The sequence below is a fragment of the Tabrizicola flagellatus genome (assembly GCF_008271465.1).
Taxonomy (GTDB): domain Bacteria; phylum Pseudomonadota; class Alphaproteobacteria; order Rhodobacterales; family Rhodobacteraceae; genus Tabrizicola; species Tabrizicola flagellata.
This window is the reverse complement of record NZ_VMDU01000017.1, coordinates 1-54,894: the sequence shown is the minus strand read 5'-3', so window position 1 is coordinate 54,894 and position 54,894 is coordinate 1. Positions and strand designations below refer to the sequence as shown.

General features: G+C 68.1%; 56 protein-coding genes (1 of these 56 only partly in view). 19 read left to right on the top strand and 37 right to left on the bottom strand.

All coding sequences use genetic code 11. From position 1 onward, the window contains the following. From FL625_RS16065 to FL625_RS15925, 30 genes are all read right to left on the bottom strand, one after another. A protein-coding gene (locus FL625_RS16065) for a ribonuclease J (RefSeq protein ID WP_149589686.1) crosses the window boundary here: on the bottom strand, positions 1-1,491 show its 5' portion. Its footprint begins 186 nt before the window's first position; only the first 1,491 of its 1,677 coding nucleotides appear in the window; the start codon lies at positions 1,489-1,491; the stop codon falls past the left edge of the window. Next, positions 1,488-2,261, bottom strand: coding sequence for a type III pantothenate kinase (locus FL625_RS16060; RefSeq protein WP_149589685.1), 774 nt, complete (start codon positions 2,259-2,261; stop codon positions 1,488-1,490). Before FL625_RS16060 ends, FL625_RS16065 begins: the two co-directional genes overlap by 4 nt. Positions 2,262-2,321: 60 nt before the next feature. Next, positions 2,322-3,068, bottom strand: coding sequence for a biotin--[acetyl-CoA-carboxylase] ligase (locus FL625_RS16055; RefSeq protein ID WP_149589684.1), 747 nt, complete (start codon positions 3,066-3,068; stop codon positions 2,322-2,324). Then, positions 3,058-4,494: an NADH-quinone oxidoreductase subunit NuoN gene (gene nuoN / locus FL625_RS16050; protein ID WP_149589683.1), complete on the bottom strand. Its 1,437-nt coding sequence runs from the start codon at positions 4,492-4,494 to the stop codon at positions 3,058-3,060. Before nuoN ends, FL625_RS16055 begins: the two co-directional genes overlap by 11 nt. A gap of 10 nt (positions 4,495-4,504) precedes the next feature. Continuing rightward, positions 4,505-6,043, bottom strand: coding sequence for an NADH-quinone oxidoreductase subunit M (locus tag FL625_RS16045; protein WP_149589682.1), 1,539 nt, complete (start codon positions 6,041-6,043; stop codon positions 4,505-4,507). A gap of 12 nt (positions 6,044-6,055) precedes the next feature. Continuing rightward, positions 6,056-8,350: an NADH-quinone oxidoreductase subunit L gene (gene nuoL / locus FL625_RS16040; protein ID WP_149589681.1), complete on the bottom strand. Its 2,295-nt coding sequence runs from the start codon at positions 8,348-8,350 to the stop codon at positions 6,056-6,058. 5 nt (positions 8,351-8,355) lie between these two features. Further along, positions 8,356-8,661 carry an NADH-quinone oxidoreductase subunit NuoK gene (gene nuoK / locus FL625_RS16035; RefSeq protein ID WP_103258174.1) on the bottom strand — a complete coding sequence of 102 codons (306 nt, stop codon included), beginning with the start codon at positions 8,659-8,661 and terminating at the stop codon, positions 8,356-8,358. Between the two features lie 83 nt (positions 8,662-8,744). Further along, positions 8,745-9,359 (bottom strand): NADH-quinone oxidoreductase subunit J, encoded by a 615-nt coding sequence (locus tag FL625_RS16030; protein WP_149589680.1) that lies wholly within the window; start codon positions 9,357-9,359, stop codon positions 8,745-8,747. Further along, positions 9,356-9,769 (bottom strand): carboxymuconolactone decarboxylase family protein, encoded by a 414-nt coding sequence (locus FL625_RS16025; protein ID WP_149589679.1) that lies wholly within the window; start codon positions 9,767-9,769, stop codon positions 9,356-9,358. Before FL625_RS16025 ends, FL625_RS16030 begins: the two co-directional genes overlap by 4 nt. 4 nt (positions 9,770-9,773) lie before the next feature. After that, the gene (gene nuoI / locus FL625_RS16020; protein ID WP_149589678.1) at positions 9,774-10,268 is read right to left on the bottom strand and encodes an NADH-quinone oxidoreductase subunit NuoI; all 495 of its coding nucleotides are present in this window, start codon (positions 10,266-10,268) and stop codon (positions 9,774-9,776) included. A 2-nt stretch (positions 10,269-10,270) separates the two neighbouring features. Next, the gene (nuoH, locus tag FL625_RS16015) at positions 10,271-11,308 is read right to left on the bottom strand and encodes an NADH-quinone oxidoreductase subunit NuoH (protein WP_149589677.1); all 1,038 of its coding nucleotides are present in this window, start codon (positions 11,306-11,308) and stop codon (positions 10,271-10,273) included. A gap of 15 nt (positions 11,309-11,323) precedes the next feature. Then, the gene (locus FL625_RS16010) at positions 11,324-11,731 is read right to left on the bottom strand and encodes a YNQ4 family lipoprotein (protein ID WP_149589676.1); all 408 of its coding nucleotides are present in this window, start codon (positions 11,729-11,731) and stop codon (positions 11,324-11,326) included. A 4-nt stretch (positions 11,732-11,735) separates the two neighbouring features. Beyond that, positions 11,736-13,757, bottom strand: coding sequence for an NADH-quinone oxidoreductase subunit NuoG (gene nuoG, locus FL625_RS16005; protein ID WP_149589675.1), 2,022 nt, complete (start codon positions 13,755-13,757; stop codon positions 11,736-11,738). A gap of 78 nt (positions 13,758-13,835) precedes the next feature. Continuing rightward, positions 13,836-14,234, bottom strand: a complete 399-nt coding sequence (locus tag FL625_RS16000) for a DUF5333 domain-containing protein (protein WP_149589674.1) — start codon at positions 14,232-14,234, stop codon at positions 13,836-13,838. Between the two features lie 107 nt (positions 14,235-14,341). Beyond that, positions 14,342-14,593, bottom strand: a complete 252-nt coding sequence (locus tag FL625_RS15995) for a hypothetical protein (RefSeq protein WP_149589673.1) — start codon at positions 14,591-14,593, stop codon at positions 14,342-14,344. 5 nt (positions 14,594-14,598) lie between these two features. Beyond that, a complete protein-coding gene (nuoF, locus tag FL625_RS15990; RefSeq protein WP_149589672.1) occupies positions 14,599-15,894 on the bottom strand; it encodes an NADH-quinone oxidoreductase subunit NuoF in 1,296 nt (431 codons plus the stop codon). 9 nt (positions 15,895-15,903) lie between these two features. Beyond that, entirely contained in the window at positions 15,904-16,128 is a 225-nt protein-coding gene (locus FL625_RS15985; RefSeq protein ID WP_149589671.1) for a DUF5337 domain-containing protein, read from the bottom strand. Between the two features lie 22 nt (positions 16,129-16,150). Further along, the gene (locus tag FL625_RS15980) at positions 16,151-16,732 is read right to left on the bottom strand and encodes a helix-hairpin-helix domain-containing protein (protein ID WP_235019459.1); all 582 of its coding nucleotides are present in this window, start codon (positions 16,730-16,732) and stop codon (positions 16,151-16,153) included. 62 nt (positions 16,733-16,794) lie between these two features. After that, complete coding sequence (locus tag FL625_RS15975) at positions 16,795-17,955, bottom strand: helix-hairpin-helix domain-containing protein (protein ID WP_149589670.1); 1,161 nt, start codon at positions 17,953-17,955, stop codon at positions 16,795-16,797. Positions 17,956-18,013: 58 nt separating this feature from the next. Then, a complete protein-coding gene (locus tag FL625_RS15970) occupies positions 18,014-19,177 on the bottom strand; it encodes an NADH-quinone oxidoreductase subunit E (RefSeq protein WP_149589669.1) in 1,164 nt (387 codons plus the stop codon). Between the two features lie 3 nt (positions 19,178-19,180). Beyond that, entirely contained in the window at positions 19,181-19,339 is a 159-nt protein-coding gene (locus tag FL625_RS18125) for a hypothetical protein (RefSeq protein ID WP_160147803.1), read from the bottom strand. Continuing rightward, positions 19,339-20,577, bottom strand: coding sequence for an NADH-quinone oxidoreductase subunit D (locus FL625_RS15965; protein WP_149589668.1), 1,239 nt, complete (start codon positions 20,575-20,577; stop codon positions 19,339-19,341). The genes FL625_RS18125 and FL625_RS15965 overlap by 1 nt, the downstream gene beginning before the upstream one ends. Continuing rightward, entirely contained in the window at positions 20,574-20,999 is a 426-nt protein-coding gene (locus tag FL625_RS15960; RefSeq protein ID WP_235019458.1) for a thioesterase family protein, read from the bottom strand. Before FL625_RS15960 ends, FL625_RS15965 begins: the two co-directional genes overlap by 4 nt. Beyond that, complete coding sequence (locus FL625_RS15955) at positions 20,996-21,601, bottom strand: NADH-quinone oxidoreductase subunit C (RefSeq protein ID WP_149589667.1); 606 nt, start codon at positions 21,599-21,601, stop codon at positions 20,996-20,998. Before FL625_RS15955 ends, FL625_RS15960 begins: the two co-directional genes overlap by 4 nt. Positions 21,602-21,603: 2 nt before the next feature. Beyond that, on the bottom strand, positions 21,604-22,137 hold the full coding sequence (locus tag FL625_RS15950) for a NuoB/complex I 20 kDa subunit family protein (RefSeq protein WP_200833970.1): 534 nt from the start codon (positions 22,135-22,137) through the stop codon (positions 21,604-21,606). Continuing rightward, entirely contained in the window at positions 22,128-22,493 is a 366-nt protein-coding gene (locus FL625_RS15945; protein ID WP_149589666.1) for an NADH-quinone oxidoreductase subunit A, read from the bottom strand. Before FL625_RS15945 ends, FL625_RS15950 begins: the two co-directional genes overlap by 10 nt. A gap of 203 nt (positions 22,494-22,696) precedes the next feature. Further along, positions 22,697-23,218: a thermonuclease family protein gene (locus FL625_RS15940; RefSeq protein WP_149589665.1), complete on the bottom strand. Its 522-nt coding sequence runs from the start codon at positions 23,216-23,218 to the stop codon at positions 22,697-22,699. Further along, on the bottom strand, positions 23,218-24,450 hold the full coding sequence (locus FL625_RS15935) for a DegT/DnrJ/EryC1/StrS family aminotransferase (protein WP_149589664.1): 1,233 nt from the start codon (positions 24,448-24,450) through the stop codon (positions 23,218-23,220). Before FL625_RS15935 ends, FL625_RS15940 begins: the two co-directional genes overlap by 1 nt. Then, positions 24,447-25,706 (bottom strand): TCR/Tet family MFS transporter, encoded by a 1,260-nt coding sequence (locus FL625_RS15930; RefSeq protein ID WP_149589663.1) that lies wholly within the window; start codon positions 25,704-25,706, stop codon positions 24,447-24,449. The genes FL625_RS15935 and FL625_RS15930 overlap by 4 nt, the downstream gene beginning before the upstream one ends. A gap of 372 nt (positions 25,707-26,078) precedes the next feature. After that, positions 26,079-26,729, bottom strand: coding sequence for an HAD-IA family hydrolase (locus FL625_RS15925; RefSeq protein ID WP_149589662.1), 651 nt, complete (start codon positions 26,727-26,729; stop codon positions 26,079-26,081). A 93-nt stretch (positions 26,730-26,822) separates the two neighbouring features. On the opposite strand from FL625_RS15925, the gene glmU reads away from it, so the two are divergent. Genes glmU through FL625_RS15900 form a run of 5 tightly spaced genes read left to right on the top strand, consistent with a single transcriptional unit; the run spans position 26,823 to position 31,845 of the window. Further along, positions 26,823-28,175 (top strand): bifunctional UDP-N-acetylglucosamine diphosphorylase/glucosamine-1-phosphate N-acetyltransferase GlmU, encoded by a 1,353-nt coding sequence (gene glmU / locus FL625_RS15920; protein ID WP_149589661.1) that lies wholly within the window; start codon positions 26,823-26,825, stop codon positions 28,173-28,175. 2 nt (positions 28,176-28,177) lie between these two features. Continuing rightward, positions 28,178-29,995, top strand: coding sequence for a glutamine--fructose-6-phosphate transaminase (isomerizing) (gene glmS, locus FL625_RS15915; RefSeq protein WP_149589660.1), 1,818 nt, complete (start codon positions 28,178-28,180; stop codon positions 29,993-29,995). Between the two features lie 51 nt (positions 29,996-30,046). Then, positions 30,047-30,580, top strand: a complete 534-nt coding sequence (locus tag FL625_RS15910) for a DUF3833 family protein (RefSeq protein WP_149589659.1) — start codon at positions 30,047-30,049, stop codon at positions 30,578-30,580. Between the two features lie 48 nt (positions 30,581-30,628). Next, the gene (locus FL625_RS15905; RefSeq protein ID WP_149589658.1) at positions 30,629-31,177 is read left to right on the top strand and encodes a pyridoxamine 5'-phosphate oxidase family protein; all 549 of its coding nucleotides are present in this window, start codon (positions 30,629-30,631) and stop codon (positions 31,175-31,177) included. Continuing rightward, positions 31,174-31,845 (top strand): DNA alkylation repair protein, encoded by a 672-nt coding sequence (locus FL625_RS15900; protein ID WP_149589657.1) that lies wholly within the window; start codon positions 31,174-31,176, stop codon positions 31,843-31,845. The genes FL625_RS15905 and FL625_RS15900 overlap by 4 nt, the downstream gene beginning before the upstream one ends. A 45-nt stretch (positions 31,846-31,890) precedes the next feature. On the opposite strand, the gene FL625_RS15895 is transcribed toward FL625_RS15900, so the two are convergent. Together FL625_RS15895 and FL625_RS15890 are read right to left on the bottom strand one after the other, a co-directional pair. Then, positions 31,891-33,726, bottom strand: a complete 1,836-nt coding sequence (locus tag FL625_RS15895; RefSeq protein ID WP_235019456.1) for a beta-N-acetylhexosaminidase — start codon at positions 33,724-33,726, stop codon at positions 31,891-31,893. Then, positions 33,723-34,484, bottom strand: a complete 762-nt coding sequence (locus FL625_RS15890) for a GntR family transcriptional regulator (RefSeq protein ID WP_149589656.1) — start codon at positions 34,482-34,484, stop codon at positions 33,723-33,725. Before FL625_RS15890 ends, FL625_RS15895 begins: the two co-directional genes overlap by 4 nt. A 214-nt stretch (positions 34,485-34,698) precedes the next feature. On the opposite strand from FL625_RS15890, the gene FL625_RS15885 reads away from it, so the two are divergent. The 10 genes from FL625_RS15885 to nagA all read left to right on the top strand — a co-directional run bounded on the left by FL625_RS15885 (position 34,699) and on the right by nagA (position 45,752). After that, positions 34,699-35,625 (top strand): carbohydrate ABC transporter permease, encoded by a 927-nt coding sequence (locus FL625_RS15885; RefSeq protein WP_200833969.1) that lies wholly within the window; start codon positions 34,699-34,701, stop codon positions 35,623-35,625. Positions 35,626-35,629: 4 nt separating this feature from the next. Continuing rightward, complete coding sequence (locus tag FL625_RS15880; RefSeq protein WP_268815790.1) at positions 35,630-36,469, top strand: carbohydrate ABC transporter permease; 840 nt, start codon at positions 35,630-35,632, stop codon at positions 36,467-36,469. A gap of 26 nt (positions 36,470-36,495) precedes the next feature. Beyond that, complete coding sequence (locus FL625_RS15875; protein WP_149589654.1) at positions 36,496-37,701, top strand: ABC transporter substrate-binding protein; 1,206 nt, start codon at positions 36,496-36,498, stop codon at positions 37,699-37,701. Between the two features lie 61 nt (positions 37,702-37,762). Further along, positions 37,763-38,860, top strand: a complete 1,098-nt coding sequence (locus tag FL625_RS15870) for an ABC transporter ATP-binding protein (RefSeq protein ID WP_149589653.1) — start codon at positions 37,763-37,765, stop codon at positions 38,858-38,860. Between the two features lie 15 nt (positions 38,861-38,875). Then, on the top strand, positions 38,876-40,018 hold the full coding sequence (locus tag FL625_RS15865) for a Gfo/Idh/MocA family protein (protein WP_149589652.1): 1,143 nt from the start codon (positions 38,876-38,878) through the stop codon (positions 40,016-40,018). An 88-nt stretch (positions 40,019-40,106) separates the two neighbouring features. Beyond that, positions 40,107-41,114 carry an SIS domain-containing protein gene (locus tag FL625_RS15860; protein ID WP_235019455.1) on the top strand — a complete coding sequence of 336 codons (1,008 nt, stop codon included), beginning with the start codon at positions 40,107-40,109 and terminating at the stop codon, positions 41,112-41,114. A 229-nt stretch (positions 41,115-41,343) separates the two neighbouring features. After that, a complete protein-coding gene (locus tag FL625_RS15855; protein WP_149589651.1) occupies positions 41,344-42,414 on the top strand; it encodes an AgaS family sugar isomerase in 1,071 nt (356 codons plus the stop codon). After that, positions 42,411-43,343 carry an ROK family protein gene (locus FL625_RS15850; RefSeq protein WP_149589650.1) on the top strand — a complete coding sequence of 311 codons (933 nt, stop codon included), beginning with the start codon at positions 42,411-42,413 and terminating at the stop codon, positions 43,341-43,343. Before FL625_RS15855 ends, FL625_RS15850 begins: the two co-directional genes overlap by 4 nt. Then, positions 43,336-44,601, top strand: a complete 1,266-nt coding sequence (locus FL625_RS15845) for a class II D-tagatose-bisphosphate aldolase non-catalytic subunit (RefSeq protein WP_149589649.1) — start codon at positions 43,336-43,338, stop codon at positions 44,599-44,601. Before FL625_RS15850 ends, FL625_RS15845 begins: the two co-directional genes overlap by 8 nt. Beyond that, a complete protein-coding gene (gene nagA, locus FL625_RS15840; RefSeq protein ID WP_149589648.1) occupies positions 44,598-45,752 on the top strand; it encodes an N-acetylglucosamine-6-phosphate deacetylase in 1,155 nt (384 codons plus the stop codon). Before FL625_RS15845 ends, nagA begins: the two co-directional genes overlap by 4 nt. A gap of 62 nt (positions 45,753-45,814) precedes the next feature. Here the strand turns inward: nagA and FL625_RS15835 are convergent, their stop codons facing one another. After that, complete coding sequence (locus FL625_RS15835) at positions 45,815-46,282, bottom strand: hypothetical protein (protein WP_149589647.1); 468 nt, start codon at positions 46,280-46,282, stop codon at positions 45,815-45,817. An 85-nt stretch (positions 46,283-46,367) separates the two neighbouring features. Between FL625_RS15835 and moaA the strand changes: the two genes are divergently transcribed. Then, entirely contained in the window at positions 46,368-47,369 is a 1,002-nt protein-coding gene (moaA, locus tag FL625_RS15830; protein ID WP_149589646.1) for a GTP 3',8-cyclase MoaA, read from the top strand. Between the two features lie 84 nt (positions 47,370-47,453). Here moaA and FL625_RS15825 read toward each other — a convergent pair whose 3' ends face one another. Further along, complete coding sequence (locus FL625_RS15825) at positions 47,454-47,813, bottom strand: hypothetical protein (RefSeq protein WP_149589645.1); 360 nt, start codon at positions 47,811-47,813, stop codon at positions 47,454-47,456. A gap of 134 nt (positions 47,814-47,947) precedes the next feature. On the opposite strand from FL625_RS15825, the gene ppsA reads away from it, so the two are divergent. Further along, positions 47,948-50,368 (top strand): phosphoenolpyruvate synthase, encoded by a 2,421-nt coding sequence (gene ppsA / locus FL625_RS15820; RefSeq protein ID WP_149589644.1) that lies wholly within the window; start codon positions 47,948-47,950, stop codon positions 50,366-50,368. Between the two features lie 96 nt (positions 50,369-50,464). On the opposite strand, the gene hemP is transcribed toward ppsA, so the two are convergent. Next, positions 50,465-50,623: a hemin uptake protein HemP gene (gene hemP, locus FL625_RS15815; RefSeq protein ID WP_149589643.1), complete on the bottom strand. Its 159-nt coding sequence runs from the start codon at positions 50,621-50,623 to the stop codon at positions 50,465-50,467. Between the two features lie 257 nt (positions 50,624-50,880). Between hemP and FL625_RS15810 the strand changes: the two genes are divergently transcribed. Beyond that, positions 50,881-51,906, top strand: coding sequence for a phosphotransferase (locus tag FL625_RS15810; RefSeq protein WP_149589642.1), 1,026 nt, complete (start codon positions 50,881-50,883; stop codon positions 51,904-51,906). After that, positions 51,903-53,216 carry an aspartate aminotransferase family protein gene (locus FL625_RS15805; RefSeq protein WP_149589641.1) on the top strand — a complete coding sequence of 438 codons (1,314 nt, stop codon included), beginning with the start codon at positions 51,903-51,905 and terminating at the stop codon, positions 53,214-53,216. The genes FL625_RS15810 and FL625_RS15805 overlap by 4 nt, the downstream gene beginning before the upstream one ends. Positions 53,217-53,442: 226 nt before the next feature. On the opposite strand, the gene phoB is transcribed toward FL625_RS15805, so the two are convergent. Next, entirely contained in the window at positions 53,443-54,135 is a 693-nt protein-coding gene (phoB, locus tag FL625_RS15800) for a phosphate regulon transcriptional regulator PhoB (RefSeq protein WP_149589640.1), read from the bottom strand. Between the two features lies 1 nt (position 54,136). Continuing rightward, on the bottom strand, positions 54,137-54,838 hold the full coding sequence (gene phoU / locus FL625_RS15795; RefSeq protein WP_149589639.1) for a phosphate signaling complex protein PhoU: 702 nt from the start codon (positions 54,836-54,838) through the stop codon (positions 54,137-54,139). Positions 54,839-54,894 lie beyond the last annotated feature (56 nt).

Sequence of the window (54,894 nt, the reverse complement as noted above, 5' to 3'; positions counted from 1 at the left end):
TTCACCGCGTCCAGTGGTGGGCAGCCCCATAAGGTCGACCCAGGGCTCGCCCATCGGGGTATCGGTCTCGTCCAGGATCAGCGTGACGGTGACGACCCCGTTCAGCGCCATGCGGATCCGGTCGCGCACCACCCCGTCCAGTGCCCCGATCAGGGCCGTGCCGTCCAGGTAGAGGCGCCCGGCCTCGACATATTCCGCCACCTCGGGCACATCGCCCGTCAGGTCCAGCATCGTCCCGTTCGGCGCCACGGCCGCCGCGATGCCGCTTTCGGTCGCGATGCGGACATGCTCGGTCAGATGCCGATGCTCGCCATGCATCGGGATCAGCATGTCCGGCAGGACCAGCCGGTGCACATGTTCGAGGTCCGGGCGGTTCGCATGACCCGAGACGTGATACTTGCCGCCCTGGTCGTCGATCACCCGCACGCCCATTTCGGAAAAGGCGTTCCAGACCCGCAGCACGTCGCGTTCGTTGCCCGGGATGGTCTTGGACGAGAACAGGAAGGTGTCGCCCTCCTTCATCTCGATGCCAAGGTATTTCCCCCGCGACAGCTGCGCCGAGGCCGCCCGGCGTTCGCCCTGGCTGCCGGTGACCAGAAGCATCAGGTTCCGCCGCGGCACCTCCAGCGCCTCTTCCGGGCTGACCGTCTTCGGGAAACCGGACAGCACCCCGGCCTCTTCCGCCGCAGAGAGCATCCGCTTCATCGACCGGCCAAGGACGCAGATCGTCCGCTCCGCCGCCCGCCCGGCCTCGGCCAGCGTTTTCAGCCGCGCGACGTTCGACCCGAAGGTCGTCGCCACGACCATGCCGGTCTGGGCACGGATCAACTCGGCCAGCGGTTCGGCCAGCGAGGCCTCCGACCGGCCCTCATGGGTGGAAAAGACGTTCGTCGAGTCGCAGGTCATCACCTTGACAGGGCGTTCGGCGACGATCTCGGCGATGCGGGCATCGTCCCAGCCCTCGCCCACCACAGGCGTATGGTCGATCTTGAAATCGGCCGAATGGAAGATGCGCCCCGCCGGTGTATCGATGACCAGGGCCGAGCTTTCCGGGATGGAATGCGAGACGGGGACGAACTGCACCTTGAATGGCCCGACCTCGACCGTCGCGGGGCGGGGTTCGACCGTGATGATCTGGTCAACCGGCAGGCCAGCCTCTTCGAACTTCAGCCGACCGATGGTAGCCGTGAATCGGCGGGCATAGACTTTCTTCTGCAAGCCGGGCCACAGCGGCGCCAACGCGCCGATATGGTCCTCGTGCGCATGGGTGATGAAGATCGCCTCCAGCCGGTCCAGCTTGTCGTGCAGCCAGCCGACATCGGGCAGGATCAGGTCCACCCCCGGCGAGGTGTCCATGTCGGGAAAGGTCACGCCCAGATCGACGAGGATCAACCGCTCCTTCCCTTTCGGCCCATAGCCGAAGACGTAGGAGTTCATGCCGATCTCGCCGGCACCGCCAAGGGGAAGGTAGATCAGGCGGTTCGCGCTCATGACTTGTCCTTGTTGTAGTCGTTGATCAGGACGAGGCCATGCATGGTCAGATCGTCCTCGATGCTGTCAAATAGCTCGGTTCCCTGGGCGAACAGGCTGGCCAGGCCCCCGGTCGCGATCACTTTCATCGGCCGCTCGCGCTCGCGTCGCACTTCGCGGACGATGCCCTCGATCAGGCCGACATAGCCCCAATACACGCCCGACTGCATGCAGGCCACCGTATTCGTGCCGATGACCTTCGCGGGGCGGGCCACATCGACATGCGGCAGGGCGGCGGCAGCCATGTGCAAGGCTTCAAGCGAGAGGTTCACGCCCGGCGCGATCACCCCGCCGACATAGGCACCGTCCTGGTCCACAACGTCGAAGGTGGTGGCGGTGCCGAAATCCACCACGATCAGGTCGCCGCCGTGCCGGTCATGGCCGGCGACGGTGTTCACCAGCCGGTCGGGGCCGACCGTGGTGCCCTGATCCACGCGCGGCGGCACCGGCAGCTTGCAGTCCGGCTTGCCCACCACCAGCGGGCGGCAGTTGAAGTAACGGTCGCAGAGGACGCGCAGGTTGAAGACTACGCGCGGGACGGTCGAGGAGACGATCGCCTCGGTGATCGTGGCCCTTGTCCCGGTCAGGTTCATCAGGGTCGAGAGCCAGACGAAATATTCGTCCGCCGTGCGCTTGTGGTCGGTGGCGATGCGCCATGTGGCGATGAATCGGGCGCCGTCCCAGATCGAGAAGACGGTGTTGGTATTGCCGCAGTCGATGGCAAGCAGCATCTCAGGCCCCCGGTCCGGAACAGGGCCCAAGATTTTTCGCCGAAAAATCTTGGGCGTCGCTCAAAAGAACACCTCCGCCGCCGGAATGGCAATCGAGCCTTGCGCCATGCGCAGGATCAGGTTGCCGGCCGGGTCGATGGTCTCGAACCGTCCCTCACGGGTCTCGGCCCCGGTGCGGGCGCGGATCGTCTCGCCCAGCCGCGCGGCATGGGACAGCCATTCGGCGCGCAGGGGTTCGAAACCTTCGGCGCGGAACGTCGCCTCGCGCCGCGCATAGGCCGGGGCGAGCGCGTCGAGGAACGCCTCGGGCGCGATCCTGAGGCCGGTTTCCTGCATCAGCGAGACCGGCGGCACCGCGCCGGGTTCGACGAGCGCCAACTCGGGCGCTGCGATCAGGTTCACCCCGATGCCGATGCACAGCACCGCATCCGGGCCGCCCAGCCCCTGGCTTTCCAGCAGGATCCCCGCCAGCTTGCCGCCGTTGCACAGGACATCGTTCGGCCATTTCAGCGCAAAGCTCGCCGGCAGCCCGGTCAGCGCGACCAGCGCGTCCCGCAGCGCGAGTGCGGCAGCGAAAGAGCGCAGCGCCACCGTCTCGGGTGGCTCGGTCGGTTTCAGGACCAGCGTGGCATGGAAATTGCCGCGCGGGCTGACCCAGGGACGTGCGCGGCGCCCGCGGCCAGCGGTCTGCAGCCCGGCCAGGATCCAGGTCGGGCCGGCAAGGCCGCCTGCGCGCCGGAAGCCCTCGGCGTTGGTGCTGTCGATCTCGGGCAGGACGATGCGCCCTGCCCCGGTCTCAGCGGACAAGCGCCTGGGCGGCCAGCGCCGCCGGGCCTTCGATGCCGAAGAGGTTCACCACGCCCAGCACCATGATCGCGGCCACCGCCACCAGCATCGTCCACTGGACGGGCGCCATGCGGCTGTCCACCGGGTCCTGCTCGGCGCCGAAATACATGAAATAGACAAGGCGCAGGTAGTAGAAGGCCCCGATCACCGAGGCGATGGCCCCGGCCACGGCCAGCCAGACCCAGCCCGCATCGACGGCGGCCTTCAGGACGTAGAACTTGCCGAAGAAGCCCACCATTGGCGGCACGCCCGCCAGGCTGAACAGAAGGACGAGCATCGCCAGCGCCTTCAACGGTTCCTTCTTCGCGAACTGGTTCAGACCCGCGATGTCCGAAACCGGACGGCCGTCGCGTTCCATCGACAGGATGAAGGCGAAGGTGCCGACGTTCATCGTGACGTAGATCGCCATGTAGATCAGCGTGGCCTGCACGCCGTAGGCCGTCCCGACCGACAGGCCGATCAGCGCATAGCCCATGTGGGCGATCGAGGAATAGGCCATCAGCCGCTTGATGTCGCGCTGGCCGATCGCGGCGACGGCGCCCAGGAACATGGAAACCACCGCCAGCGCCGCCAGCACCTGTCCCCACTGGCCCGGAATACCGCCGAAGGCGTCCTGCGCCAGCCGCGCGATCAGCGCCATGGCCGCGACCTTGGGCGCGGTGGCGAAGAAGGCGGTGACCGGCGTGGGCGAGCCCTCATATACATCCGGCGTCCACATGTGGAAGGGCGCGGCCGAGACCTTGAAGGCCAGCCCCGACAGCATGAACACCAGCCCGAACAGAAGGCCCAGCGGCACGCCGTCCTTCACCGTGGACAGGATCCCCGCGAACTGGGTCGTGCCGGCATAGCCATAGACCAGCGACGCACCGTAAAGCAGAAGACCCGAACTCAGCGCGCCCAGCACGAAGTATTTCAGCCCGGCTTCCGAGGACCGCGCGCTGTCGCGGCGCATGGCGGCGACGACATAGAGCGACAACGACTGCAGCTCGAGCCCCATGTACAGCGTGATGAGGTCGGCCGAAGAGACCATGACCATCATCCCCACCACCGCCAGCGTGACCAGCACGGGATATTCGAAGCGCAGAAGCTCGCGGCGGCTCATGTAATCCTGGCTCATCACCAGCACGGCCGCGGCCGAGACCAGGATCGTGACCTTGGCGAAACGCGCGAAGGGGTCGTCCACGAACAGCCCGTCGAACACCGTGCGCTCGCCGGTCCCGGCCACGCCGATATACAGCGCCAGCGCCACGAACAGCCCCGCCGTGGCCCAGACCAGCGTGGCGGCCAGCTTGTCCCTGGTCGTGTAGACCGCCGCCATCAGCGCGGCCATGGCATAGCCCGACAGCAGGATCTCGGGCAGAAGGATGCGGAAATCTGCAGAGGTCATGGCGGGCTTCCTAGTGCATGGCCAGCGCCGCCGGATCGGCAGGCAGCGCGGCGTGGTAGTCGGAGACGAGGGCGGCGACCGAGGGACCGATGATGTCGGTCACCAGGCTCGGATAGACGCCCAGGATCAGGGTCATGGCGATCAGCGGCGCGAAGATCGCCTTCTCGCGGCGGTCCATGTCGGTGATCGACTTCAGCGCCTCCTTGATGAGGTCGCCGAAGACGACCCGGCGATAGAGCCAAAGCGCATAGGCCGCCGACAGGATCACCCCCGTGGTGGCCACGGCGGCGACCCAGGTGTTGACCTGGAAGATGCCCATCAGCGTCAGGAACTCGCCCACGAAGCCTGAGGTGCCCGGCAGGCCCACATTCGCCATGGTGAAGAACATGAACACCAGCGCATAGGCCGGCATCCGGTTCACGAGCCCGCCATAGGCGTCGATCTCGCGGGTGTGCATCCGGTCGTAGATCACGCCCACGCAAAGGAACAGCGCGCCCGAGATGAAGCCGTGGCTCAGCATCTGGAAGATCGCGCCGTCCACGCCCTGCTGGTTCGCGGCGAAGATGCCCATGGTCACATAGCCCATGTGCGCAACCGAGGAATAGGCGATCAGCTTCTTCATGTCGGTCTGCGCCAGCGCGACCAGCGAGGTATAGACGATGGCGATGGCGCTCATCCACAAGACCAGCGGCGTCATGACGTCGGACCCCACCGGGAACATCGGCAGGCTGAAGCGCAGGAAGCCATAGCCGCCCATCTTCAAGAGGATCGCGGCCAGCACGACCGAACCCGCCGTCGGCGCCTGGACGTGGGCATCCGGCAACCAGGTATGGACCGGCCACATCGGCATCTTCACCGCGAAAGAGGCGAAGAAGGCCAGGAACAGCAGGGTCTGCATTCCGCCCACGACATGGATGCCGAACAGGCTGAAGGTCTCGGAGCCGAAGTTGTGGGTCAAGAGCTTCGCGATGTCGGTGGTGCCCGCGTCCAGATACATCGCGATCATCGCGACCAGCATCAGGACGGACCCGAGGAAGGTGTAGAGGAAGAACTTGAAGGCCGCGTAGATGCGGTCCTTGCCGCCCCAGATGCCGATGATGAGGAACATCGGGATCAGTCCCGCCTCGAAGAACAGGTAGAACAGCACCAGGTCCAGCGCCATGAAGACGCCCAGCATCAGTGTTTCCAGCACCAGGAAGGCGATCATGTATTCCTTCACCCGGTGCTCGACGTTCCAGCACGACCAGATGGTGATCGGCATCAGGAAGGTGGTCAGCATCACGAACAGGATCGAGATGCCGTCCACCCCCATCTTGTAGGTCAGGCCCAGGATCCACTGCCGTTCCTCGACGAACTGGAAGCCGGTGTTCGACGGGTCGAAGCGGAACAGCACGAAGAGCGAGATCAGGAAGGTGGCCGAGGTGGTGAACAGCGCAAGCCACTTCGCCCCCTGCCGCGCCGCCGCGTCATCGCCGCGCATGAACAGCGCCAGGATCAGCGCCGCGACCAGCGGCAGGAAGGTGATGATCGAGAGAAGCTGGTTTTCCATCTTGAGCAGCCCTTACTTCGCGCCGCCGAACAGCGTCATCCAGGTAACCAGGGCCACGATCCCCAGCACCATCGCGAAGGCGTAGTGGAACAGATAGCCGGACTGCGCACGGCCAGCGAGCCGGGTGAGAAAGGGAATGATCCCCATCGCCACCCCGTTGATCGTCCCGTCGATGACATTGCCGTCGCCGCGCTTCCACAGGAAGCCCCCCAGCCACTTGGCAGGGCGGACGAAGATCACGTCATAGAGTTCGTCGAAATACCACTTGTTCAGCAGGAACAGGTAGAGCGGGCGCTGCTGCGCGGCCAGGCGGCGCGGCAGGCTCGGATCCTTGATGTAGAACAGCCAGGCCACGGCAAGGCCGATCAGCATCGCGATGAAGGGCGATACCTTCACCCAGGCCGGCACCAGGTGCGCGGCGTTGATCATCGTGGTCGGCGCGTGTTCCGCCTTGGCGGCCTTCTCGGCATCCAGGCGCGTATCGACCACCGCCTGCTCTTCCGGCGTGAAGGGCAGCATCAGGATGGCGCCCTTCGGGGCGACGCCGACCTCGGCCTTGAAGTCATGCGAAAGCTGCGCCTCGATCTGGGCATCGGTCTCGCCCGCCACCGGCTCGGTCACCGTCACGGCGGCGGCGTCATGGCCCGTGCCGTGATCGGCCGCGACCGTCTGACCCTCGGTATTTGCCGCGGCAACCTCGCCATGCGCCTCGCCATGCGCGGCGGCAGCTTCCATGCCGAACCAGTTGCGCACCGCAGCCTCGTCGCCGAAGAAGACCTTGTACCAGATCATCCCCGAGAACACCGCCCCCAGCGCCAGCACCCCCAGCGGGATCAGCATGACCATCGGGCTTTCGTGCGGCTCGTGGTGGTGATCGTCGTGGCCGTGGGTGTGATGCACGGCACCGTTGTGGTCGTCATGACCATGGGCGGCGCCATGCGCGCGGCTCTCGCCGTAGAAGGTCATGAACATCAGCCGCCAGCTGTAGAAGCTGGTGAAGCAGGCCGCGACGACCAGCAGCCAGAAGGCATAGGACGACCCGACCCAGGCGCTCTCGATCACCGCGTCCTTCGACAGGAAGCCGGCGAAACCGTAATGGGTCAGCGGGATGCCGACGCCGGTGATCGCCAGCGTCCCGATCATCATCGCCCAGAAGGTCAGCGGGATCTTCTTCCGCAGCCCGCCATAGTTGCGCATGTCCTGTTCGTGATGCGTGGCGTGGATGACCGAGCCTGCGCCCAGGAACAGCATCGCCTTGAAGAAGGCGTGGGTGAACAGGTGGAACATCGCCACCGAATAGACACCCACGCCGGCGGCCACGAACATGTAGCCTAGCTGCGAGCAGGTCGAATAGGCGATCACGCGCTTGATGTCGTTCTGCACCAGACCCACGGTCGCCGCGAAGAAGGCCGTCGTCGCCCCCAGCACCGTGATGAAGGCTGTCGCCTGCGGGGCGTATTCATAGAGGGGCGACATCCGGCAGACGAGGAAGACCCCCGCCGTCACCATTGTCGCGGCGTGGATCAGGGCCGAGACCGGCGTCGGGCCCTCCATCGCGTCCGGCAGCCAGGTGTGCAGGAACAGCTGCGCCGATTTCCCCATCGCGCCGATGAACAGAAGGATGCCGACCAGGTTCGCCGCGTTCCACTCGGACCAGAGGAAGGTCAGGTTCGTCTCGGCCAGCGCCGGGGCGGCGGCGAACACGTCGTCGAAACGGATCGAGTCGGTCAGGAAGAACAGCGCGAAGATGCCAAGCGCAAAGCCGAAGTCGCCGACGCGGTTGACCACGAAGGCCTTGATCGCCGCCGCGTTGGCCGAAGGCTTGCGGTAGTAGAACCCGATCAAGAGGTAGGAGGCGACGCCCACGCCTTCCCAGCCGAAGAACATCTGCACCAGGTTGTCCGCCGTCACCAGCGTCAGCATGGCGAAGGTGAAGAATGAGAGGTAAGCGAAGAAGCGGGCCTTGTAATGCTCGCCCTCGTGCCAGTTCTCGTCATGCGCCATGTAGCCGAACGAGTAGAGGTGGACGAGCGCCGAGACCGAGTTCACCACGACCAGCATGATCGCGGTCAGCCGGTCCAGCCGGATCGCCCATTCGCTGCCCAGCGTCCCGCTTTCGATCCAGCGCAGGATGGTGATGTGCTGCGTCTCGCCGTTGAAGGTCAGGAAGATCCACCAGGACAGCGCGGCGGCCAGGAAGACGAGCGAGGTGGTGATGACCTGCCCCGCGCGCTCGCCGATGAGCCGCCAGCCGAAGCCGCAGATGATGGCCCCGATCAGGGGAGCGAAAAGGATGATCGTTGCCATCTGGGTCAGCCCTTCATCACGTTGACGTCTTCCACCTCGATCGTGCCGCGGTTGCGGAAGAACACGACCAGGATGGCCAGACCGATCGCGGCCTCGGCGGCGGCGACGGTCAGGACGAACATGGTGAAGACCTGCCCCACCAGATCGCCCGAGAAGCTGGAGAAGGCGACGAGGTTGATGTTGACCGCCAGAAGCATCAGTTCGATCGACATCAGGATGACGATCACGTTCTTCCGGTTCAGGAAGATCCCGAAGATCCCGATGACGAACAGCGCCGCGGCCACCGTCAGGTAATGTTCAAGTCCCACCATCTCTCGTTCCCTCTTGGGCTCTTGTGGCCCGAATTTGCGCTGGCCCGAAGGCCGATTTCGTAGGGTGCGCTACATCGCACCGGTCAGAGGCCCTGCCCCGGCTTGACGTCCTTCAGCTCCATCGCCTTGGCCGGGTCGCGCCACATCTGGGCCAGCACGTTCTGCCGCTTGATGTCCTTGCGATGCCGCAGCGTCAGCAGGATCGCCCCGATCATCGCCACCAGGAGGATCAGGCCCGCCAGCTGGAACAGCAGGAAATAGCGGTCGTAGAGGATCATCCCCAGCGCGCGGGTGTTCTCGATCTCGGAGGGCGCGGGCGCCACGGCCTTGCGCAGGCCCTCGGCCCCGTCGGCCACCGTCCAGACACCGATGCCGATGGCCACCTGCATCAGGAGGACCACGCCGATCAGCAGGCCCAGCGGCATGTAGCGCGCCAGTTCCCCCTTCAGCGCGGCGAAGTCGATGTCCAGCATCATGACCACGAAGAGGAACAGCACCGCCACGGCGCCGACATAGACGATGACCAGCAGCATCGCCACGAACTCGGCCCCCAGCATCACGAACAGGCCCGAGGTCGAAAGGAAGGCCAGGATCAGCCACAGCACCGAATGGACGGGGTTGCGGCTGAGCGTCACCATCAGGCCCGACGCCACCGTGATCACGGCGAACATGTAGAAGGCGAAACTGAAGACGGTCATGCGTCTTTCTCCTCAGGCGTTTCGGCGAAGACGGACTGGGCGACTTCCAGCGCCTTCTGCATGGCGGGCACCCCGCCGAACATGGACATCTGCCAGATCACTTCCGCGACCTCGCGTTTCGTGGCCCCGGCCGACAGGGCATTCCTGATCGTCATCCGCAACTGCGGCTCGCCCACCGGACCAAGGACCGTCAGCGCCGCGATGGTCACGAGGAACCGGGTCCGCGCATCCAGACCCTCGGGGTTGAAGGTCTTGCCGAACCACATCTCCAGCAGTTCCTTGGGCATCGCCGGAAAGAACTTTTCCATCGCCTTCGCGTCGAAATTCTCCATGCCCGGCATGAAGGCCTGGGCCATCTTCTGGCCCTGCTCCATCCAGGCGGAAAACATCTTGGCGAAGTCGTCGGTCATGGGATCACCGGTAGGGCGCGTCGAGTTCCAGGTTGCGGGCGATCTCGGCCTCCCAGCGTTCGCCGTTCGCAAGGAGTTTTTCCTTGGTGTAGAACAGCTCTTCCCGCGTCTCGGTCGAGAATTCGAAGTTCGGGCCTTCGACGATGGCATCGACCGGACAGGCCTCCTGGCAGAAGCCGCAGTAGATGCACTTGGTCATGTCGATGTCATAGCGCGTGGTGCGGCGGCTGCCGTCCTCACGCGGTTCGGCGTCGATGGTGATCGCCTGCGCCGGGCAGACCGCCTCGCAGAGCTTGCAGGCGATGCAGCGTTCCTCGCCGTTGGGATAGCGGCGCAGCGCATGTTCGCCACGGAAACGGGGCGACAGCGGCCCCTTCTCGTGCGGGTAGTTCACCGTCGATTTCGGCGCGAAGAAGTACTTCATCCCCAGGCCGAAGCCCTTGATGAAGTCCATCAGAAGGAAATAGCGCGTCGCGCGGGTCCAGTCGATGTTCGCCATCATCAGCCTCCAATCGCCCAGCGGGCCCAGAAGCCGCCAAGCACTTCGAATTTCGCCAGGAACGCCACGATCACCACCCAGGCCAGGCTCATCGGCAGGAAGACCTTCCAGCCGATCCGCATCAGCTGGTCATAGCGGTAGCGGGGGACGATGGCCTTCACCATGGCGAACATGAAGAAGAACAGCCACATCTTGGCGACCATCCACCACCAGCCATCAGCCAGGCCGGGGATCGGCGAGAGCCAGCCGCCGAAGAACAGAAGGCTGATGAGGGCGCACATCAGGAAGATCGCGATGTATTCGCCGGCCATGAACAGCAGGTAGGGGGTCGAGGAATATTCCACCATGAACCCCGCCACGAGTTCCGATTCCGCTTCCGGCAGATCGAAGGGCGGGCGGTTGGTCTCGGCCAGCGCGCTGATGAAGAACAGCACCACCATCGGCAGATGCGGCAGCCAGTACCAGTTGAACAGGCCCCAGTCCCCGTCCTGCGCAGCCACGATGGCGCCGAAGTTCATCGCTCCGGTCGAGAGGATGACGCCGATGATGATGAGGCCCAGCGACACCTCGTAGGAGATCATCTGCGCCGCAGACCGCAGGCTCCCCAGGAACGCGTATTTCGAGTTCGAGGCCCAGCCGCCCATGATCACGCCGTAGACCTCCAGCGAGGAGACGGCGAAGACGAACAGGATCGCCACGTTGATGTTGGCCAGGACCCAGCCGTCATCGAAGGGAATCACCGCCCAGGCCAGGATCGCGAGGACAAAGGACAGCATCGGCGCCAGGAAGAAGACCGGCCGGTCCACGCCGGCCGGAACCACGATTTCCTTGACGACATACTTCAGCGCGTCGGCCACCGATTGCAGCAGGCCGAAGGGCCCCACCACGTTCGGACCCCGCCGCATCTGCACCGCCGCCCAGACCTTGCGATCGGCATAGACGAGGAACAAGAGGCTGATCATCACGAAGGCCACGATCAGAAGGCTTTGCGCCGCGATCAGCACCGCCGTTCCGAATCCCGTGGCAAGAAACCCGTCCATGTCAGTCCCTCATCCTCAAACCGTCGGTATTCCAAGCGCTGCGCAGTCCGCCACCGCCGCCTTGACGTCGATGGTCCGCAGGCCCTCGGGCAGTTCGGCCGAGAGCAGATAGACCGCATCCCCCACCCATGTCCGCCCGTCCTTCCTCACGATGGTCCGCACCTGCCGCGCGAAGCCAAACCCTTGATCCAGCGCATATTGCGCGGCAGCACAGCGGCCATAGGCCTCGACATCCGGTCCCCCGTCCCCGCCCCGCAGGGCGACGGTTACGCTGACCAGGTCCCTGTCGAGCTGGATCGTCGAGACCCCCTCGTAGACCGGCGCTTGCCCGCGTTCCTCTGGCACCTCTCCGCCGGGCGTGCAAGCCCCCAGCGCCGCTGTTGCGGTGCCGAGGGTGGCCAGCAGGGAAAGGCGTTGCGCCACGGTCCTACTCCGCCGCAATCGGGGCCGCCGCGCGGGCCTTGGCCATCGCCGACAGCTCGGCCATCACCGAAGAGGCCCGCGCGATCGGGTTGGTCAGGTAGAAGTCGCGGATCGCGTTGCGGAACGTGGCCTTGGCCGGCGCCTTGACCGGCAGGGGTTGCCATGCGTTCTCCGGCACCTCGTCGATGCGGCCCAGATGCGGATGCCGCGCGACCAGAGCCGACCGCAGCGCTGCGAGCGAATCCCAGGGGAGCTGCTGGCCGACCTCGGCCGACAGCGCTCGCAGGATCGCCCAGTTCTCCTTGGCCTCGCCCGGTGCGAACCCGGCGCGGAAGGCAAGCTGCGGGCGGCCTTCGGTGTTGACGAAAAGCCCGTTCTCTTCCGTGTAGGCTGCGCCCGGCAGGATGATGTCCGCCCGGTTGGCCCCCCGGTCGCCGTGGCTGCCCTGGTAGATGACAAAGGGCGCATCCGCCCCGTCTCGGCTGATCTCGACCTCGTCGGCGCCCAGGTTGTAGATCACCTGCGCGCCCTGGGTGGCCATCGCGAGGCCGCCTTCGGTCACCGCGCCCACGTCCATCGCGCCCACGCGGGCAGCCGCCGTGTGCAGGACCATGAACTTGGCCCCCGCGCCAGTTGCATAGGCCATGGCCTGGGACAGGACCGCCTCACCGTCGGCCTCGTTGATCGCGCCCTGGCCGATGATGACCAGCGTGTTGTCCTTCGCCGTCACCCGGCCGACCAGATCGACCAGTGCCGCGCGGTCGGTGCCCATGTGCTTGTAGTCATAGGTCAGATCCGCCGCCTCGCCGATCAGCCCCACAATCGCGCCGGCCGCCCAGGCCTTGCGGATGCGGGCGTTCAGCACCGGAGCCTCGACACGCGGGTTGGTCCCGATCAACAGGATCACCTTGGCCGTGTCGATGTCCTCGATCTTCGCTGTGCCGACATAGGCCGAGCGGTTGCCCGCAGGCAGCCTCGCGCCATCCGTGCGGCACTCGACATGGCCGCCCAGCGATTCTACCAGCATTTTCAAGGAGTAAGCGGCCTCGACTGGCACCAGATCGCCGACGAGACCCGCCACCTTCCTGCCCTGCATGGCGGCAGCCGCCTTGGCCAGCGCCTCGCCCCAGGTCGCCTTCCGCAGCTTGCCGTTCTCGCGCACATAGGGCGTGTCCAGCCGTTGCCGACGCAGCCCGTCCCAGACGAAGCGGGTCTTGTCGCTGATCCACTCCTCGTTCACGCCGTCATGGTTGCGCGGCAGGATGCGCATGACCTCGCGGCCCTTGGTGTCGATGCGGATGTTCGACCCCAGCGCATCCATCACGTCGATCGACTCGGTCTTGGTCAGTTCCCACGGCCGCGCGGTGAAGGCATAGGGCTTCGAGGTCAGCGCGCCCACCGGGCAGAGGTCGATGATGTTGCCCTGCAGGTTCGAATCCAGCGTCATGTTCAGATAGCTGGTGATCTCGGCATCCTCGCCGCGCCCGGTCTGGCCCATCTGGGTGATCCCGGCGACTTCGGTCGTGAACCGCACGCAGCGGGTGCAGCTGATGCAGCGCGTCATCGCCGTCTTGACCAGCGGGCCGAGATTCAGGTCCTCGGACGCGCGCTTGGGCTCGCGGTAGCGGCTGAAGTCCACGCCATAGGCCATGGCCTGATCCTGCAGGTCGCATTCGCCGCCCTGGTCGCAGATCGGGCAGTCGAGCGGGTGGTTGATGAGCAGGAACTCCATCACCCCCTCGCGGGCCTTCTTCACCATCGGCGACCTGGTCTTGACGACCGGAGCCTCGCCGTTGGGGCCAGGACGCAGGTCGCGCACCTGCATCGCGCAGGAGGCCGCCGGTTTCGGCGGGCCGCCCACCACCTCGACCAGGCACATCCGGCAGTTGCCGGCGATCGACAGGCGTTCATGATAGCAGAAGCGCGGGATCTCCACCCCGGCGACTTCCGCCGCCTGAATGATGGTCATGGCACCATCGACCTCGACCTCGATCCCGTCGATGTTGATTTTCCTGAGGTTGGTCATGGCCTTACTCCGCCGTCCCTTCAGGCAGCCGCCGTCTCCGGCGGCTGCGTCCTTGATGTGTCTGTTGCTCTGCGAGCGTCATTTCGTCGACCTCAGCAGCGATCCGGCGAGCGATCCCTTGGCGATCTCTTCCTCGCCGATCTTGCAGTAGGTCTCGGGCTTGCCCGGCTCGGCGCCACGTTCGGCCAGCCAGGCTGCCGCCTCGGCCTTGAACTTCGCCTTCTCCTCCTTGGACCGGACGAAGTCGCGGACGACATCGGCCGCGTAGCCCTGCTTCAGGGCATAGTCACGAAGGTTGTTGAGCTCACCCAGCGCCCGCATCGTGCGCGGCTTGATCGTCGGGCAGTTGTTGGCGATGGCATCGCCGATGAAACCCTGCAACAGCCTGTCGTGGATCACCGGGTCTTCGTTGATCGGCACCAACGCCAGCGCGGGCGTGGCGGCCAGGGTCAGGGCAAGGGTCAGTTTGCGAAGCATCTTGGTCTCCTTTGCTGCTCGTACAGCCCAGATGGGGCCACCCCCCCTTGCTATGCCATGACAAACCGCCGTTTTCAGCGAGTTGTGACCCTCCGGGACCGCAGCCGTCATGCGCAACCCTCCGGATAGACCCATTCGCCCGTCGCCCGGTCGAAGCGGTCGTAGATCGAGACGCGGACAGCGCCCCCGCAGGCCGCATCCGCCGCCTTCCGGGCCAAAGCGCCCTCCCACATCTGGAACGGCTGGCCATTGTTGGTGACGCGCACCGGCCCCCGGACCGAGCCCTGCGCGGCAGGCGCGGTCGGCGCCGTTCCCACGCAGGCGGCCTGGGCCAGCATCACCGAAAGGGCCAGCGCCATCCGCATCACTCCGCCGCGACCGCGCTGATGCGGCCGGTCTTGCGGGCCTTGATGCGGTCCTCGATCTCGTCGCGGAAGGCGCGGATCAGGCCCTGGATCGGCCAGGCGGCTGCGTCGCCCAGCGCGCAGATCGTGTGGCCCTCGACCTGCTTCGTCACCGACAGCAGCATGTCGATCTCCTCGATCTCGGCCTCGCCGCGCACCAGCCGGTCCATGACCCGCATCATCCAGCCCGTGCCCTCGCGGCAGGGGGTGCACTGGCCGCAGCTTTCGTGCTTGTAGAACTTCGACAGCCGCCAGATCGCCTTGATGACATCGGTGGACTTGTCCATCACGATCACCGCCGCCGTGCCCAGGCCCGAGCGCTGCTCGCGCAGCCAGTCGAAGTCCATGATCGCGTCGTCGCACTGTTCCTTGGTCAAGAGCGGCACCGAGGACCCGCCGGGGATCACCGCCTTGATGTTGTCCCAGCCGCCCCGGACCCCGCCGCAATGGCGGTCCAGAAGCTCGCGCAGCGGGATCGACATGGCCTCTTCCACGACGCAGGGGTTGTTGACGTGGCCCGAGATGCCGAAAAGCTTGGTCCCGGTGTTGTTCGGCCGCCCGAACGAGGCGAACCACTCCGGCCCCCGGCGCAGGATCGTGGGCACAACGGCAATGGATTCGACGTTGTTCACCGTGGTCGGGCAGCCGTAAAGGCCGCTGCCGGCCGGGAACGGCGGCTTCATCCGGGGCATGCCCTTCTTGCCTTCCAGCGATTCCAGAAGCGCGGTCTCCTCGCCGCAGATATAGGCCCCTGCCCCGTGGTGCAGGTAAAGGTCGAAGTCCCAGCCCGACTTCGCGGCGTTCTTGCCCAGAAGCCCCGCGTCATAGCATTCGTCGATCGCGGCCTGCAGCGCCTCGCGCTCGCGGATGTATTCGCCGCGGATGTAGATGTAGCAGGTGTTCGCCCCCATCGCGAACGAGGCGATCAGCGCGCCCTCGATCAGCGTGTGGGGGTCGTGCCGCATGATCTCGCGGTCCTTGCAGGTGCCCGGCTCCGACTCGTCGGCATTGATGACCAGATAGGACGGGCGGCCGTCCGACTGCTTGGGCATGAAGCTCCATTTCAGGCCCGTGGGGAAGCCCGCGCCCCCCCGGCCCCGCAGGCCCGAGGCCTTCACCTGCTCGATGATCGTGTCGCGTCCGCGCTTGATGATCTCGGCGGTGCCGTTCCAATGGCCGCGCTTCATCGCGCCCTTCAGGCTGCGGTCATGCATCCCGTAGAGGTTGGTGAAAATGCGATCCTGATCCTTGAGCATTTGGTCTTCCTAACTCCGGCGTCCGCGCCAGATCTGATACGTCACCACCAGGGCCCAGACGAAGCCCGCGATGGCCAGAAGGTCGAAGAGGAACACATAGCGCGTCTCCAACCCGAGTTGTCCGCCCAGGACCTGCGCCCCCATCCACAGAAGCATCGTCCCGGCCAGGACGATGGCCACCAGCCGCACCTGTCGGGCGCGCTGAAGGTCAGCCGGGTCGGGACGGTTCTGCATGCGGGGGGGGCCTCTCCGGGGCTCAGTAGTTGTTGGTCTTGGCGCGTTCGCGGAACGCCTCCAGCCCTTCGTTGACGATGATCTTTGCCTGCGCCACCCACTTGTCGCGGGTGACGCGGCCCTTGAAGCCCTTCAGGTTCGCATCGACCCAGGCCACGTCGGCCTCCGACCAGCTGGCGATCTGATCAAAGTGGAAGAAGCCCAGCTCGTTGACCAGCTTTTCCATTGCCGGACCGATGCCTTCGATCTCCTTAAGGTCGTCGGCCTTGCCGCCGCGCGGCGCCGACAACCGCTCGGGTCCGGCATGGGCCTCGGCGGGCATCGACACGAAGGCCGCGGGGGCGGCCGCGGCGGCCGCGACCGGCGCGGCAACGGGCTCTGCCGTGGCACCCATGCCCCGCGCGACCGGAGCCGGCGATTTCGTCCCCCAGGGCAGGCCCAGGATGGCACCGACGAGCAAGGCCACCACGATCCCGATCGCTGCCGCGGGCGAATAGTCGAACTTGCCCACCACGATCAACGCGCCGAAGGCGACCAGCCCGGCCGCCGCACCGATGATCCAGCCGCCCAGCCAAGGGGCATTCACGTTCTCTGCACTGCGCATTCCATGTCACTCCCGTCTGGGCGGCCCGGCGGTCCCGGTTTCCGCGTTGCTACGTTTCACCGTCACGCCCTGGCGGCGGCGGCGGCTTCTTCCTTCGTCCCTCCATTCGCCAGGATCTTCGCCTGGAGCACCCATTTGTCCCGCGTCGCGCGGCCCTTGAACGATTTCATCTCGGCATCGACCAGCGCGACATCCGCCTCGGTCCAGGCGGCGATCTGGTCGAAGTGATAGAAGCCCAGGCTGTTCATCAGCTTCTCCAGAGCCGGGCCGACCCCGTCGATCATCTTCAGGTCGTCGGCCTTGCCGCCGCGCGGGGCGGCAAGCCGCACCAGCCCGGTCGCAGGCGCCTTCGATGCCTTGGATTTCCCGGCGGCCCTGGTCCTGGTGGCCTTTGCCTTACCGGCGACCGGGGGGGTGGCCTCGGCGACCGGAGCCGCGGCGCCCGTGGGCGCAGACGCTGCGGTCGGCTGCGACTTGCCCTTGAAGCCGACCGCGGGTCTCCCCTTGCCAGCAGCGGATGCCGACGGCTTTGCGGCTGTCCGCCCGCGCGCCTTGTCCTTCGATCCGGCGCTGCCATCGGCAGCCGGCTTGACGCCGGCCTTCGACCGCGACCTGGACGCCGCCTTCGGTTCTGCCGCCGGGTCGGCGGCGGGCGCTTCTGTCGCCAGGTCGGCGATGGGCGCTTCTGTCGCCGGGTCGGCGACGGGGTCCGCGTCGCGGTGCGGTTCGGGTGCCGCCGGCGGAACCGGCTCCGCCTTTGCAATGGGCGTAGCCGCCCGCGCCGGCGCCGGCGCAGCCGCAGGCGCGGCTTGCGGCGGCATGATCAGCGGCGCAGGGTCGAGCTTCGCCAGGGGAGTGACCATCGCGGCCGGACGTTGCGGCACCGTCGCCGCCGGAACGGGCCGCACCGGCACCGCCACGACCGGCGAGGCCTGCGCCCCCTCGATCCCGCTCACCCGCGTGGTGCCCTCGGCAAGGGTCGAGGCCGGGACGATCCTGCGCACATGGCGCTCTGCCTCGGCATCGTCGTGACGCTTCACCGCCTCGGCAAGCCGGTAGAGGATCAAGAGCACGACCAGTGCGATTGCCAGCGCAAAGGCCAGCGAGGGAAACACCAGGTAGTGGAAGACATAGCGGAGGACGACGAAGAATATCAGGCCCGAGGCCAGGACAAGTGCCCAGCCTCCCCTGCCGATCGTCGTGTCGTCATCCCGGTCCAACATCAACCCGCTCCCGTCGCCGGTCCGGCCCTTGCCGGATCCGGGCGATCACATACCACACTCAGTCGCGTGCCGCCGCTTCGGCCTCTGCGACGGTCCCCCCGGCCGCAAGGATCCGGGCCTGTTCGACCCACTTGTCGCGGCTGACCCGGCCCTTGAACCCTTCCAGGTTCTCGTCAACCCAGGCGATCTCCTCGGCTGTCCATTCGGCGATCTGGTCGAAATGGAAGAACCCCAGCCGGTGACACAGCGCCTCGAGCTTGGGTCCGATGCCGAGAATGAGCTTCAGATCATCCGCCTTGCCCTTTCGCGCCGCCTTCAGAGCCTTGGGCTTGCGGCCCGTCACGGCCGGTGCAACGGCCTCGGGCGTCGCGGCAGAACGACCGCCGCCAGCCTTCGCGGCACCCTTCGACCGGGGCTTGGCCTCCTGCGCCGTGATGCCGGTCGCGTCGGCCGGGACCATCGAAGCTGCCTTCGGCTCGGCCGCTTGCGCCTTCGCCGGCTTCGCCTTCGCCGCCACGCCCAGCCAGGGCGTCGTCAGCGGCACTTCGGTTCCGTCGATGCGCTTGACCGTGTCGCCGATGTCCACCGCAAGCTGCACGCTGGCATTGTACTGCCGGCGTCCCGACTCGAATTCCTTCAGGCTGGTCAGCCCGCCCGCCGGTTCGGCCGCATAGCGCCCGTTCTGCGGCCCCGGCACCGGCACCTCGCCCTTGCGGAACCGCCCGATCAGCTCGCGCAGCTTCTCGGCGGTCAGGTCCTCGTAATAGTCCTTGCCGATCTGGGCCATCGGCGCATTGGCGCAGGCGCCCATGCATTCGACCTCTTCCCAGCTGAACTTGCCGTCGGCAGACAGCGTGTGCGGGGTCGGAGCGATCAGCTCCCTGGCCACTGCCACAAGCTCCTCGGCCCCGCAGATCATGCAGGACGTGGTGCCGCAGATCTGGATATGCGCGACGGACCCCACCGGCTGAAGCTGGAACATGAAGTAGAAGGTCGCCACCTCCAGCGCCCGGATATAGGGCATGCCCAGCATGTCGGCGACATATTCGATGGCAGGGCGGCTCAGCCAGCCCTCCTGCTCCTGCGCACGCCACAAGAGCGGGATGATCGCCGAGGCCTGCCGGCCTTCGGGATATTTGGTGATCTGGGCCCTTGCCCATTCCAGGTTCGCCGGAGTGAAGGCGAAACTGTCGGGCTGGGTGTGGTGCAGACGGCGCAGCATGGCTCAGAAATATCCTCTGGCGAAGGTCAGGACCACGGCCGCCACGGCGCCCGAGATGGCACCCATGACCAGCTTGTGGCCATAGCGGGAGCCCAGAACCCCGGCGAGGCCGGCGACCGCGCCCAGGATCAGGGTCCACAGATTGAAGGTCACGTCCGGCATCAGCGGTCGATCTCCCCGAACACGATGTCCAGCGTGCCGATGATCGCCGAGACGTCGGCCAGCTGATGCCCCTTGCACAACCAGTCGAGCGACTGCAGATGCGGATAGCCCGGGGCACGGATCTTGGCGCGATAGGGACGGTTGGTGCCATCGGCCACCAGATAGACCCCGAACTCGCCCTTGGGCGCCTCGACGGCGGCATAGACCTCGCCTGCCGGGACGTGGAACCCTTCGGTGTAAAGCTTGAAATGGTGGATGAGCGCCTCCATCGAGGTCTTCATCTCGGCCCGCTTCGGCGGGGTGATCTTGCCGCGCGCCAGCACGTCGCCCTTTTCCACCCTGAGCTTGGCGCAGGCCTGGCGGATGATGCTGGTCGATTCCCGCATCTCGGCCATCCGGCAGAGATAGCGGTCATAGCAGTCGCCGTTCTTGCCGACCGGGATCTTGAAGTCGAACTCGTCATAGCACTCATAGGGCTGGGCGCGGCGCAGATCCCAGGCGAGGCCCGAGCCGCGCACCATCACGCCGGAATAGCCCCAGTCCAGGATGTCCTTTTCGGTGACGATCCCGATATCGGCATTGCGTTGCTTGAAGATGCGGTTCTCGGTCAGCAGGCCGTCGATGTCGTCCAGAACCTTGGGGAAGGCTTCCGCCCAGGCGTCGATGTCGTCGATCAGCTGCGGCGTCAGGTCCTGATGGACGCCGCCGGGCCGGAAATAGGCCGCGTGCAGCCGCGCCCCGCAGGCGCGTTCGTAGAAGACCATCAGCTTCTCGCGCTCCTCGAAGCCCCAGAGCGGAGGCGTCAAGGCGCCCACATCCATTGCCTGCGTGGTCACGTTCAGAAGGTGGTTCAGCACCCGCCCGATTTCCGAGAACAGCACCCGGATCAGGCTGGCGCGGCGCGGCACGACCGTGCCGGTCAGCCGCTCGATCGCCAGACACCAGGCATGTTCCTGGTTCATCGGCGCCACATAATCCAGCCGGTCGAAATAGGGCAGGTTCTGCAGATAGGTGCGGCTTTCCATCAGCTTTTCGGTGCCGCGGTGCAGAAGGCCGATATGCGGGTCGCAGCGTTCGACGATCTCGCCGTCCAGTTCCAGCACCAGACGCAGCACGCCATGCGCCGCCGGGTGCTGCGGCCCGAAGTTGATGTTGAAATTGCGGATGCGCTGTTCGCCCGTCTCGAGGTCGACCGAGCCGTCGTCGTAGGTGTTCCTGCGGATATCGCCGTCCATCATGCCACCGCCTTTTCCGCCTTGGCCATCGCCTTCGGCACGAATTTCTCCCACCGGACGACGGCGCGCTGATGCCGCCCCTCGCCGATCATGTCCACCCCGTCATGCGCCCGGCACCGGAACCAGACGAACCTGCCGTCGATGTCGGTCACTTCGCTTTCCACCGTCACCGCCAGACCGGGCGGGGTGGGCGCGACATGGCTGAACTCGACATGCGTGCCCAACGACCCTTCGCCGTCCTCGTAATAGGGCGCGATCTGTTCCACGCAGGCCCATTCCATCAGTCCGACCAAATAGCCCGTGGCCAGCACCGCCGGCATCTCCTGGAAGCGCGCGGCCTCGGGATAGAGCGCCGGCACCGTGTGCTGCGGCCCGATCCGGTGACGGAACACCGCCCGGTCGCCTATGGCGAGGCCCGGTTTCACTTCGTCTCTGCCTTCTGGTCGCCGGGAAGGATGTAGTCCGCACCTTCCCAGGGGCTCATGAAGTCGAACTGGCGGTATTCCTGCACCAGCTTGACCGGTTCATAGACGACCCGCTTCAGCGCCTCGTCGTAGCGGACCTCGGTGTAGCCCGTGGTCGGGAAGTCCTTGCGCAAGGGATAGCCGCGGAAGCCGTAGTCGGTCAGGATGCGCCGCAGGTCCGGGTGACCCGAGAACAGGATCCCGAACATGTCGAAGACTTCCCGCTCGAACCAGTTGGCCGACGGGTGCAGGTCGGTGATCGAGGGCACCATCTCGTCCTCGCGCACCGCGACCTTAACGCGGATGCGGTGATTCCGGTACATCGACAGGAAGTGATAGACCACGTCGAACCGCTGCACCCGTTCCGGATGGTCCACCGCCGTGATGTCCACCAGCGTCGAGAACCGGCACGACAGGTCGTCGCGCAGGAATTCGACCAGGTCTTCCAGATTGGCCAGATTCGCCACCACCGTCAGCTCGCCGAAGGCGATCGCGCTCGAGACCACGGCCTCGGGCTGCTTCATCTCGATGATCCCGGCAAGTTCCTGAAGGGCTTCGCTCATGATTACCTCACCAGGGTGCCGGTGCGGCGGATCTTCCGCTGCAACTGAAGGATGCCGTAGAGCAGCGCCTCGGCCGTCGGCGGGCAGCCCGGCACATAGACATCGACCGGCACGATCCGGTCGCAGCCGCGCACGACCGAATAGCTGTAGTGGTAATAGCCGCCCCCGTTGGCGCAGGACCCCATGCTGATGACATAGCGCGGCTCGGGCATCTGGTCATAGACCTTGCGCAGGGCCGGGGCCATCTTGTTCGTCAGCGTCCCCGCCACGATCATCAGGTCGGACTGCCGGGGCGAGGCGCGCGGCGCGGTGCCGAAGCGTTCCAGGTCATAGCGCGGCATCGAGGTATGCATCATCTCGACCGCGCAGCACGCGAGGCCGAAGGTCATCCAGTGCAGCGACCCGATCCGCGCCCAGTTGATGATGTCCTCGGTCGAGGTCAGGATGAACCCCTTGTCCGACAGCTCGCGGTTCAGGGCCTGGACGGCGACCTCGTGGTCGGCGGCGGCGGTGTTGGCTCCGGTCATCACTCCCATTCCAGCGCCCCCTTCTTCCATTCATAGGCAAAGCCGACGGTCAGCACGGCCAGGAACAGCATCATCGACCAGAAGGCCGCCATGCTCAGTTCCCCGAAGGCCACCGCCCAGGGGAACAGGAACGCCACTTCCAGGTCGAAGATGATGAACAGGATCGACACCAGATAGAACCGCACATCGAATTTCATCCGCGCGTCGTCGAAGGCGTTGAAGCCGCATTCGTAGGCCGAAACCTTCTCGGGGTCCGGGTTCCGCACGGCCAGGACGGCCGCCGCCAGGATCAGGACCAGGCCCAGTCCGACGGCAACGGCTAGAAGGATGAGGATGGGCAGATACTCTCGGAGGATCAGGTCCACGAGGGGGCTCCTTGACTGCTGGCGGCGCGCGTGCGGGCGGGCTTGTCGGCCCGCCATGTCTCCCCGCCCGTTTACTCTGCGGCCCTGCCGGGGTCAACCGAAGGAGGACCGGAATCCGGGCTTTGCAGGTGCAGAAATTTCGTTGATCCAAGCGTTTCGCTAAGGTATCCCGCCGCCGCCGGGCGCGAGAGGCGAAGCGGCGCTCAGCTTCCGCACCAGCTCCCGCGCGGGCCGCCCGAATAGAGGCGCGCATGGCCCGCCCGGATCATCAGGCGGGCCAGGTCCACCCCGTCCAGTTCCATCCGCACCAGCAGCCGGCCATAGCGGTCCGTCCCCTCGCGCCGCAGCACGATGCGGTCGGCCTTGCGGATCAGCATCCGCAAGGCCCAGCTTGCCCGTTCCGCCGCCACGAACTCGGACAGGCAGCCGGGCGAATACTTCTCCGGCGTGTCAAAGCCCAGAAGCCGCGCGCTGATCATCCCGTCCCCGGCGCAGATCAGCGACACCGTGTCCCCGTCCACCACCCGGAAGATCCGGCAGTCCCCCGCCTCGCCGACTGCCGTCCGGGTCGCGGCGTTGATCAGGTCGGCCACCGTGGGCACGATCACCAGCCCCGCCAGCGCCAGCCCGATCACCGCTTTCAGGTAGAATCGCGGATCCGCGATCCGGCGCAGGCCCCGCGTCAACATCCCCGCCGGCCGCGCCGGGCGGAACAGCCAGCCCATCAGTCCGCCGCCGGGGCCGCCACCGGGGCAAGATCGCGCGCCTCGGCGGCCGCACGGACCTCGTCGGCGATGATCCGGGCGATCTGCGCCACGTCCTCGGGCGTGAAGGTCAGCGGCAGCCGCATGTCGATCAGCCCGGCCAGCACCCGGTCGCTCTGCGGCAGGGGTTCGGGCGCGGCATACTGCCAATGCGCGTAGCGGCTGGTAAAACCCTGCGGCTCGGCCGCGCCGAACCATTTCAGCTCCACCCCCCGCGCCGCTGCCCCGGCGACGAAGGCGGCCACCCGCGCCGCCTCCCAGCCCGGCAGCAGGAACTGGAAGGACGAGCCCACATAGTCCTCGTGCTGCGGCCTTTCGATCAGCTTCAGCCCCGGCGCACCCGCAAGCCCCCGCTCCATCCCCTGATAAAGCCGCCGCCAGCGCGCCCGACGGTCATCCAGCAACGCGATCTGCGGCCGCAGGATCGCCGCGCGCAGGTTGTCCATCCGGGACGAGACGTTCGGCACCTCCAGCTTCAGGCGCTCGAACACCTCCGGCGGGGGCGCCGCGCGGTGGCGGGCATAGAGCATGTAGGACCCCGACAGAAGCACCGCCCGCGCCGCCAGCTCGGCATCGTCGGTGACCAGAAGCCCCCCCTCGCCGCTGTTCATGTGCTTGTAGGTCTGCGTCGAATAGCAGCCGATCGCCCCGTGCCGGCCCGAAGGCACGCCCTTCCACTTCGCGCCCATCGTGTGCGCGCAATCCTCGACGACGCGCAGCCCCAGCCGGTCGGCCAGCGCCATCAGCGCCTCCATGTCGCAGACATGGCCCCGCATGTGGCTCAGCAGCAGCACCCGCGCGCCTGACGCCTTCGCCTGCGCCTCCAGATGCGCAAGGTCGATCGTCAGGTCCTCGGTCACCTCGACGAACACCGGCCGCGCCCCGATCGAGGCGATCGCCCCCGGCACCGGCGCCAGGGTGAAGGCGTTGGACAGCACCGGCTCGCCCGGCTTCACCTGCAACGCACGCAGGGCGCAGGCCATCGCCGCTCCGCCCGAGGCCAGCGCAAGGCAGTATTTCGCCCCGACATGGGCCGCGAATTCCTCTTCCAGCAGGGCCGTCTCGGCGACCTCTCCGGCCACCGTGTTGTACCGGTGCAACCGCCCGTGCCGCAGGACGGCCAGCGCCGCGTCGATCCCCGCCTCCGGGATCGGCTCCTGCTGGGTGAAACTGCCACGGAACGTCTCGCTCATGCCTTCTCGGACCTCTTCAGATTCAGGAACAGCACCGTGGTCAACGCCAGGAACCCCGCCGCCACCCAGTAGGCCACGTCCGTTGACCGCCAGGCGCGACCCTCGGCCCAGAAATGCCCGAAGATGAAGGCGAAGAACACTGTGCCGAACAGCATGGCGACATTCGTGACGGCGGAAATCCCGCCCTGCAACTCGCCCTGGGCATCCTCGGGCACGCGCTTGGTCAGCATCGAGGTCAGAAGCGGATGCACGAACCCCTCCGGCCCGTGCAGGATCATCAGCGCGATCACCGCGCCGAGAGAGCCCACGAACCCATAGCCCAGCACCACCAGCGTCGCGCAGACCAGCCCGAACAGCGCGACCTGCCATTCGCCGAAGCGTTTCGTGGCCGGGCCGGTGAGGAACCCCTGAAAGCCCCCCGCGATCAGCCCGAAGATCGCCAGCGTGCCGCCCACCATCGCCTCGGACCAGCCGAACTTGGCGATGCCCCAGAAGGTCCAGATCGCCGGATAAACGCTGGTGGAAAAGAAGAACAGCCCCATGACCATCACCATCGGCAACACGCCCCTGTAGGTCGCAAAGACCCGGAAGGCGCCGAAGGGGTTCGCCCGCCACAGCTCGAACCTGCGCCGGTTCTCCGGCGCCAGCGATTCCGGCAGGACCAGCATCCCGTAGACGAAGTTCACCAGAGAAATGCCCGCCGCCACCCAGAACGGAACCCGTGGCCCCAGCTCTCCCAGAAGCCCCCCGATCGCCGGACCGATGACGAAACCCACCCCGAAGGCCGCCCCCATGTAGCCATAGGCCTTGGCCCGGTCGTCCGGCGCGGTGACATCGGCGATGAAGGCGCTGGCGATGATCCAGCTCGCGCCGCAGACCCCGGCGATGATCCGGCCCGCGAACAGCCATTCCAGCGAGGGCGCCAGCGCCATCAGGATGAAATCCGCCCCCAGCCCGAAGATCGCCAGCAAGAGAAGCGGCCGGCGCCCGAAACGGTCGGCCAGGTTGCCCATCAAGGGCGCGAAGACGAACTGCGCCAGGCTGAAGGCCGCAAACATCCAGCCGCCGATCACCGCCGCCCGCGCGATGTCCACATGGCCCACATCCTCGATCAGCTTGGGCAGGACCGGCATGATCAGGCCGAAGCCCACCATGTCCAGAAAGACCGTGATCAGCACGAAGGTCACCGCATGCCGGCTCACAGGCCGAGGCGCCTCGGTCGCGGTCGGTGCGGGCAGGTCGGAGGCCTCGGTCATGGGCCGCGACCCTATGGGTGGCGCGGACGACTGTCAAAGGGCACAGCGTCGCCCACCCCGGTGACAGCAGCGCGCGCCATACCCTTTCATCTGTCCCCAAATATCCCCGCCGGAGGCGCCCGAGCCGGTTGGCGCGCAGCGCCAGAGGCGAGACAACAGGCTTGCGCGCAGCGCACGAGTCGACATCCGCCCCACCCCGAAACCCGCCCCCGGACAGGTCGCCTCCCCTCCCCCTCAGTGGGGAGGGGAGGGGGGTGGGGGGCCTCCCCAGTGCTGCCCACGCGACCTCAGGCAGGTGTTAAGATTTCCCTAACGCCTGCGACCAAGACACTGATTTCCTTCATGGATCAGGAAATGTCCACCGTGGACACATCAGCCGATCAGCCGCCCGGCCAGCCCCGGCAGGTCCTCGAACCTCTCCAGAAGGGCGGCCGGGTTGAATCGGGACACCCCCGCCCCTTCCGGCCCGAAGGTGACCAGCGCCACCGGCACCCCGGCCGCCACCCCGGTCTTCGCGTCGGTCTCGGTGTCGCCCACCAGCATCGACCGCCCCACCACGCCCCCCGCCCGCTCCACCGCCGCGCGGTAGGGGGTCGGATCGGGCTTCCTGACCGGGAAGGTATCGGCGCCGACCAGCGCCCCGAAGGCGTCGCGCACCCCCAGCTCGGCCAGCAGAAGCTCGGCCAGCCCCTCCGGCTTGTTGGTGCAGATCGAGACCGCGAAGCCCAGCCCCTTCAACCGCTCCACCGCCTCCATCGCGCCGGGATACAGCCGGGTATGGGTGGCGATCCCCGCCCGGTAGGCCTCCAGAAGGCGCGGATAGCCCGCATCGACGTCCGCCTCGCTCCAGTCCAGCCCCAGCCTCCGGAACCCCAGCCGCAGCATGGCGCGCCCGCCGTGAAAGGCGGTCAGCTCATCCCCCGGCCCCAGCACCGGCCGGGGCAGCACCGCATTGGCCGCCGCCAGCAGGTCCGCCGAGGTATCCGCCAAAGTTCCGTCCAGATCGAACACTACACAGCGCATGCGGGTCTTCCTGTAACGTGGCGTGAGGAGCGGCCCCCTTGCCACCCGGTCCATGGGGGGTAAAACGGGCGCAACGATAAGGAAAGGGGCAGAATGCAGGTTTCAGTCATCGTCTTGGCCGCCGGGCAGGGCACCCGGATGAACTCCGACCTGCCCAAGGTCCTCCACCAGGTCGCCGCCGCCCCCCTCCTCCACCACGCGCTCGCCACCGCCCGCAGCCTGGACCCCTCCCGCATCGTCACCGTCACCGGCCACGGCGGCGAGGCGGTCGCGGCCTCGGCCCGCGCCTTCGACGAGGCGGTGGAGACCGTGGTCCAGGATCCCCAGCTCGGCACCGCGCATGCCGTGGCCCAGGCCGCCCCGCTTCTCGCCGAGGCCGAGGGCGAGGCCATCGTCCTTTACGCCGACACCCCCCTGATCCGCGAAGAGACCCTGCGCGCGATGCTCGACGCCCGCGCCCGCCACGCGGTCGTCATCCTCGGCTTCCACGCCCGCGACCCCGGCCGTTATGGCCGGCTCATCACGGAAGGCGACGAACTGCTGGCGATCCGCGAATTCAAGGACGCCGCCGAGGCGGAACGCGCGATCACCCTCTGCAACTCGGGCGTCCTCTGCGCCGAGGCGCGCACCCTGTTCTCGCTGATCGCCGAGGTCGGCAACGCCAATGCCGCCGGCGAATACTACCTGACCGACATCGTCGAACTGGCCCGCAGGCGCGGCCTCTCGGCCGGCGTCGTCCTCTGCCCCGAATCCGAGACGCTGGGCGTCAACACCCGCGCGCAACTGGCCGAGGCCGAGGCCGCCTTCCAGGCCCGCGCCCGCGCGGACGCCCTGGAGAACGGCGTCACCCTCACCGCGCCCGACACCGTGTTCTTCGCGCTGGATACGCATGTGGGCCGCGACGCGGTGATCGGCCCCAACGTGATCTTCGGTCCCGGGGTCACCGTGGAATCCGGCGCCGAGATCAAGGGCTTCTGCCATCTGGAGGGCTGCCACATCAGCCGCGGCGCCACCGTCGGCCCCTTTGCAAGGCTGAGACCCGGCGCGGAACTGGCCGAGGACGTGCATGTCGGCAACTTCGTGGAAATCAAGAACGCCATCCTCGACGAAGGCGTGAAGGTCGGCCACCTCACCTATCTCGGCGATGCCCATGTCGGCGAACACACCAACATCGGCGCGGGCACAGTGACCTGCAATTACGACGGGGTGATGAAGCACCGTACCACCATCGGCAAGCGCGCCTTCATCGGCTCGGACACCATGCTGGTCGCGCCGGTCACGGTGGGCGACGGCGCGCTGACGGCCAGCGGATCCGTCATCACCGAGGACGTGCCGCCCGAGGCCGTGGCCATCGGCCGCGCCCGGCAGGTCACGAAACCGGGCCTTGCCACCCGGATGTTCGAAAAGTTGAAGGCCATCAAGGCTGCGAAGGCGAAAGGTCATTAGAAATGTGCGGTATTGTAGGGGTATTGGGCAATCATGAGGCGGCGCCTCTCCTGGTCGAGGCGCTGAAGCGGCTGGAATATCGCGGATATGATTCCGCCGGGATCGCCACCGTGAACGAGGGGCGTCTGGATCGCCGCCGGGCGGTCGGTAAGCTGGTGAACCTGTCCGACCTTCTGGTCCACAACCCCTTGGCCGGAAAGGCAGGAATCGGCCATACCCGCTGGGCCACCCACGGCGCTGCCACCGTCAGCAATGCGCATCCGCACCGCGCGGGCGGCGTCGCCGTCGTCCACAACGGCATCATCGAGAATTTCCGCGAGCTGCGCGCCGAACTGGCCGCGGACGGATATGTCCAGGAATCCGAGACCGATACCGAGACGGTCGTCCTTCTGGTCAAGCGCGCGATGGATCGCGGCGCCTCGCCGGTCGAGGCCGCCAAGGAAACCCTGTCCCGCCTGCACGGCGCCTTCGCGCTCTGCTTCCTCTTCGACGGCCAGGACGACCTGATGATCGCCGCCCGCAAGGGCTCGCCGCTCGCGATCGGCTGGGGCGAGGGCGAGATGTTCGTGGGCTCGGACGCCATCGCGCTTGCGCCGATGACCGACCGGATCACCTATCTGGAGGAAGGCGACTGGGCCGTCATCACCCGCGCCGGGGCCGAGATCTACGACGCGCAGAACCGCCGCGCCAACCGGGCCGAGACGCGGATCCAGCTGGACGCGACACGGATCGAGAAGGCCGGCTACAAGCATTTCATGGCCAAGGAAATCGCCGAACAGCCCGTGGTCATCGCCGATGCGCTGAAGCACTACACCACCGCAGATGGTGTGCTGCGCCTGCCCGAAGCCCTTGATTTCAAGGGGATCGACCGCGTGACGATGGTCGCCTGCGGCACGGCCTCCTATGCCTGCCACGTCGCGAAATACTGGTTCGAGCAGATCGCGGGCCTGCCCGCCGACATCGACATCGCGTCCGAGTTTCGCTACCGTGACCCGGTCCTGTCGCCGGCCTCGATGGCGATCTTCGTCAGCCAGTCGGGAGAGACGGCGGACACGCTGGCCGCGCTGCGCCATGTCAAGGAAAGGGTGGCGAAGGTCGTTTCCGTCATCAACGTCCCCACTTCTTCCATCGCGCGCGAGTCGGACCTCGCGCTGCCGATCCTCGCCGGGGTGGAAGTGGGCGTCGCCTCGACCAAGGCCTTCACCTGCCAGCTGACGGTGCTCGCCCTGATGGCGCTGAAGGCGGCGCAGGATCGCGGCCGGATCGACGCGCGCGACCTTGCCGCGCGGCTCGACAGCCTGCGCGCAGTGCCGGGGCTGATGAACGCGGCGCTGGCCCTCTCCGACCCGATCGCACGGGTGGCCGAGGATCTGGCCAAGGCGCAGGATATCCTGTTCCTCGGTCGCGGCCCGATGTTCCCGCTTGCGCTGGAAGGGGCACTGAAACTGAAGGAAATCAGCTACATCCACGCCGAAGGTTATGCATCGGGCGAACTGAAGCACGGCCCCATCGCGCTGATCGACGCGGACGTTCCCGTGATCGTGCTGGCCCCGAAGGATGCGCTGTTCGACAAGACGGTGTCGAACATGCAGGAGGTGATGGCGCGCAACGGCAAGGTGTTGCTGTTGTCCGATGCCGAAGGCGTGGCCGAGGCCGGTCAGGGCAGCTGGAAGACTCTGACCCTGCCGGGGGTGGAGCCCGTCTGGGCGCCGATCCTCTATGCGGTGCCGGCGCAGCTTCTGGCCTATCACACCGCCGTCGCCAAGGGCACGGACGTGGACCAGCCGCGCAATCTGGCCAAGTCGGTCACGGTGGAATAGGCTGATCCGGGAGCGAGCGGGCTGCGTATCCAACGGAAACGGAGCCCGCCCATGCTGCGCAGAACCCTGCTTCTCGGCCTTGCCGCCCTGCCCCTCGCCGCCTGCGCCACCACGCCCGCCGCGCCGCCCACCGCCGGCCCGCCGATCACCCTGGTCTCGGCCTTCACGGGACGCACCACTGGCCGCGGCCATTTCCGGGTCTGGCTCACCGGCGACGAACGCCGCTTCACCGCACGTCTGAACGGCACCGTCACTGGCCGCGACGGCGCCCGCGTCCTCACCGTGGTCGAGGACTTCGCCTATGACGACGGCCAGAAGGACCGCCTGACCTGGGTCTTCCGCGAAACCGGTCCCGGTCGCTGGACGGGCAGGCGCGAGGACACCGTGGGCGAGGCCACGGTGATCGAGGAGAACGGCCTGATCCGCCTCTCCTACACCGCAGATTTCAGATCACCTTCGGGCGTCAACCGTCTGGGGTTCCAAGATATTCTCTACGCGCTGCCCGACGGCAGCATCGTCAACGACGCCGTCGTCACCCGCGCCGGGATCGCCGTCGCCTCGGTCCGCTTCGTGATCCGCCGCTGACTTGCCCTTCCCCCGCCCGGCTGGCACTCTGCCCTGGCGGAGGACCCCATGGGCAAGCGATACAGCGAGTTGCAACCCGACCAGATCGGTTTCATCGCCGAGCAGCATCTCTTCTTCGTCGCCACCGCCGCGCCGGGCGGACGGGTGAACCTGTCGCCAAAGGGTATGGATTCGTTGCGCGTCCTGTCGCCGCGCCGGATCCTCTGGCTGAACCTGACCGGCTCGGGCAACGAGACGGCGGCGCATCTCGCGCTGGAACCGCGCATCACGCTGATGTGGTGCAGCTTCACCGTGCGGCCGCTGATCCTGCGCGCCTATGGCATGGGGCGGGCGGTGCACCACGGCGATTCCGACTGGGCGGGCCTTGCGGCCGAGCTGCCCGACCAGCCCGGCGCGCGGCAGATCGTCGATGTGGCGGTAGATCTGGTGCAGTCCTCCTGCGGCTTTGCCGTGCCCTTCATGGACTTCCGCGCGGACCGGCCGGTCCTGCGCGACTGGGCGACGGCCAAGGGGGCCGAGGGTCTGCGCAGCTATTGGGACGAACGCAACCGGCAGACGATCGACGGCCTGCCGACCGGGATCGAGGCCAACCTGTGACGCCGCTCGCCGAGTTGCAGGCACTTGCAGATCCGGCGAAGGCCGCGGAGATGCAGGCCTATCACAAGGCCGACCGGCGCTATCTGGGCGTCCCCGTGCCCCGGATCGCCGAACTGGCCGACCGCTGGCGGGCCGAGCGCACGCTGGACGACCGGATCGCGCTCGCAGCCGAACTATGGCGGACGAACATCCACGAGGCACGGGTCGCGGCGGCAAAGCTTCTGACCCAGGCGCGCATCCGCCCCGATCAGGCGGCCTGGGAGCTGATCCTCTCCTGGGTGCCCGATTTCGACGCCTGGGCCATCGCCGACCATGCCAGCATCGCCGGTCAGAAACGGCTGGTGGCCGACCCGGCGCGGCTCGACACGGTCGAGGGCTGGGTCGCCAGCCCGCACATGTGGACGCGCCGGGCGGCGCTGGTGATGACGCTGCCCTGGACCAAGCAGAATTTCCCCAAGGCGCAGGACCTTGCGATCCGGTCGCGCGTGCTGGGCTGGTGCGCGACGCTGGCCTCGGACCCGGACTGGTTCATCCAGAAGGCCGTCGCCTGGTGGCTGCGCGATCTCTCGAAACACGACGCCGAGGCGACGCTCGCCTTCCTTGCCGCGCATGGTTCCCGGCTGAAGGCCTTCGCCCGCAAGGAGGCCGCGCGGCACCTGCCCGAGTGACCACGCCCCCCGGCGAGGAGTGGCGAAGCCATCGACGAGCCTCCCTCAGGCCCCCCGGTGCCGCTGCCAGCCGATCCGGTCGAACAGGGGCGCATAGGCCCCGGCCAGGGCGCGCAGGCTGGCGCCATCGGTGCGGCCCGCAGGCTCCCACCCCTTGGTCGCGATTCCGAGGATGCGCGGGGCGATCATGCCCTCGGCCTCGTGGTCCCACGTGGTGAACTCGCCCCAGAAACAGGCCTGCACCCCGGCGACGCGGGGGGCGATGTCCTCGGCCCCCTTCGGCACCGGATCCCAGGCCACGGTCCGTTCCAGCGGCACGAAGCCCGCCCAGGCGGCACCCCAGTCGTCCGGGTCGTCGCTGTGGGCCAGGTCGAAATAGGCGTTCTGCGCCGGACACATCACCACGTCATGCCCGCGCCGCGCGGCCTCGACCCCCGGCCCCTGACCCGTCCAGCTGAACAGGAGCGCGCCGTTGCCGATGCCGCCCTGGCAGCCCTTCGCCGCCTCTTCCCAGGCCGCGACGCGGATCCCGTCGCGGCCGAGGTCGGCCGCCAGCCTCGCCAGCATCCAGCCCTGCACGTCGTCGGCGCTCACCAGCCCCTCGCGCGCCTTCAGCGCGGCCACGGCCGGCGATCCGCCCCAGGCCCCCGGTGGCGCCTCGTCCGCGCCCAGATGCAGAAGGCCCAGGGGGAACATCCCCGCCACCTCACGCGCGAGCGGCAACAGCAGGTCCCAGGTCGCGGGCATGGCCGGGTTGACGATGTTGTCCAGATAGCCCTGGATCGAGACCTCCCCGCCGTTGTCGCCGGGGTCGCGCAGGCCCGGCACGGCCCTCACCATCGCGTGGGAATGGGCCGGCACCTCGATCTCGGGCAGGACCTCGATCCGCAGCGCCTTCGCCCGCGCCAGCACCCGCGCCACATCGGCCCGCGAATAGCTGCCGCCCGCCCGGATGCCGCCGCCGAAGACGCCCGGCACCAGCTCGCCCTCGCCCCGGAAGGCCGTGCGCTGCCAGAGCAGCGGTTGCGTTTCCACCTCCAGCCGGAAGGCCTCGTCATCGGCGAAATGCCAGTGGAACCGGTTCAGCTTCAGAAGCGCCATCAGGTCCAGAAGCCGCAGGATGAACTCCACCCCGAAGAAATGCCGCGCGCAGTCCAGATGCTGCCCGCGCCAGCCGAAGCGCGGGCGGTCGGTGATCGTGCCGCAGGGCAGCCGCCCCCCGCAGGTCTCGCGCAGGGTCAGCAGCGTGACACCGGCATGATGCAGCCCCGACGGCCCGCCGACCGCGACCGACAGCCCGGTCGGCGCGAGGGTCAGGCGATAGCCCTCGGGGCCGAGGCTCGCGTCCTCCTCCACCGTCAGCGCCACGCCGCCCGGCGCGAAAAGCGGCGCGAGACCAAGCCGCACGGCGAGGTCGTCCACCGCCTCCAGCCCCGTCACAGGGGCAAGTGCGGCAAGGTTGCATGTCCCGCCCGAAGGCTGCCACTCCGTCGGCTGCGGCACCAGTGGCAGGCGGTCCGGGGTCAGGGGCGGTGCCGGCGGGCCCTCGGCCGTCCTCAGGCCCAGATCGTTGCCCGGCGGCAGCGGCAGGCAGTCCCGCCCGACCCGCAGATAGGCGCCGAGCGGCAGCCAGGCGCGGTTGCGCGGGGCATAGTCGGGATTGGCATGTTCCAGCACCACTTCGTGCGGCTGGCCCGGCTCCAGGTCCGGCAGGGCCACCTCGGCATAGCCCGCCACGCGCCGGACCAGCGTCCCGCCCGACACCACCGCCGGCGCGGCCATCAGCGAAAAGCAGAAGGTGGGCGCGGCCAGCGGGCGGTCGGTCCCGATCCTGCAGCGGATCCGGCGCCCCTCGATGCGGGCGGTGAAGGTCAGGCTCATGGTGCGTCCAGCCTCAGTTCGGCGATGAAATCGTAGATGTCGCTGCGGTAGAGGCCGCGCGTGAACTCGATCGGCCGGCCCGTGGGCAGATAGGCCGTCCGGTCGATCCGCAGCACCGCAGCGCCCTCGGGCAGTTGCAAGAGCTTCGCATCCGCCGCCGTCAGGTTGACCGCCGTGATCCGCTGCACCGCCCGCGTCGGCGCCCTGCCCATCCCGCGCAGCACATCGTAAAGCGAGGTCTCCACCGCCTCGGGTTCCGGCAGGATGTCGGTGGGCAGCGAGGACCATTCCAGCGCCAGCGGCGTATCGTCGGCAAAGCGCAACCGCTCGACCCGCGCCACCCGGTCGCCGGGCGAGAGGCCCAGCGCCATCATCTCGTCCGGCGTGGGCAGGAAGATGCCCCGGCGCAGGATGCGGCTGGACGAGGTCTTGCCGCGCTGGCGCATGTATTCGGTGAAGGACAGAAGTGCGGACAGCGAATGTTCCAGCTTGGGCTGCGGTGCGCGCACGAAGCTGCCCGCCCCGCGCCGCTGTTCCAGAAGCCCCTCGGCCACCAGCTGGCTGACCGCCTTGCGCACCGTGACCCGGCTCACATCCGCGATCAGCGCCAGATCGCGTTCGGGGGGCAGTTGCGTCTCGGGCGGCAGCTCGCCCGCCGCGATGGCGGCCGACAGGTGGCGGTAAAGCTGTTCGTAGCGCGGCCCGCGGCCCGCCCGGAACCAGGCCTCGGGGCGGAAAAGCGCAAGGTCGTCGTCCATCTTCGCCCCCGGATTGGTATTATATTGATGAGACCAAATCCGGCCCCAATCGCATCATGCGCCGATCAACCGCCAGAAAACAAGCGAAAAACGGGCCTTGGTCCGATTTTTTCGCGCATTTGGTATTATATTGGTAGCATTATCGCGATTTTTTGGTATGGTCGGCCTCACAGCGCGATTCGCCCATGCCGGCATCGCGGAAAGGGGGGACCGGATGACCATGGCCTTGGGCACCACACGGCAGGAACGGGTGCGCCGCCGCGCGCTGTCCGACCGCGCCTTCGCCTGGATCCTGATCGCCCCGGCCATCCTGTTCATCGCCGTCATCGTCGCCTGGCCGCTGGTCGAGACGATCCGGCTGTCCTTCACCAACGCCTCGCTCGCGGGCGAGGAGTATGTGGGCTTCGCCAACTACGAAAAGCTCTTCCAGGGCGGCAAGTTCGGCGAGATCATCCTCCGCACCTTCGTCTGGATGTTCTTCTCGGTCAGCCTGAAGCTGGTCCTCGGCCTGATCGGGGCCAGCCTACTGATGGCGGTGGTGCCCGGCCAGGCGCTGTTCCGCATCCTCATCATGCCGCCCTGGGTGATCCCGATCGCCATGGGCTGCCTCGGCTGGCTGTGGCTCTTCAACGGCGACTTCGGCATCATCTCGGGCGTGGCGCAGAAGATCGGCATCACCGACGGCCCCTTCGCCTTCCTCGCCTACAAGACCTCGGCCTTCTGGTCGGCCATCGTGACCGATGCCTGGGTCGGCACGCCGATGGTGACGCTGTTCTTCCTCGCCGCGATGCAGGGTGTGCCGCGCGACCTTTACGAGGCCGCCTGGGTCGATGGCGCAAGCCGTTGGTATCGTTTCCGCCGGATCACCATTCCCCAGATCATGCCGGTGATCGTTTCCATGGCCCTGATGTCGGCGATCTGGACCTTCAACAGCTTCGAGATCATCTGGATCCTCACCCAGGGCGGCCCGCGCGGCGGGACCACGACGATGATCATCGACACCTACAAGGTGGCCATCGCCAACCTGCAATTCGGCGAAGGCGCGGCGCGGGCGGTGATCATCGTCATCATGCTGGCCCTCTTCAGCCTCCTCTACCTGTGGGTGCTGGGCCGCGTGAACCGCAAGTACGGGGTGAAGTAGCATGATGGACCGTTACACCCTTCTCCAGAAGATCGGCATCTACTTCGGGATCGCGGTCTTCCTGACCTTCATCCTCCTGCCCTTCTTCGAGATGTTCATGACCTCGCTGAAGCCGCTCAATCACATCTTGCGCGCGCCCTACCAGTTCTGGTCCGACGACTTCAGCTTCGACGCCTACACCCGGATGTGGGAGCGCGTGCCGCTGCTCGGCCGCTACATCTGGAACTCGATCTTCATCGCCACGACCGTGACCATCATCGCGATGATCGTCATCGTGCCCGCCGCCTACGCCTATGCGCGGCTCGACTTCCCGTTCAAGACGCAGTCGCTGGGCCTGTTCCTGTCGGTCAACATGTTCGCGGGCGCGGTCCTACTGATCCCGCTCTACAAGCTGATGCGGACGCTCGGGCTGCTGAACACCTACTGGGCGATGATCATCCCCGGCGTGGCCTTCCTGATCCCGACCGGCATCTGGCTCCTGCGCGGCTACCTGGAGAAGATCCCCAAGGAAATGGAAGAAGCCGCCTACATGGACGGCGCCTCGCGGCTCTACACGCTGCGCCGGGTGATCCTGCCGCTCGCCGGCCCGGGCCTCGTGGTGGTGGCGACGACCGTGTTCATCACGGCTTACGCCCAGCAATACCTCTTCGCCGTGACCTTCAACTCCAACGGCAACTTGCACCCGCTGCCGGTCGGACTGTTGCAGTTCATCGGCTACCAGAATGTCGAGTGGAACATGATGATGGCCGCCGCCCTGACCGGCATCACGCCCGTCCTTCTCGTGTTCCTCTTCCTGCAACGCTACCTCGTCGCCGGTCTGACGGCGGGGGCAGTGAAAGAATGACAGACCGATCAACAAGGAGGCTATCCATGACCACATTCAACAGACTGGCGCTCGCCGGCGTCCTGATGGGCGCGACCGCCCTGCCGGCGCTGGCCAAGGACGTGCACTACATCATGTGCGGCGACGAACGGCAGGCCGAGAAGGACTCGGTGGCCGAATTCATGGCCGCGAACCCCGACATCAAGGTCAACCTCGAATTCCTGCCCTGGGGCACCTGCTCGGAAAAGGCCATGCAGATGGCCGCGGCGGGCGACCCGCCGGCGCTGGCCTACATCGGCTCGCGCTTCCTGAAACAGCTGGCCAAGGCCGACCAGATCCTGCCGATCGAGCTGACGCCGGAACAGGAAGCCGCCTACCAGCCGGGGATCCTCTCCACCGTCGAGGACGGCGGCAAGCGCTGGGGCTTCCCGCATGCCTTCTCGAACAAGGCGATGTTCGTGAACTGCGACCTGTTCGAACAGGCGGGCCTCGAATGCAAGGTGCCCGAGACCTGGGACGAGATGAAGGCCGCCGCCACCGCGATCAAGGAAAAGACCGGCGTCGCCGGCATCGGCATCGCGGGCAAGGACTTCGACAACACGATGCACATGTTCCTGGACTTCATGTACTCGAACGGCGGCACGGTGATCGACACCGTCACCGGCGAGGTGAAGTTCGACGACGTGCCTGCGCGCGAGACCTTGCAGCTTTACGCCGACCTCGTGCCGGTGATGGCCGAAGGCGCCACGGCGCTGGAACGCGGCAACCTTCAGGCCCTGTTCGAGGACGGCAAGATCGGCATGTATGTCACCGGCCCCTGGGGCATGGGTCAGCATGCAGCCAAGAACTTCAAGGCCGGCCCGATCCCGCATGGCCCCTCGGGTGGTTCGGGCTCGATCCTGATCACCGACTCCATCGCCGTGTTCAAGGGCTCGGGCGTCGAAGAAGAGGCGATGAAGCTGGCCGCGCACCTGACTTCGGGCAAGTCGCAGTACGGGCTCGACAAGGAATGGGGCCTGCCGCCGATCCAGAAGTATGAAGAACAGGGCATCACCGACCTCTATTACAATGCCCCGGAGTGGCAGCTGTTCCTCGCGACGACCCCGACCGGCAAGCCCGAACCCATGGTCTACAACTTTGCCTCGCTGCAGGCGGTGTTCACCAACATGATCCAGGGCGTGCTGCTGGGCGAGATCACCGACATCAACGCCGCCGTCACCGAGGCGGCCGAGGGGATCAAGGCGATCCAGTAACCCCGACCCGGCGGGCCGCAGATCCTGCGGCCCGCCCCATCCCTTGCCTCCGGAGACCGCCATGGCCACGCTCGACCTGACCTCCATCACCAAGGATTTCGGCGCCCACAAGGTGCTGTCCGGCATCGACCTGGCGATCCGCGACCGGGAATTCGTCGTCTTCGTCGGCCCCTCGGGCTGCGGCAAGTCCACGCTCCTGCGCATCATCGCCGGGCTCGAGGCCGCCACCTCGGGGCGCATCCTGATCGACGGCCAGGATGTCTCGGATGCCGCCCCGGTGGATCGCGGCATCTCGATGGTGTTCCAGAGCTACGCGCTCTACCCTCACCTCTCGATCTTCGAGAACATCGCCTTCCCGCTCCGCGTCGCCCGCCTGCCCGAGGCCGAGGTCAAGGCCAAGGTCGCCCGCGCGGCCGAGATCCTGCAACTGACCGAGAAGCTCTCGCTGAAACCCGGCCAGCTGTCCGGCGGCCAGCGCCAGCGCGTCGCCATCGGCCGGTCGATCGTGCGCAATCCCAAGGTGTTCCTGTTCGACGAACCGCTCTCGAACCTCGACGCGGCCCTGCGCGGCGAGATGCGGGTCGAACTTTCCGCCCTGCAACGCGACCTCGACGCGACCATGGTCTATGTCACTCACGACCAGGTCGAGGCGATGACCATGGCCCACCGCATCGTCGTCCTGAACAAGGGCCGGATCGAACAGTTCGGCACCCCGATGGAGCTTTACCACCACCCCGCGACCCGGTTCGTGGCCACCTTCATCGGCCAGCCCAACATGAACCTGATCCCCGCCACCGTCACCGGCACCGGGGCCGAGGGCGTGACCGTCGCCTTCCACGGCGGCGCGCAGATGACCCTGCCCGTCGATCCCGGCACCACCCGCGCCGGCGACCGGGTCGAGGTCGGCCTGCGCCCGGAAAACCTCACGCTCGGCCAGGGCCTTGCGATGCGGCTTCGGGTGCTCGAACGGCTCGGCGGCACCGCCATCGCCTACGGGATGATGGGCGACGGGCTGAAGCTCTGCGCCGCCCTGCCCGGCGACACCGCCGTCCACGAGGGCGAAGAGGTCGGCCTGACCTTCGCCCCAGCCGACGCCCATGTCTTCGACGCCCAGGGCCGCGTGCTGCGGCGCCGGCAGGCCCCCGCTCTCGCCGCCTGACCGAAGGAGAAAGCGATGCGTATCGTCACCTCGGGCATCGGCCTGCGGGCCGGTCATGTCCTGACCACGCTGAAGGCAGAAATGCCCGAGGCCGAAGTCGTCGGCTACTACGACCCGCAGCCCACGCATCTGGCCATGATCGGCGAGGACACCCCGCGCTATCCTTCCATCGAGGCGATGCTGTCGGACGCCCGCCCCGACCTCTACTGCGTCTTTTCGCCGAACGTCTTCCACCTCGACCAGATCCGCCTCGGGCTCGAGGCCGGGGTGCAGGTCTTCACCGAAAAGCCCGTGGTGGTCTCGATCGAGGAGACGCTGGAACTCGCCCGCCTGCTGGCAAGACACGGCGGGGTAAACCGCGCGATGGTCGGCCTCGTCCTGCGCTATTCGCAGCACATGGTGGACCTCCGTGCCGCCATGGCGCAAGGCTGGCTGGGCGAGATCACCTCCCTAGAGGCCAACGAACACATCGGCCCCTACCACGGCGCCTTCTTCATGCGCGACTGGCGCCGCAAGACCGGCCTCGCCGGCGGCTTCATGCTGGAGAAGTGCTGCCACGACCTCGACATCTACAACATGGTCACCGGCTCGCGCCCCCGCCGCGTGGCCAGCTTCGGCGGCCGCAAGAGCTTCGTCCCCGCCAACGCGCCCCGCTCGAATGCCGAGGCCGAGATCTTCCACGTCAAGAAATCCGTATGGGAGGCGACCGACGATCCCTTCACCTCGGACGGCGACATCGTGGATTTCCAGACCGCGATCCTGGAATACGAAACCGGCGCCAGCCTCGCCTTCCACACCAACCTCAACGTCCCCGACGAACACCGCCGCTTCTGCGTGATGGGCACGCATGGCATGGCCGAAGGCGATTTCGTCCGCGGCTTCCTGCGCGTCACCGCCCGCGACGGCCGCCGCCTCGCCGACCACGACTACACCCAGGGCACCGCGATGAAGGGGGCGCATTACGGCGCCGACCAGCTCATGTGCCGCGACATCACCGCCTACCTGCGCGGGGAACGCGACAGCCTGCCCGTCTCGATCCTCGACGCGATGGAGGCCGGCATCGCCGCGCTCGCGCTGGACGAGGCGCGCATCACCGGCCGCATCCTGGACCTGACCGACACCTGGGCACAGCTCGACGCTCACGGGCTGCGCCCATGACCCCTGCTCCCGACCTCAACGCCCCGCGCCTCCCCTCCCCCTCCGTGGGAAGGGGCTGGGGGTGGGAGGCCGCATCCGGATGACCGCCATGATCGACCTCTCCCCCGACGCCGGCCAGCACATGGCGCGCGAGATCGCCGAGGCTCCGGCCGTCTTCGCCGCCTCGGTCGCGCAACCCGTCGCCCTGCCCGACCTCCCCGCCCTGCGCGCGATCTACACCGTCGCCCGCGGCTCCTCGGACGCCGCCGCGAACATCCTGTCCTACGAGATCATGCGCGAAACCGGCCTGCCCGCGACCTCGCTGCCGCCCTCGATCTTCTCGCTCGGTGGCGGCGTCCGGCTGAAGGACAGCGCGGTCCTCGTCGTCTCGCAATCCGGCGCCTCGCCCGACCTGGTCCGCTCCGCCAGCGGGGCAAGGGCGATGGGCGCGACCGTCCTCGCGCTCACCAACGCCCCCGACAGCCCGGTCGAGGCCGAGGCCCAGGCCACGGTCCGCATCGGCGCAGGGCCGGAACGCGCCGTTCCCGCCACCAAGTCCGTGGTCGGCGCCATCGCCGGCGGCATGGCGCTCCTCTCCGCGCTGGTGCCCGCCTACGCCCCCCGCGCCGCGGCCTCCGCCCGGGCCGTCGCCGCGCTCCACGGCCGCGAACTGCCGCAGACCCGCGCCCTGCTCGCCGCCCTCCTGCGCGCCTCCCACGTCTATGTCATCGGCCGCGACACCGGCTTCGGAGCGGCGCAGGAACTGGCGCTGAAACTCAAGGAATGCTGCGCGCTCCATGCCGAGGCCTATTCCTCCTCAGAGGTCCTGCACGGCCCGCTGCAACTCGTCACCAACCCGCTCCTCATCCTGATCCTCGACACCGAACAGGCCGAGGTGCAGGACAGCCTCGACACCGCCGAGACCCGCTTCCGCGCCGCCGGCGGCACCGTCTTCCGACTCCGCCCCTCGGATGCCGGCGCGACCGGCCTCACCCCCGCCGCCGCCGCCGCCGCGCTCCTCTGCCTTACCTACCCCCTCGCTCTCCGAACCGCCCTCGCCCTCGGCCACGACCCCGACCGCCCGGCAACGCTCTCCAAGGTGACCGAAACCCGATGACCGCTCCCCGCATCGCACGGCCCATTTGCCCTTTGCCAAATACTCCCGCCGGAGGCCGCGCCGAGCCGGTTGGCCGCAGGCCAGAGGCGAGACAGAAGGCTTGCGCCGCAGGCGCGCAATCTGCCCGCCGCCTCCCCCCGCACCGCCGCCTCCGGTCCCGCGCCTCCCCTCCCTCGCGTGGGGAGGGGCCGGGGGTGGGGGGCACCCGACCGATGCAGAAAGACCGGACATGACCGACCTGACCCGCCACGCCACCTTCCGCGAGATCCTCGCCCAGCCCGCGATCTGGGCCGACTGGGGCGTGCAGCTGCCCGTCGCCGACCTGCGCCGCCGGATCGCGGCGACCGGCGCGGCAGAGGTCTGGTTCTGCGGCGCCGGCACCTCGGCCTATATCGGCGACATCCTCGCCTCCGGCCTCGAAGGCCGCCACGAAGGCCAGCGGGGCCCCCGCCTCCGCGCCGTCCCGACGACCGACATCGTCGCCCGCCCCCATGCCTGCCTGACCGGCGCCCCGAAACTGATCGTCAGCTTCGGCCGCTCGGGCAATTCGGCGGAATCGATCGGTCTCCAGCAGGCGCTGGACGCCCTCGCGCCCCATTGGCCGCGCCTCCACATCACCTGCAACGCCGCCTCTGCCCTTGGCCGCGACCCGAAAGCCAGCGTCATCACCCTGCCCGAGGCGACCCACGATCAGGGCTTCGCGATGACCTCCAGCTTCTCGACCATGCTCCTGACCGCCGCCGCCCTCTTCGACCCGGGCCTCGCGCCCGAAGCCACCCCCGCGCGCTTCGCCGCCCTGGCGGACTGCCTCGCCGCCCTCCTGCCCGGCTTCCGCTCCGAGGCAGCGGCCGCCCGCCGTCCCGCCCGCGCCGTATTCCTCGGCACCGGCCCCCTCGCCTTCGCCGCCCGCGAAGCCGCGCTCAAGGTGATGGAGCTGTCCGCCGGCCGCATCCCCGCGCTCTGGGATTCGTCTCTCGGCTTCCGCCACGGGCCGAAAAGCTTCACGGTGGGGGAAACCGACCTCTGGCTCTTCCGCTCCGCCGATCCCCATGCCCGCGCCTATGACGAGGATCTCCTCGCCGAACTGCGCGCCCAGTTCCCGGCCAGCCGCATCACCGCCCCGGACCTGCCCCCGGGCTTCGACGACCTCTGGTCCGCCCCCCTCTACGTCGCGCTGGCCCAGATCCTCGCCGTCACCTGGTCCGACGCCCTCGGCCTGAACGTCGATGACCCCTTTGCCGGCCAGGGCACGCTGACCCGCGTCGTCTCGGGCGTGAAGCTCCACCCGGTGACGCCATGACTGCAGTCCCGATCTCTGCCGGCATCGATCTCGGCGGCACCAAGATCGAGGCGCAGGTCTTCGGCCCCGACTGGCAGCTTGCCGCCCGCCACCGCTGGCCGACGCCGAAGGATTATGCCGGTCTCCTCGCCGCCATGGCCGGGGCGATCCGCTGGTGCGATGCCCAGGCCCCCGGCCTGCCCGTCGGCATCTCCGCCGCGGGCCTCGTGAACCCCGCGACCGGCCTCGCGCTCACCTCGAACCTCCCCGCCACCGGCAAGCCCTTCCCCGCCGACCTCGCCGCCGCCGCCGGCCGCCCCGTCGCCTGGATCAACGACTGCCGCGCCCTCGCCCTCTCCGAAGCCCGGCTCGGCGCCGCCCGGGACGCCGATCCCGCCGTGGGCCTGATCCTCGGCACCGGCGTTGCGGGCGGGGTCGTCACCGGCGGCCGCCTCCTGCCCTCGCCCGCCGCCACCGGGGGCGAGTTCGGCCATTTCCCCCTCGCCGCCGGCCCCATCGTCGCCCACAACCTGCCGCTCCTGCGCTGCGGCTGCGGGCGCGAGGGCTGCGCGGAAACCTACCTCTCCGCCCCCGGCCTTACCCGCATCGCGGCACATCTGACCGGCCAGGACCACGCGCCCGAAACCATCGTCGCCGGCCGCGCCGCCACCCCCGCCTTCGCGCTCGCCTGGGAGATCTGGCTCGACCTCGCCACCGAGTTCCTGGTGACGCTCTGCCTCACCCTCGACCCCCAGGTCATCGTCCTCGGCGGCGGCCTTTCACGCGCGCCGGGCCTGACCGACGACCTCACCCGCCGCCTCTCCGCCGCCACGCTCCGCGGCTTCCCGATCCCCGCGATCCGCCTGGCCCAGGGCGGCGACGCCTCCGGCGCGCGCGGCGCGGCCCTCCATGCCCTGACCGGAGCCGGACAGGAGACCGCCCATGCCTGACCTCCGCCGGATCATCGCCCGCAACCGGGCAGGAGAGGCCGTCGCCATCCCCTCGGTCTGCACCGCCCATGCGCAGGCGCTAGAGGCCTCCCTCACCCTGGCAGAGGCGCTCGACCAGCCCCTCGTCGTCGAGGCCACCTCGAACCAGGTCAACCAGGACGGCGGCTATACCGGACTGACCCCGGCGGGTTTCATCGGCTTCGTCCGGGACATCGCCGCCCGCGCCGGGGTCTCGCCCTCGCGCCTCCTCTTCGGCGGCGACCATCTCGGCCCCCAGGCCTGGCGGCGCCTGCCTGCCGGACAGGCGATGGACAAGGCCCACCGCATGGTCGTCGACTATGCCGCCGCGGGCTTCACCAAGATCCACCTCGACTGCTCCGAAGGCTGCGCCGGGGAACCCGCCCAGCTTCCCGATGCCGTCACCGCCGCCCGCTCTGCTGCGCTGGCCGCCACCGCGCTTGCCCATGCGCCCGATCCCGCCGCACTCCTCTTCGTCATCGGCACCGAGGTCCCTCCCCCCGGCGGCGCGCGCGCCGACGACCACGGCGACATCCCGCCCACCACCCCGGACAGCGCGGCGGCCACCCTCGCCGCCCACCGCGACGCCTTCCGGGCCGCGAACATCCCCCTCGACCTGATCGGCGGCCTCGTCGTCCAGCCGGGCGTGGAATTCTCGCCGATGGAGGTGCACCACCTCCCCCTCGCCCGCGACCCCCACCTCCTCGACGCCCTCACCGACTGGCCCAGCCTCTGCCTCGAGGCCCATTCGACCGACTACCAGCACCCCGCGGCCTACCCCCGCCTCGCGGAACTGGGCTTCGCCTTCCAGAAGGTCGGCCCCGCGCTCACCTTCGCCTGGCGCGAGGCGCTCTACGCGCTCGACACGATCCGCGCCCAGAACGGCTGGGCCTCGGGCCCCTCGCTGCCCGACACGATGGAGGCGGTGATGCTCGCCAACCCCGCCCACTGGCAGGCGCATGTCCACGGCCAGACCGCCGATCCGCGGACCGAACGGCACTTCGGCCTGGCCGACCGCATCCGCTACTACTGGCCCGCCCCCGCGGCTGAACAGGCCGTCGCCCGCCTGCTGGCCGACCTCGACGACAGGCGCCTGCCCGATCCGCTGCTCGCCGCCCATTTCCGCGCAGAGGAGATTGCGCTGGCCCGCGAAAGCCGCCATTCCCTGCCCCGCGCCCTGGCGCTCGCCCGGGTGCAGACCGCCCTGCGCCCCTACTTCTTCACGGGAACCCGGCCATGACCGCCCAACCCGACCTCTGGCTCCTGCCCGACGCGATCTACGACGGCACGCGGCTTCGCCCCGGTGCCGCGCTCGGGGTCGCGGGCGACCGCAGCCTGACCCTGGCCGACAACCCGCCCCCCGGCGCCCCCGTGCGCCGCATGGCGGGCACGCTCACCCCCGGCTTCCTCGATCTCCAGGTCAACGGCGGCGGCGACGCGCTCCTCAACAACGACCAGTCGCCCGAGGCGCTCCACCGCATGGCCGCCGCGCATCGCCGCTTCGGCACCGTCGGCATCCTGCCCACCGTCATCACCGACGCGCCCGAGGTCCTGGCCCGCGCGGTCGAGGCCACGCTCGCCGCCTTCGCCGAACCCCGGCCCGACCGCAGCCTCCTCGGTCTGCACATCGAAGGCCCGCACCTCTCGCTCCCCCGCCGCGGCACCCATGCCGCCGAATGGATCCGCCCCTTCGAACCCGCGACGCTCGCCCATGTCCGCCGCCTGCGCGAGGAGGGGATCTTCGTCAAGATCACCGTCGCCCCCGAAACCACCAGCCCGCAGGACGTGGCCCGCCTCGCCGCGACCGGCGCCGTGGTCTCGATCGGCCATTCCGACGCCACCGCCGCCGATGTCCGCGCGCTCCTCGAGGCCGGCGCCACCTGCTTCACCCATCTTTTCAACGCCATGTCGCCGATGCTGAACCGCGCCCCCGGCGTGACCGGTGCCTGCATCAATTCCACCGCCTATGCCGGCATCATCTGCGACGGCATCCATGTCGCGGATGAAATGGTGGGCCTCGCCCTGCGCGCCCGCCCCCTGCCCGGCCGGATGTTCCTCGTCTCCGACGCCATGTGCACCGTCGGCGGCTCGGACCACTTCCGCCTCTACGGCCGCGACATCTGGCTCAAGGACGGCCGCCTCGTGAATGCCGAAGGCTCGCTCGCCGGCGCCCATGTCACCATGGCCGAGGGCCTGCGCCGCCTCATCACCGCCGTTGGCGCCGCGCCGGACACCGCGCTCGACATGGCCGTCTCCGCCCCCGCGCGCCTCATGGGCCGGCCCGAGCTCGCCAGCCCCGAACGGCGCGCGGCGGCCGACCTCCTGATCCTCGACGCGGACTGGCAGGTCACCGGAACGCTTGCCGACCACCTGGCCACCCAGCCCGCCTGACCTGCTTGCCCTTTTGCCAAATACTCTCGGGGGTCCGGGAGTGAAACCCCCGGCCGCGTGGGTCAGGACCCGAAGACCGTCACCTCGGGCAGCGAGGTCAGACCCAGCCCCAGCGCCTGGAACGCCGCGAGCGACAGCAGCGCCGCCCCCGTCCCCGGCCGCAATTCCACCGCCAGCGACTTGCCCTCGGCCGTCACGATCCGCCCCTGCGCCTTCTCCTTGACCAGAGCCGAGGACAGCCAGATCCCCTGCTCGGCCGGCGGGCCCAGCGCCACGACCACCTTGCCCAGCTCGCGCTCGCCGCCCTTGGCCGGCGCCGCCAGCGCCGCCGCCTTCTCCTCGGCCGTGGTCTGGTCCAGCGCCGCCGCACTCACCGCCCGTGCCGTGCCGAGCGGCGTCGTCGCGACCGCCGGCGCCGCCTCGGGCGCCGCTGCAGGCGCGACCGTTGCCTTCGGACCTCCCTGCGGCTGGAACAGGGCACAGCCCGACAGGGCCAGGGCGAAAACGGGCAGGAACACAAGCTGTCGCATGGTCGTAGCCTAACCTGCCGTTTCCGCCCCGGCAATCGCCGCTCTCGCACTTGTGCGACAGGCCGCCCGGGCCTAACTTGCCCCCATGCAGCCGCTCATCGACCCCTTCGCCCGCGCCATCAGCTACCTGCGCGTCTCGGTCACCGACCGCTGCGACTTCCGCTGCACCTACTGCATGTCGGAACACATGACCTTCCTGCCCAAGGCCGACCTCCTCAGCCTCGAGGAGCTTGACCGCCTCTGCTCCGCCTTCGTCCGCATGGGCGTGCAGAAGCTGCGCATCACCGGGGGCGAACCCTTGGTCCGCAAGGGCATCCTCACCTTCTTTCAGGCGATGTCGCGCCACCTCGAAAACGGCGCGCTGAAGGAACTCACGCTCACCACCAACGGCAGCCAGCTTGCGAAATTCGCGCAACCGCTGGCCGACCTCGGCGTCCGCCGCGTCAACGTCTCGCTCGACACGCTCGACCCCGACAAGTTCGCGCAGATCACCCGCTGGGGCCGCCTCCCCCAGGTCCTCGACGGCATCGAGGCCGCGAAGGCCGCCGGTCTCCGCGTCAAGATCAACGCCGTCGCGCTGAAAGGCTTCAACGAGGACGAGCTCTTTCCCCTCCTCGACTGGTGCGCCGCGCAGGGCCACGACCTCACCTTCATCGAGGTCATGCCGATGGGCGAGGACATGTCCCCCCTCCGCCTCGACCAGTACTGGCCGCTGAAGGACCTGCGTGCCCGCCTGGCCCAACGCTTCACTCTCACTGACCTCGCCGAACGCACCGGCGGCCCCGCCCGCTATGTCCGCATCGAGGAGACCGGCCAGAAGGTCGGCTTCATCACGCCGCTCACCCACAATTTCTGCGAAAGCTGCAACCGCGTGCGGCTCACCTGCACGGGCGAGCTTTACATGTGCCTGGGGCAAGAGGACATGGCCGACCTCCGCGCGCCCCTCCGCGCCAGCCCCGACGACGCGCAGCTCGAACAGGCGATCCGCGCCGCCATCGCGCGCAAGCCCAGGGGCCATGACTTCGACTACAGCCGCCAGAAGGTCGCCGGCCAGATCACCCGCCACATGAGCCATACCGGCGGATAGGCCTCATCGATCGCCTCCTGCGTCTCGTCGGGCGGCCAGGCGCGAGGAGCGACGCAGTCGACGACGAGCCCGTCCTCGGGCGCCTCAGACCAAAGCCTTCTGTTCGGCCACGTGCAACAGGGCCTCCAGCAGTGCCAGCTCGACGACGCGGCCGCTGCCCAGGCCGATCACCTCGACCTCGTCGCTGCCGCGTGTCTCGCGCAGCGAACAGCGCCAGTGCCCGTCGGGCTCCTGCGCCTTGCCGGTCAGCTGGATCGTCCAGCCCGGCAACGACACATCGATCATGTGCAGCAACTGCCCGATCACGTCCGCCCCGCCCGTCACCTCCGGCGTCTTCGGAAACACCCGGCGCACCAGGACCGCCGCTTCGTCCAGAAGCTCTGCAGTCACGGCAGGCTCTCGGCTGATCCGTCCGATCAGGCTCCGGATTTCCGCCTTGCTCATCTTGCCTCTCCCTTGCTGCGCCTCATCCAGATAAATCCGCCGCGCGGCGCCCCGCCTTGATCCGCGTCAAGACCGGCCGCGCTTTCCCAAGGCATGCTCGGCCCCGAAGCCCTGTTCCCGCCAGGAGGCAAGCGATGGCGCAGACATCCCCCAACATCCTCTGGTTCGAAACCCTGTCGCGCCGGGATGTCGCCCTCGTCGGCGGCAAGAACAGTTCGCTGGGAGAAATGGTCCAAGAGCTAGGCCGCAAGGGCATCAGGGTTCCCGGCGGCTTTGCGACCACCGCCGACGCCTACCGCGCCTACCTGTCGGCCAACGATCTGCCCGACCGCATCGCCCGGATTCTCCAGCGTTGGCAGGACCACCGGATCCCGCTGCACGAAGCCGGCGCCCAGGTCCGCGCGATGATCCTCGACGGCACCTGGCCCGCCGACATCGAGGCAGACATCCGGCAGGCCTACCGCGAACTGTCGCGTCGGGCCGGAACTGCCGATCTTTCCGTGGCCGTCCGTTCCTCGGCCACCGCCGAGGATCTGCCGGACGCCAGTTTCGCCGGCCAGCAGGAAACCTACCTCAACATCCGCGGCGAGGCGGCCCTGCTCGCCGCCTGCCGCCGCTGCTACGCCTCGCTCTTCACCGATCGGGCCATCACCTACCGCACGCTCAAGGGCTTCGATCACGCGAAGGTCGCCCTGTCGATCGGGGTGCAGCGCATGGTGCGGTCCGATACCGGCGGGTCGGGCGTCATGTTCTCGATCGACACCGAAAGCGGCTTCGACAAGGTCGTGCTCATCACCGCCGCCTGGGGCCTCGGCGAAAACGTCGTGCAGGGCGCGGTCAGCCCCGACGAATACGAGGTCTTCAAACCCTTCCTTGCCCGGAAATCCCTGACTCCCATCATCAAGAAGTCGCTCGGGGCAAAGGAAATCAAGATGATCTACGCCGGGGGCGACGGCGCGACGACGCGAAACGTGCCCACCTCCCGCGCCGAACGCGCGGCCTTCGTCCTGAGCGACGCGGAAATCCTCGCGCTGGCCCGCATGGCTGTCACCATCGAGAATCACTACGGCATGCCGATGGACATGGAATGGGCGCGCGACGGCGACACGGGCGAGTTGTTCATCGTCCAGGCCCGCCCCGAGACCGTGCAATCCCGCGCCAGGGCCGGGCTGGTCCGGTCCTACACGGTGCACAAGGCCGGAAAGCCGCTTCTCAAGGGGTTGTCCGTGGGCTCCGCAGTGGCGACGGGCAAGGTCTCGATCCTGGAAAGCGCCAGGGACATCGACCGCTTCGTCGACGGCTCGATCCTCGTCACCTCGACTACCGATCCCGACTGGGTCCCGATCATGAAGCGCGCCTCGGCCATCGTCACCGACCACGGCGGCCGCACCAGCCACGCCGCCATCGTCAGCCGCGAGCTCGGGCTGCCCGCCATCGTAGGCTGCGGTAACGCCACCCACATCCTGCATGACGAACAGGAGGTCACCGTCAACTGCACGGGAGGGGACGAGGGCGTGGTCCACGAAGGCATCGCCGCGTTCACGGCCGAGGACCTCCGCCTCGACGACCTGCCCGCCACGCGGACCCGGGTCATGCTCAACATGGCCAACCCCTCCGCCGCCTTCCGCTGGTGGCGCCTGCCGGCCGACGGGGTGGGCCTTGCGCGGATGGAGTTCGTCATCAACAACGCGCTCAAGGTGCATCCGATGGCGCTGGTCCATTTCGGCAGTCTCAAGGACGAAGCGGCGAGGGCCGAGATAGCCGAGCTGACCCGCGCCTACGCCGACAAGACCGAATATTTCGTCGACGGCCTCGCCCGCGGCCTGTCGCAGATTGCCGCCGCTGCCTGGCCGAACCCGGTCATCGTGCGGATGAGCGACTTCAAGACCAACGAATACGCCGACCTCCTCGGCGGTCGCGAGTTCGAGCCGCACGAGGAAAACCCGATGATCGGCTTCCGCGGCGCCTCGCGCTACTACTCGCCCCGGTACGAGGCCGGCTTCGCGCTCGAATGCCGCGCGATCCAGCGCCTGCGCCGCGAGATGGGCTTCGACAATGTCGTCGTGATGATCCCCTTCTGCCGCAGTCCGGCCGAGGCCGACCGTGTCCTCGCCACGATGGCGAAACACGGGCTGAAGCGCGGCAAGGACGGCCTCCAGGTCTATGTGATGGGCGAGATCCCCGCCAACGTGATCCTGGCCGAGGACTTCGCCGCCCGCTTCGACGGTTTCTCCATCGGCTCGAACGACCTGACCCAACTGACCCTCGGCGTCGACCGTGACAGCGGCGACCTGGCCGCACTGTTCGACGAATCCGACCCCGCGGTCCTGTGGATGATCGAAAGCCTGATTTCGCGCGCCCACAAGGCCGGGGCCAAGGTCGGCCTCTGCGGCCAGGCCCCCTCGAACGATCCGGCCTTCGCCAGGCTCCTGGTGAAAGCCGGAATCGACTCGATCTCCGTCACCCCCGACAGCTTCGTCGCCGTCAAACGCAACGTCGCCGAGGCCGAGCGTCGCATGGCGAAGGCTGCGAAGAGGGCTGCGAAGAAGGCCTGACACGGCGCGGCCGCCGCCTGCGACGCGACGGAACCGACGGGACGGCCGTCGCCCCGCACGACCTGTCCAGCCGCGTGTGTCGCCGGTCCGGCAGGGTCATTTCGTCAGGATCAACTTGCCCGCCCGCGTGATCCGCAGCGCATAGACCTGCCCGTCCAGCACGATCCGAGCCAGAGACCCTCCCTCGGTCAGCACCCGCGCGTCATGCACCGGCGTGGCATCCGCCGTCAGCCAGGGTTCGACATGGGCGTTCATTCCCGCACCTCCAGCCGCGCCATCAGCGCCTCAAGCAATGCGCCCGGCATGGCTGCCAGGGTGACCAGATCCAGAAAATCCCGCAAAGGGAAATGATGCTCGGGCATGACGACCTCCAGATGACGGACACACCGGGCGGACCCGAACGGGCTGGCTGGGCTTCTGCCCATTATCCTTACTAAAACAGTCAACCATGTCAACGCATATTCCGCTGGCCCCCGGCGCGGCAGCGGCTATCCTGCCGGCCGAGACCCGACATGACCCAGGACCCCGCAGGCTCCCTCCTCTCTCTCCCCCCGCCCCAGGTGCCGACCCCGGCGCTTGCCGCCCTTGTCGCCAGCCATTGGGGCCTGTCCGGCACCCTCCATCCCCTCACCTCCGAACGCGACCAGAACCACCGCCTCGACAGCGCGCAGGGCGTGTTCACCCTGAAACTCGCCAACCCTGCCGAGCCCGCCGCGCTCACCGACTTCCAGACCCGGGCGCTCCTGCACACGGCGGCAGAGGCGCCCGACCTGCCCACCCCACGGGTCGTCGCCACGCGCGACGGCCGGCACATCCTGCCCACCCCGGACGGCGCCCTCCGCCTCCTCACCTGGGTCCCCGGCAACCCTCTCGCGCATCTCCCCCGCACTCCGGCCCTCGCCGCCTCCATCGGCCGCGCCCTGGGCGAACTCGATGCCACCCTCGCCCTCTTCCATCACCCGGCGGCCGACCATCACCTCCTCTGGGACATCCGCAACACCCCCGACCTGGCCCCCCTGACGGGCGCCCTCCCGGACGACCTGAGGCCTAGGGTCATCACCTTCCTCGCCCGCTTCCGCACCCACATCGCCCCCGGCCTCGCCCAGCTTCCCCGCCAGGTGATCCACGGCGACTTCAACCCGCACAACCTCCTCGCCGACCCTGCCGAGCCGACCCGCCTCACCGGCATCCTCGACTTCGGCGACATGACGCTGTCGCACCGGGTCTGCGACCTCGCCGTCGCCGCCTCCTACCTGATCGAGCCCGCCAATCCGCCGGCGCTGCTGATCCCGCTCACCACCGCCTACCACCGGGCCAACCCCCTGACAGCACAGGAAATCCGACTCCTCCCCGACCTCGTCACCGCCCGGCTCGTCACCACCCTCACCATCTCCGCCTGGCGCGCCGGCCGCTACCCGGACAATGCCGCCTACATCCTGCGCAACGCCCCCACCTCCCGCGCGGGCCTCGACGCGCTCACCGACCCCGAGACACTTGCCGCCACCCTCCTCACCGCCTGCGAAAGCCTGCCCACATGACCCGCCAGACCACCATGCTCAACGCCTACACCCCCGGCGCCGGGCACCTCTCGCCCGAGGACGAGGCCCTGGCCCAACGCCGCGCCAAGGCCCTCGGCCCCGCCTACCGGCTGTTCTACGAAACCCCCGTCCACCTGGTCCGGGGCGAAGGCGTCCACCTCTACGCCCCCGACGGCACGCGCTATCTCGACTGCTACAACAACGTGGCCTCGGTCGGCCATTGCCACCCCCGCGTCGTCGAAGCCCTGTCCCGCCAGGCCGCCACGCTGGCCACCCACACCCGCTACTTGCACGACGGCATCCTCGCCTATGCCGAGCAGCTCCTCGCCCTCTTCCCGCCCGAGCTGTCCCACGTGATGTTCACCTGCACCGGGTCCGAGGCGAACGACCTCGCGCTGCGCATCGCCCGCGCGGCGACCGGCGGCACCGGGGTCATCGTCACCGACAACGCCTACCACGGCGTCACCCTCGCCACCGCCGAAATGTCCATGTCGATCGGCCCCGCCGTCGCCCCCGGCCCGACCGTCTTCCCGATCCCCGCCCCGTCAGCGCAGAACTACCCGAGCGGCATCGCCGAGGGCTTCGCCGCCGCCGTCTCCGCTGCCTGCGACCGGATGCAGGCACAGGGCATCCGACCCGCCCTCCTCATCGTCGACACGATCTTCTCCTCGGATGGCGTCTTCCCCGACCCGCCAGGCTTCCTCGTCCCCGCCGCCGCCGCGATCCGCAAGGCAGGTGGCCTCTTCCTCGCCGACGAGGTGCAACCCGGCTTCGGCCGCACTGGCAGCCAGTTCTGGGGCTTCCAGCGGCACGGGGTGATCCCCGACATGGTGAGCATGGGCAAGCCGATGGGCAATGGCTACCCGATGGCGGGCCTGGCCGTGAGGCCCGACACCATCGCCGAATTCGGCCAGAAGGCGCGCTACTTCAACACCTTCGGCGGCAATGCCGTGGCCGCCGCCGTGGGCCTCGCCGTCCTCGACGTGATCCGCGACGAAGGGCTGCAACAGAACGCCCTGACCGTGGGCACGGCCTTCGCCGAGGGACTGCGCGGCCTCGCCGGGCGCCACGACGCCATCGGGGAAACCCGCGCCGCGGGCCTCTTCATCGGCCAGACCATCCTGACCGATGGCCGCCCCGACCCCGCCCGCACCGCGCGTCTCGTCAACGCGCTCCGCGACAACCATATCCTGATCAGTTCCACCGGCCCGCGCGGCGACAGCCTCAAGATCCGCCCGCCGCTCCCCTTCAGCCTGTCCGATGTCGATCGGGTACTGACCACCCTCGACCGACTCCTTCCCAGCCTCTGACCTCTGCCTCTTGCCCTTTTCCCAAATACTCCGGGGAGCGCGAGGGGCAGCGCCCCTCGTTCCCCGAGGAGGAGGGCGAAGGCCCGACGACGAGACAGGAAACCGGCGCGCCAGCGCGCCTTGCGATACCCGCGCGGGGCCGGATCAGAAGGTTGACAAACTCCTGACACCCACGCTCAACATGTTGATCCGCCGTGGAAATCCGGAAATGTCCACCGTGGACAGATCAACCCAGCGAGTACCCGGCCCCGCGCACGGTGCGCACCGGATCGCTGCCGCCGTGCTGCATCAGGCTCTTCCGCAGCCGCCCGACATGGACATCCACCGTCCGGGTATCGACATAGATGTCGCGCCCCCAGACGAGGTCCAGCAGCTGCTCGCGGGAAAACACGCGGCCGGGGCGCTCCATCAGCGTGACCAGCAGCTTGAATTCGGTCGGCCCCAGCTTCAGCACCTTGTCGCCGCGATAGACCCGGTGGCTTTCCGGATCCAGCCGGATGTCCTCGTGCTCCAGCACCATCCCCGCGGTCGAGGGCCGCACGCGGCGCAGCTGCGCCCGCGCCCGCGCCATCAGTTCCAGCACCGAATAGGGCTTCACCACATAATCGTCCGCACCGGTCTCGAGCCCCCGGATCCGGTCCACCTCTTCGGCCCGGGCCGACAGCATGATGATCGGGATCGACCGCGTGTCGGGCCGCATCTTCAGCCGGCGGCAGACCTCGATGCCCGACACCTTCGGCATCATCCAGTCGAGGATGATGATGTCGGGGTCCTCCTCGTCCACCAGCACGATCGCATCCTCGCCGTTGTCGGCCTGCGTCACCGCAAAGCCCTCGGCTTCCAGGTTGTAGGCCAGGACCGCCCGCTGCGCGGGTTCGTCCTCGACCAGAAGCACCCTCGGCTGCCCGCTGCGCGCCATCTCAGACCCCCGTCCCCGTGCTGTCCACCTTCGGCCGCTCGTCCTCGGGCATCGCGCCGGTGACGAGGTAGATCACCTGTTCAGCGACCGAAGTCGCGTGATCCCCGACCCGTTCGATGTTCTTGGCGATGAAATGCAGGTGCATGCAGGGCCCGATGTTGCGCGGGTCTTCCATCATGTGGGTCAGAAGCTCGCGGAAGATCGAGTTGTACATCTGGTCCACGTCCCGGTCGCGCTTGCGGACATCCTCGGCCAGCTTCACGTCGCGGCGGATATAGGCGTCCAGCGCGTCGGTCAGCATCTGCACCACCGCCTTGGCCAGCCGCCGGATCGAGCCCGAGGCGCCGGCGACCTGCGCCATCTGCGACAGGACCGCGGTCCGCTTGGCCATGTTCTTCGCGTAATCCCCGGCCCGTTCCAGCGCGGCGGCGATCTTCATCACCGTCAGCACCGTGCGCAGGTCGCCTGCCGTCGGCCCGCGCAGCGCCAGAAGCTGCGCGCATTGCGCGTTGATCTGCTCTTCCAGCGCGTCGATGGCCGCGTCCCCGGTCCGGACCCGCGCGGCCAGGTCCTCGTCGCGGGTGTCGAGCGCCTCGGCGGCGTCCAGAAGCGCCGTCTCGACCAGCCCGCCCATCCGCATGACCAGCGCCTGCGCGGCCTCGAGGTCGCGGTCGAAGGCGGAAAGGATATGCGCGGTGTTCATCTCGGGCTCCTTAGCCGATGCGGCCGGTGATGTAGGATTCGGTCCGGGGGTCTTTC

What these genes read in the sequence shown, in the direction of transcription:
- FL625_RS16060 (WP_149589685.1), bottom strand. Translation starts at nt 2,261, where the DNA reads ATGCTGCTTGCCATCGACTGCGGCAATACCAACACCGTCTTCTCGATC.
- nuoN (WP_149589683.1), bottom strand. Translation starts at nt 4,494, where the DNA reads ATGACCTCTGCAGATTTCCGCATCCTTCTGCCCGAGATCCTGCTGTCG.
- FL625_RS16045 (WP_149589682.1), bottom strand. Translation starts at nt 6,043, where the DNA reads ATGGAAAACCAGCTTCTCTCGATCATCACCTTCCTGCCGCTGGTCGCG.
- nuoL (WP_149589681.1), bottom strand. Translation starts at nt 8,350, where the DNA reads ATGGCAACGATCATCCTTTTCGCTCCCCTGATCGGGGCCATCATCTGC.
- nuoK (WP_103258174.1), bottom strand. Translation starts at nt 8,661, where the DNA reads ATGGTGGGACTTGAACATTACCTGACGGTGGCCGCGGCGCTGTTCGTC.
- FL625_RS16030 (WP_149589680.1), bottom strand. Translation starts at nt 9,359, where the DNA reads ATGACCGTCTTCAGTTTCGCCTTCTACATGTTCGCCGTGATCACGGTG.
- FL625_RS16025 (WP_149589679.1), bottom strand. Translation starts at nt 9,769, where the DNA reads ATGACCGACGACTTCGCCAAGATGTTTTCCGCCTGGATGGAGCAGGGC.
- nuoI (WP_149589678.1), bottom strand. Translation starts at nt 10,268, where the DNA reads ATGGCGAACATCGACTGGACCCGCGCGACGCGCTATTTCCTTCTGATG.
- nuoH (WP_149589677.1), bottom strand. Translation starts at nt 11,308, where the DNA reads ATGGACGGGTTTCTTGCCACGGGATTCGGAACGGCGGTGCTGATCGCG.
- nuoG (WP_149589675.1), bottom strand. Translation starts at nt 13,757, where the DNA reads ATGACCAACCTCAGGAAAATCAACATCGACGGGATCGAGGTCGAGGTC.
- FL625_RS16000 (WP_149589674.1), bottom strand. Translation starts at nt 14,234, where the DNA reads ATGCTTCGCAAACTGACCCTTGCCCTGACCCTGGCCGCCACGCCCGCG.
- FL625_RS15995 (WP_149589673.1), bottom strand. Translation starts at nt 14,593, where the DNA reads ATGGCGCTGGCCCTTTCGGTGATGCTGGCCCAGGCCGCCTGCGTGGGA.
- nuoF (WP_149589672.1), bottom strand. Translation starts at nt 15,894, where the DNA reads ATGCTCAAGGATCAGGATCGCATTTTCACCAACCTCTACGGGATGCAT.
- FL625_RS15985 (WP_149589671.1), bottom strand. Translation starts at nt 16,128, where the DNA reads ATGCAGAACCGTCCCGACCCGGCTGACCTTCAGCGCGCCCGACAGGTG.
- FL625_RS15980 (WP_235019459.1), bottom strand. Translation starts at nt 16,732, where the DNA reads ATGCGCAGTGCAGAGAACGTGAATGCCCCTTGGCTGGGCGGCTGGATC.
- FL625_RS15975 (WP_149589670.1), bottom strand. Translation starts at nt 17,955, where the DNA reads ATGTTGGACCGGGATGACGACACGACGATCGGCAGGGGAGGCTGGGCA.
- FL625_RS15970 (WP_149589669.1), bottom strand. Translation starts at nt 19,177, where the DNA reads ATGCTGCGCCGTCTGCACCACACCCAGCCCGACAGTTTCGCCTTCACT.
- FL625_RS18125 (WP_160147803.1), bottom strand. Translation starts at nt 19,339, where the DNA reads ATGCCGGACGTGACCTTCAATCTGTGGACCCTGATCCTGGGCGCGGTC.
- FL625_RS15965 (WP_149589668.1), bottom strand. Translation starts at nt 20,577, where the DNA reads ATGATGGACGGCGATATCCGCAGGAACACCTACGACGACGGCTCGGTC.
- FL625_RS15955 (WP_149589667.1), bottom strand. Translation starts at nt 21,601, where the DNA reads ATGAGCGAAGCCCTTCAGGAACTTGCCGGGATCATCGAGATGAAGCAG.
- FL625_RS15950 (WP_200833970.1), bottom strand. Translation starts at nt 22,137, where the DNA reads ATGGGAGTGATGACCGGAGCCAACACCGCCGCCGCCGACCACGAGGTC.
- FL625_RS15940 (WP_149589665.1), bottom strand. Translation starts at nt 23,218, where the DNA reads ATGGGCTGGCTGTTCCGCCCGGCGCGGCCGGCGGGGATGTTGACGCGG.
- FL625_RS15935 (WP_149589664.1), bottom strand. Translation starts at nt 24,450, where the DNA reads ATGAGCGAGACGTTCCGTGGCAGTTTCACCCAGCAGGAGCCGATCCCG.
- FL625_RS15930 (WP_149589663.1), bottom strand. Translation starts at nt 25,706, where the DNA reads ATGACCGAGGCCTCCGACCTGCCCGCACCGACCGCGACCGAGGCGCCT.
- FL625_RS15925 (WP_149589662.1), bottom strand. Translation starts at nt 26,729, where the DNA reads ATGCGCTGTGTAGTGTTCGATCTGGACGGAACTTTGGCGGATACCTCG.
- glmU (WP_149589661.1), top strand. Translation starts at nt 26,823, where the DNA reads ATGCAGGTTTCAGTCATCGTCTTGGCCGCCGGGCAGGGCACCCGGATG.
- glmS (WP_149589660.1), top strand. Translation starts at nt 28,178, where the DNA reads ATGTGCGGTATTGTAGGGGTATTGGGCAATCATGAGGCGGCGCCTCTC.
- FL625_RS15910 (WP_149589659.1), top strand. Translation starts at nt 30,047, where the DNA reads ATGCTGCGCAGAACCCTGCTTCTCGGCCTTGCCGCCCTGCCCCTCGCC.
- FL625_RS15905 (WP_149589658.1), top strand. Translation starts at nt 30,629, where the DNA reads ATGGGCAAGCGATACAGCGAGTTGCAACCCGACCAGATCGGTTTCATC.
- FL625_RS15895 (WP_235019456.1), bottom strand. Translation starts at nt 33,726, where the DNA reads ATGAGCCTGACCTTCACCGCCCGCATCGAGGGGCGCCGGATCCGCTGC.
- FL625_RS15890 (WP_149589656.1), bottom strand. Translation starts at nt 34,484, where the DNA reads ATGGACGACGACCTTGCGCTTTTCCGCCCCGAGGCCTGGTTCCGGGCG.
- FL625_RS15885 (WP_200833969.1), top strand. Translation starts at nt 34,699, where the DNA reads ATGACCATGGCCTTGGGCACCACACGGCAGGAACGGGTGCGCCGCCGC.
- FL625_RS15880 (WP_268815790.1), top strand. Translation starts at nt 35,630, where the DNA reads ATGGACCGTTACACCCTTCTCCAGAAGATCGGCATCTACTTCGGGATC.
- FL625_RS15875 (WP_149589654.1), top strand. Translation starts at nt 36,496, where the DNA reads ATGACCACATTCAACAGACTGGCGCTCGCCGGCGTCCTGATGGGCGCG.
- FL625_RS15870 (WP_149589653.1), top strand. Translation starts at nt 37,763, where the DNA reads ATGGCCACGCTCGACCTGACCTCCATCACCAAGGATTTCGGCGCCCAC.
- FL625_RS15865 (WP_149589652.1), top strand. Translation starts at nt 38,876, where the DNA reads ATGCGTATCGTCACCTCGGGCATCGGCCTGCGGGCCGGTCATGTCCTG.
- FL625_RS15860 (WP_235019455.1), top strand. Translation starts at nt 40,107, where the DNA reads ATGATCGACCTCTCCCCCGACGCCGGCCAGCACATGGCGCGCGAGATC.
- FL625_RS15855 (WP_149589651.1), top strand. Translation starts at nt 41,344, where the DNA reads ATGACCGACCTGACCCGCCACGCCACCTTCCGCGAGATCCTCGCCCAG.
- FL625_RS15850 (WP_149589650.1), top strand. Translation starts at nt 42,411, where the DNA reads ATGACTGCAGTCCCGATCTCTGCCGGCATCGATCTCGGCGGCACCAAG.
- FL625_RS15845 (WP_149589649.1), top strand. Translation starts at nt 43,336, where the DNA reads ATGCCTGACCTCCGCCGGATCATCGCCCGCAACCGGGCAGGAGAGGCC.
- nagA (WP_149589648.1), top strand. Translation starts at nt 44,598, where the DNA reads ATGACCGCCCAACCCGACCTCTGGCTCCTGCCCGACGCGATCTACGAC.
- FL625_RS15835 (WP_149589647.1), bottom strand. Translation starts at nt 46,282, where the DNA reads ATGCGACAGCTTGTGTTCCTGCCCGTTTTCGCCCTGGCCCTGTCGGGC.
- moaA (WP_149589646.1), top strand. Translation starts at nt 46,368, where the DNA reads ATGCAGCCGCTCATCGACCCCTTCGCCCGCGCCATCAGCTACCTGCGC.
- FL625_RS15825 (WP_149589645.1), bottom strand. Translation starts at nt 47,813, where the DNA reads ATGAGCAAGGCGGAAATCCGGAGCCTGATCGGACGGATCAGCCGAGAG.
- ppsA (WP_149589644.1), top strand. Translation starts at nt 47,948, where the DNA reads ATGGCGCAGACATCCCCCAACATCCTCTGGTTCGAAACCCTGTCGCGC.
- hemP (WP_149589643.1), bottom strand. Translation starts at nt 50,623, where the DNA reads ATGAACGCCCATGTCGAACCCTGGCTGACGGCGGATGCCACGCCGGTG.
- FL625_RS15810 (WP_149589642.1), top strand. Translation starts at nt 50,881, where the DNA reads ATGACCCAGGACCCCGCAGGCTCCCTCCTCTCTCTCCCCCCGCCCCAG.
- FL625_RS15805 (WP_149589641.1), top strand. Translation starts at nt 51,903, where the DNA reads ATGACCCGCCAGACCACCATGCTCAACGCCTACACCCCCGGCGCCGGG.
- phoB (WP_149589640.1), bottom strand. Translation starts at nt 54,135, where the DNA reads ATGGCGCGCAGCGGGCAGCCGAGGGTGCTTCTGGTCGAGGACGAACCC.
- phoU (WP_149589639.1), bottom strand. Translation starts at nt 54,838, where the DNA reads ATGAACACCGCGCATATCCTTTCCGCCTTCGACCGCGACCTCGAGGCC.